This window comes from Bradyrhizobium sp. ISRA430 (assembly GCF_029909975.1).
Lineage (GTDB): Bacteria > Pseudomonadota > Alphaproteobacteria > Rhizobiales > Xanthobacteraceae > Bradyrhizobium.
The window spans coordinates 7502431-7560101 of record NZ_CP094516.1; the positions used below are offsets into that span (position 1 = coordinate 7502431).

Annotated in this window: 51 protein-coding genes and 2 pseudogenes (1 of these 53 running past the window's edge); 34 read left to right on the top strand and 19 right to left on the bottom strand. The window is 59.2% G+C overall.

The features are described 5' to 3' along the window. The 13 genes from MTX21_RS35295 to scpA all read left to right on the top strand — a co-directional run. On the top strand, positions 1-452 hold the 3' portion of the coding sequence (locus tag MTX21_RS35295) for a 3-oxoacid CoA-transferase subunit B (protein WP_280969075.1). It extends 205 nt beyond the left edge of the window; the window shows 452 of its 657 coding nt (coding positions 206-657); its start codon lies beyond the left edge, outside the window; its stop codon occupies positions 450-452. Positions 453-783: 331 nt separating this feature from the next. Continuing rightward, on the top strand, positions 784-1911 hold the full coding sequence (locus MTX21_RS35300; RefSeq protein ID WP_280969076.1) for a Re/Si-specific NAD(P)(+) transhydrogenase subunit alpha: 1128 nt from the start codon (positions 784-786) through the stop codon (positions 1909-1911). An 11-nt stretch (positions 1912-1922) separates the two neighbouring features. Further along, positions 1923-2240, top strand: coding sequence for a proton-translocating transhydrogenase family protein (locus MTX21_RS35305; protein WP_024337650.1), 318 nt, complete (start codon positions 1923-1925; stop codon positions 2238-2240). Between the two features lie 39 nt (positions 2241-2279). Continuing rightward, on the top strand, positions 2280-3677 hold the full coding sequence (locus MTX21_RS35310; RefSeq protein WP_280969077.1) for an NAD(P)(+) transhydrogenase (Re/Si-specific) subunit beta: 1398 nt from the start codon (positions 2280-2282) through the stop codon (positions 3675-3677). Between the two features lie 253 nt (positions 3678-3930). Next, positions 3931-4815 carry a pirin family protein gene (locus MTX21_RS35315; protein WP_280969078.1) on the top strand — a complete coding sequence of 295 codons (885 nt, stop codon included), beginning with the start codon at positions 3931-3933 and terminating at the stop codon, positions 4813-4815. Positions 4816-5217: 402 nt separating this feature from the next. Beyond that, positions 5218-6108, top strand: coding sequence for an AraC family transcriptional regulator (locus tag MTX21_RS35320; RefSeq protein ID WP_280969079.1), 891 nt, complete (start codon positions 5218-5220; stop codon positions 6106-6108). A 196-nt stretch (positions 6109-6304) separates the two neighbouring features. After that, complete coding sequence (locus MTX21_RS35325) at positions 6305-6928, top strand: hypothetical protein (protein ID WP_280969080.1); 624 nt, start codon at positions 6305-6307, stop codon at positions 6926-6928. A gap of 434 nt (positions 6929-7362) precedes the next feature. Beyond that, on the top strand, positions 7363-8343 hold the full coding sequence (locus tag MTX21_RS35330) for a transporter (protein WP_280969081.1): 981 nt from the start codon (positions 7363-7365) through the stop codon (positions 8341-8343). 445 nt (positions 8344-8788) lie between these two features. Continuing rightward, positions 8789-10321: an acyl-CoA carboxylase subunit beta gene (locus MTX21_RS35335; RefSeq protein WP_280969082.1), complete on the top strand. Its 1533-nt coding sequence runs from the start codon at positions 8789-8791 to the stop codon at positions 10319-10321. 8 nt (positions 10322-10329) lie between these two features. Continuing rightward, positions 10330-12345, top strand: a complete 2016-nt coding sequence (locus MTX21_RS35340; protein ID WP_280969083.1) for an acetyl/propionyl/methylcrotonyl-CoA carboxylase subunit alpha — start codon at positions 10330-10332, stop codon at positions 12343-12345. Between the two features lie 83 nt (positions 12346-12428). Next, a complete protein-coding gene (locus MTX21_RS35345; protein ID WP_280969084.1) occupies positions 12429-14294 on the top strand; it encodes a methylmalonyl-CoA mutase family protein in 1866 nt (621 codons plus the stop codon). After that, complete coding sequence (locus MTX21_RS35350) at positions 14291-14755, top strand: GFA family protein (protein WP_122404163.1); 465 nt, start codon at positions 14291-14293, stop codon at positions 14753-14755. The genes MTX21_RS35345 and MTX21_RS35350 overlap by 4 nt, the downstream gene beginning before the upstream one ends. 23 nt (positions 14756-14778) lie before the next feature. Then, on the top strand, positions 14779-16932 hold the full coding sequence (scpA, locus tag MTX21_RS35355) for a methylmalonyl-CoA mutase (RefSeq protein WP_280971338.1): 2154 nt from the start codon (positions 14779-14781) through the stop codon (positions 16930-16932). 1241 nt (positions 16933-18173) lie between these two features. On the opposite strand, the gene MTX21_RS35360 is transcribed toward scpA, so the two are convergent. Continuing rightward, the gene (locus MTX21_RS35360) at positions 18174-18341 is read right to left on the bottom strand and encodes a hypothetical protein (RefSeq protein WP_280969086.1); all 168 of its coding nucleotides are present in this window, start codon (positions 18339-18341) and stop codon (positions 18174-18176) included. Between the two features lie 836 nt (positions 18342-19177). On the opposite strand from MTX21_RS35360, the gene MTX21_RS35365 reads away from it, so the two are divergent. From MTX21_RS35365 to MTX21_RS35410, 10 genes are all read left to right on the top strand, one after another. Beyond that, positions 19178-19381 carry a hypothetical protein gene (locus MTX21_RS35365; protein WP_280969087.1) on the top strand — a complete coding sequence of 68 codons (204 nt, stop codon included), beginning with the start codon at positions 19178-19180 and terminating at the stop codon, positions 19379-19381. A gap of 931 nt (positions 19382-20312) precedes the next feature. Continuing rightward, a complete protein-coding gene (locus tag MTX21_RS35370) occupies positions 20313-21182 on the top strand; it encodes a pirin family protein (RefSeq protein WP_280969088.1) in 870 nt (289 codons plus the stop codon). A 1088-nt stretch (positions 21183-22270) separates the two neighbouring features. Further along, positions 22271-22708, top strand: coding sequence for a DoxX family protein (locus MTX21_RS35375; RefSeq protein ID WP_280969089.1), 438 nt, complete (start codon positions 22271-22273; stop codon positions 22706-22708). Positions 22709-23176: 468 nt separating this feature from the next. After that, the gene (locus MTX21_RS35380) at positions 23177-23314 is read left to right on the top strand and encodes a hypothetical protein (RefSeq protein ID WP_280969090.1); all 138 of its coding nucleotides are present in this window, start codon (positions 23177-23179) and stop codon (positions 23312-23314) included. A 154-nt stretch (positions 23315-23468) separates the two neighbouring features. Continuing rightward, complete coding sequence (locus MTX21_RS35385; protein WP_280969091.1) at positions 23469-24401, top strand: NADP-dependent oxidoreductase; 933 nt, start codon at positions 23469-23471, stop codon at positions 24399-24401. A 998-nt stretch (positions 24402-25399) separates the two neighbouring features. Beyond that, entirely contained in the window at positions 25400-26041 is a 642-nt protein-coding gene (locus tag MTX21_RS35390) for a hydrolase (protein WP_280970896.1), read from the top strand. 72 nt (positions 26042-26113) lie between these two features. Then, entirely contained in the window at positions 26114-26410 is a 297-nt protein-coding gene (locus MTX21_RS35395) for a putative quinol monooxygenase (protein WP_280969092.1), read from the top strand. 169 nt (positions 26411-26579) lie between these two features. After that, positions 26580-27005 carry a hypothetical protein gene (locus MTX21_RS35400; RefSeq protein WP_280969093.1) on the top strand — a complete coding sequence of 142 codons (426 nt, stop codon included), beginning with the start codon at positions 26580-26582 and terminating at the stop codon, positions 27003-27005. A 160-nt stretch (positions 27006-27165) separates the two neighbouring features. Beyond that, entirely contained in the window at positions 27166-28092 is a 927-nt protein-coding gene (locus MTX21_RS35405) for a pirin family protein (RefSeq protein ID WP_280969094.1), read from the top strand. 97 nt (positions 28093-28189) lie between these two features. Then, positions 28190-29137 carry a LysR family transcriptional regulator gene (locus tag MTX21_RS35410; RefSeq protein WP_280969095.1) on the top strand — a complete coding sequence of 316 codons (948 nt, stop codon included), beginning with the start codon at positions 28190-28192 and terminating at the stop codon, positions 29135-29137. A gap of 39 nt (positions 29138-29176) precedes the next feature. On the opposite strand, the gene MTX21_RS35415 is transcribed toward MTX21_RS35410, so the two are convergent. From MTX21_RS35415 to MTX21_RS35440, 6 genes and pseudogenes are all read right to left on the bottom strand, one after another. Further along, positions 29177-30682, bottom strand: a complete 1506-nt coding sequence (locus MTX21_RS35415) for an MFS transporter (RefSeq protein WP_280969096.1) — start codon at positions 30680-30682, stop codon at positions 29177-29179. 101 nt (positions 30683-30783) lie between these two features. Next, positions 30784-31746, bottom strand: a complete 963-nt coding sequence (locus MTX21_RS35420) for an HlyD family secretion protein (protein WP_280969097.1) — start codon at positions 31744-31746, stop codon at positions 30784-30786. Between the two features lie 337 nt (positions 31747-32083). Beyond that, positions 32084-32218, bottom strand: a complete 135-nt coding sequence (locus MTX21_RS35425; protein ID WP_280969098.1) for a hypothetical protein — start codon at positions 32216-32218, stop codon at positions 32084-32086. Then, a complete protein-coding gene (gene cydB / locus MTX21_RS35430) occupies positions 32208-33197 on the bottom strand; it encodes a cytochrome d ubiquinol oxidase subunit II (RefSeq protein WP_280969099.1) in 990 nt (329 codons plus the stop codon). Before cydB ends, MTX21_RS35425 begins: the two co-directional genes overlap by 11 nt. Further along, entirely contained in the window at positions 33194-34600 is a 1407-nt protein-coding gene (locus MTX21_RS35435) for a cytochrome ubiquinol oxidase subunit I (protein WP_280969100.1), read from the bottom strand. Before MTX21_RS35435 ends, cydB begins: the two co-directional genes overlap by 4 nt. 479 nt (positions 34601-35079) lie before the next feature. Further along, positions 35080-35196 (bottom strand): annotated as a pseudogene (locus MTX21_RS35440) (transposase zinc-binding domain-containing protein); the annotation flags it as partial. 647 nt (positions 35197-35843) lie between these two features. On the opposite strand from MTX21_RS35440, the gene MTX21_RS35445 reads away from it, so the two are divergent. From MTX21_RS35445 to MTX21_RS35465, 5 genes and pseudogenes are all read left to right on the top strand, one after another. Then, complete coding sequence (locus MTX21_RS35445; RefSeq protein ID WP_280969102.1) at positions 35844-36992, top strand: PAS domain S-box protein; 1149 nt, start codon at positions 35844-35846, stop codon at positions 36990-36992. A 200-nt stretch (positions 36993-37192) separates the two neighbouring features. Next, a pseudogene (locus tag MTX21_RS35450) lies at positions 37193-37625 on the top strand (IS630 family transposase); the annotation flags it as partial. A 174-nt stretch (positions 37626-37799) separates the two neighbouring features. Then, positions 37800-39023, top strand: coding sequence for a LuxR C-terminal-related transcriptional regulator (locus tag MTX21_RS35455; RefSeq protein ID WP_280971420.1), 1224 nt, complete (start codon positions 37800-37802; stop codon positions 39021-39023). Positions 39024-39140: 117 nt separating this feature from the next. Continuing rightward, positions 39141-40262 (top strand): PAS domain S-box protein, encoded by a 1122-nt coding sequence (locus MTX21_RS35460; protein WP_280969103.1) that lies wholly within the window; start codon positions 39141-39143, stop codon positions 40260-40262. Positions 40263-40559: 297 nt separating this feature from the next. Continuing rightward, positions 40560-40757 carry a hypothetical protein gene (locus MTX21_RS35465; RefSeq protein WP_280969104.1) on the top strand — a complete coding sequence of 66 codons (198 nt, stop codon included), beginning with the start codon at positions 40560-40562 and terminating at the stop codon, positions 40755-40757. Here the strand turns inward: MTX21_RS35465 and MTX21_RS35470 are convergent. Beyond that, positions 40754-41029 carry a hypothetical protein gene (locus MTX21_RS35470; RefSeq protein ID WP_280969105.1) on the bottom strand — a complete coding sequence of 92 codons (276 nt, stop codon included), beginning with the start codon at positions 41027-41029 and terminating at the stop codon, positions 40754-40756. The genes MTX21_RS35465 and MTX21_RS35470 overlap by 4 nt on opposite strands. A gap of 212 nt (positions 41030-41241) precedes the next feature. Between MTX21_RS35470 and MTX21_RS35475 the strand changes: the two genes are divergently transcribed. The 6 genes from MTX21_RS35475 (at position 41242) to MTX21_RS35500 (ending at position 46722) form a co-directional block, all read left to right on the top strand. Next, entirely contained in the window at positions 41242-41655 is a 414-nt protein-coding gene (locus tag MTX21_RS35475) for a hypothetical protein (RefSeq protein WP_280969106.1), read from the top strand. Positions 41656-41662: 7 nt separating this feature from the next. Next, positions 41663-42490 (top strand): hypothetical protein, encoded by an 828-nt coding sequence (locus tag MTX21_RS35480; protein ID WP_280969107.1) that lies wholly within the window; start codon positions 41663-41665, stop codon positions 42488-42490. Positions 42491-42860: 370 nt separating this feature from the next. Further along, positions 42861-43703 (top strand): electron transfer flavoprotein subunit beta/FixA family protein, encoded by an 843-nt coding sequence (locus tag MTX21_RS35485; RefSeq protein ID WP_280969108.1) that lies wholly within the window; start codon positions 42861-42863, stop codon positions 43701-43703. A gap of 848 nt (positions 43704-44551) precedes the next feature. Continuing rightward, positions 44552-44836, top strand: a complete 285-nt coding sequence (locus MTX21_RS35490; RefSeq protein ID WP_280969109.1) for a hypothetical protein — start codon at positions 44552-44554, stop codon at positions 44834-44836. A gap of 107 nt (positions 44837-44943) precedes the next feature. After that, entirely contained in the window at positions 44944-46038 is a 1095-nt protein-coding gene (locus tag MTX21_RS35495; RefSeq protein ID WP_280969110.1) for a GFA family protein, read from the top strand. 6 nt (positions 46039-46044) lie between these two features. Further along, entirely contained in the window at positions 46045-46722 is a 678-nt protein-coding gene (locus MTX21_RS35500) for a 2OG-Fe(II) oxygenase (protein ID WP_280969111.1), read from the top strand. A gap of 807 nt (positions 46723-47529) precedes the next feature. Here the strand turns inward: MTX21_RS35500 and MTX21_RS35505 are convergent. The 11 genes from MTX21_RS35505 to MTX21_RS35555 form a co-directional block, all read right to left on the bottom strand. Then, positions 47530-48843 carry a peptide ligase PGM1-related protein gene (locus MTX21_RS35505; protein WP_280969112.1) on the bottom strand — a complete coding sequence of 438 codons (1314 nt, stop codon included), beginning with the start codon at positions 48841-48843 and terminating at the stop codon, positions 47530-47532. A 512-nt stretch (positions 48844-49355) separates the two neighbouring features. Then, positions 49356-49619: a hypothetical protein gene (locus MTX21_RS35510; protein ID WP_280969113.1), complete on the bottom strand. Its 264-nt coding sequence runs from the start codon at positions 49617-49619 to the stop codon at positions 49356-49358. Positions 49620-50606: 987 nt separating this feature from the next. Beyond that, complete coding sequence (locus MTX21_RS35515) at positions 50607-51731, bottom strand: M20 family metallopeptidase (RefSeq protein WP_280969114.1); 1125 nt, start codon at positions 51729-51731, stop codon at positions 50607-50609. 545 nt (positions 51732-52276) lie between these two features. Continuing rightward, complete coding sequence (locus MTX21_RS35520; protein ID WP_280969115.1) at positions 52277-52624, bottom strand: flavin reductase; 348 nt, start codon at positions 52622-52624, stop codon at positions 52277-52279. A 287-nt stretch (positions 52625-52911) separates the two neighbouring features. Then, positions 52912-53052 carry a hypothetical protein gene (locus MTX21_RS35525; protein WP_280969116.1) on the bottom strand — a complete coding sequence of 47 codons (141 nt, stop codon included), beginning with the start codon at positions 53050-53052 and terminating at the stop codon, positions 52912-52914. Between the two features lie 190 nt (positions 53053-53242). Continuing rightward, positions 53243-53464, bottom strand: a complete 222-nt coding sequence (locus tag MTX21_RS35530) for a hypothetical protein (protein WP_280969117.1) — start codon at positions 53462-53464, stop codon at positions 53243-53245. A gap of 224 nt (positions 53465-53688) precedes the next feature. Further along, positions 53689-54702 (bottom strand): anthranilate phosphoribosyltransferase, encoded by a 1014-nt coding sequence (trpD, locus tag MTX21_RS35535; protein ID WP_280969118.1) that lies wholly within the window; start codon positions 54700-54702, stop codon positions 53689-53691. Positions 54703-55128: 426 nt separating this feature from the next. Continuing rightward, on the bottom strand, positions 55129-55254 hold the full coding sequence (locus MTX21_RS40185) for a carboxyl transferase domain-containing protein (protein WP_348637464.1): 126 nt from the start codon (positions 55252-55254) through the stop codon (positions 55129-55131). 388 nt (positions 55255-55642) lie between these two features. Then, positions 55643-55966 (bottom strand): hypothetical protein, encoded by a 324-nt coding sequence (locus MTX21_RS35545; protein WP_280969120.1) that lies wholly within the window; start codon positions 55964-55966, stop codon positions 55643-55645. 4 nt (positions 55967-55970) lie between these two features. Continuing rightward, positions 55971-56294, bottom strand: a complete 324-nt coding sequence (locus MTX21_RS35550; protein ID WP_280969121.1) for a hypothetical protein — start codon at positions 56292-56294, stop codon at positions 55971-55973. A 31-nt stretch (positions 56295-56325) separates the two neighbouring features. After that, on the bottom strand, positions 56326-57435 hold the full coding sequence (locus tag MTX21_RS35555; RefSeq protein ID WP_280969122.1) for an IS630 family transposase: 1110 nt from the start codon (positions 57433-57435) through the stop codon (positions 56326-56328). Positions 57436-57671: the final 236 nt, after the last annotated feature.

A 57671-nucleotide genomic window follows, 5' to 3' on the forward strand; every position in this document is an offset into this window, starting at 1 on the left:
CCGGCAAGCAGACGATTACGGAATTGCCGACGACGAGTTATTTCTCGAGTGCTGACAGTTTTGCGATGATTCGTGGCGGTCATGTCGATCTCTCTATCCTCGGTGCCATGCAGGTTTCAGAGAACGGCGACCTAGCGAACTGGATGATTCCCGGCAAAATGGTCAAAGGAATGGGTGGGGCTATGGACCTCGTCGCCGGCGTCAAAAAGGTCGTCGTCGTCATGGAGCACGTGGCGAAGGCCAAAGATGGCGCGCTGGATCCTAAGCTCTTGAAAGTCTGCAGTCTGCCGCTGACTGGAAAGAGCGTGGTCGACATGGTCATCACGGATCTTGGCGTCTTTTCGATTGATAAAAAGAACGGAGGGATGGCCCTTGTTGAACTCGCTCCCGGGGTGATGCTCGAGGAGATCACCGCCAAAACCGGAGCGAGCTTTCGCTCCGCGCTTGGATAAGTGGCGTAAGAGTGTCTCAGTGTCTACCTCGCTCCGCACGTGGTTCGGTAGGTTGCCGAAAGGCAACGCCCCGAAAGCCAATCTTGAAAATTCCCGCCGCACTCGATCCGTCCGACAATCCCGAACAAGATCATCGCTTGTCTAGCCGCCCCAGCAGCATGAGCATTATCAGGCCAAAGAGATGCGTAAGTCGATCAGGAACTGCGGACGCGCATCTGTGTACATCGCTCGGGTATTTCGTATCAGTCGCTCACAAGGATTGGGGTCGATATCGCGACAGCAATTCCCGGAGTAGACGTCGAGTTTTGTGAAAACCATGAATGGCTCAGTTATGAAGATTGCGATTGCCAAAGAAATCGATCCGTCGGAGCCGCGGGTTGCCGCTTCGCCTGATACGGTCAAGAAGTTCAAAGCGTTGGGCGCCGAAGTCGCGATTGAGCCTGGCGCCGGCATGAAGTCCGGCCTGCCGGATTCCGAGTTCACCGCCGCCGGTGCCACCGTCAGGGCCGATGCGCTCAAGGACGCGGATATCATCATCAAGGTGAAGCGCCCGGAGGCGTCCGAGCTTTCGCAGTACAAGCGCGGCGCGCTCGTCATCGCCATCATGGATCCCTATGGCAACGAGGCTGCGCTGAGGGCTATGGCCGATGCCGGCGTTGCTGCCTTCGCGATGGAATTGATGCCGCGCATCACCCGCGCGCAGGTGATGGACGTGCTGTCCTCGCAGGCCAACCTTGCGGGCTACCGCGCCGTGATCGAGGGCGCCGAGGCGTTCGGCCGCGCCTTCCCGATGATGATGACCGCGGCGGGCACGGTTCCCGCCGCGAAGGTGTTTGTGATGGGCGTCGGCGTCGCCGGCCTCCAGGCGATCGCGACCGCGCGCCGCCTCGGCGCGGTGGTCACCGCAACCGACGTCCGGCCCGCGACCAAGGAGCAGGTGGAATCGCTCGGTGCAAAATTCCTCGCCGTCGAGGACGAGGAGTTCAGGAACGCGCAGACCGCCGGCGGCTACGCCAAGGAAATGTCGAAAGAGTATCAGGCCAAGCAGGCCGCGCTCACCGCCGAGCACATCAAGAAGCAGGACATCGTGATCACCACCGCGCTGATTCCAGGCCGGCCGGCGCCGAAGCTCGTCAGCGCCGACATGGTCAAATCGATGAGGCCGGGTTCGGTGCTGGTCGATCTTGCTGTCGAGCGCGGCGGCAATGTCGAGGGCGCCAAGGCCGGCGAGGTCGTCGACCTCGATGGCATCAAGATCGTCGGCTACACTAACGTCGCCGGCCGCGTCGCGGCCTCGGCCTCCAGCCTCTATGCCCGCAATCTGTTCTCCTTCATCGAGACCATGATCGACAAGAAGGAGAAGAAGCTCGCCGTGAACTGGGACGACGAGCTCGTCAAGGCCAGCGCCCTCACCAAGGACGGCGCCGTGATCCACCCGAACTTCCAGCCGAAGGTTTAAGGAGACCCGTCATGGAGCATGCTGCACAGGTCGTCGACCCCTTCATCTTCCGGCTGTCGATCTTCGTCCTCGCCGTTTTCGTCGGCTATTTCGTGGTCTGGTCGGTGACGCCGGCGCTGCACACGCCGCTGATGAGCGTCACCAACGCGATCTCCTCGGTGATCGTGGTCGGCGCGCTGCTCGCGGTCGGCGTCGGCATGGTTTCGAGCGGCTCGGGCTGGGCGCGCGGCTTCGGCTTCGTTGCGCTCATCTTCGCCTGCGTGAACATTTTTGGCGGCTTCCTTGTCACCCAGCGCATGCTGGCGATGTACAAGAAGAAGTCGAAGTAAGCGGCCACCTCGGGCTGAAGGGATCAATGGGGACCTGAGATGAGCGCCAATCTCTCTGCATTCTTGTATCTCGTGGCGGGGGTGCTGTTCATCCTGTCGCTACGCGGGCTGTCGAGCCCGGCATCGTCGCGCCAGGGCAATCTGTTCGGCATGATCGGCATGGCGATCGCGGTCGCCACCACGCTTGCCAGCCATCCGCCGGCGGACGGCCTCGCCTGGGTGCTCGTCATCGTCGGTATCGCCATCGGCGGCGCGATTGGCGCGGTCGTCGCCCGCCGTGTTCCGATGACCTCGATGCCGGAGCTGGTCGCCGCCTTCCACTCGCTGGTCGGCATGGCCGCGGTGCTGGTCGCCGCCGGCGCGTTCTATGCGCCCGAGGCTTTCGATATCGGTACGCCCGGCAATATCCACACCCAGAGCCTCGTCGAAATGTCGCTCGGCGTCGCCATCGGCGCGCTGACCTTCACCGGCTCGGTGATCGCATTCCTCAAGCTGTCGGCAAGGATGAGCGGCGCTCCGATCATCCTGCCGGCCCGCCACATTATCAACATCGCGCTCGCGGTGGCGCTGGTGTTCTTCATCATCGGCCTGGTGCTGTCCGGAAGTGCATTTGACTTCTGGATGATCACCATCCTGGCGCTGGCCCTCGGCGTGCTCATGATCATCCCGATCGGCGGCGCCGACATGCCGGTCGTGATCTCGATGCTGAACTCCTACTCCGGCTGGGCCGCGGCCGGCATCGGCTTCACGCTCGGCAACTCCGCGCTGATCATCACCGGCGCGCTGGTCGGCTCCTCGGGCGCGATCCTGTCCTACATCATGTGCCACGCGATGAACCGGTCCTTCATCTCGGTCATTCTCGGCGGCTTCGGCGGCGAGACCGCCGCGGCCGGCGGCGGTACGGGCGAGCAGAAGCCCGCCAAGCTCGGCTCGGCCGACGATGCCGCCTTCATCATGAAGAACGCCTCCAAGGTCATCATCGTGCCCGGCTACGGCATGGCGGTGGCGCAGGCCCAGCACGCGCTGCACGAGATGGCCGACATCCTGAAGAAGGAAGGCGTCGAGGTGAAGTACGCCATTCACCCGGTCGCGGGTCGCATGCCGGGCCACATGAACGTGCTGCTGGCCGAAGCCAACGTCCCCTATGATGAGGTATTCGAGCTCGAAGACATCAACTCCGAATTCGCGCAGGCCGATATCGCCTTCGCGATCGGTGCCAACGACGTCACCAACCCGGCGGCCGAAGAGGACAAGACCTCACCGATCTACGGCATGCCGGTGCTCCAGGTCTGGAAGGCCGGCACGGTGATGTTCATCAAGCGCTCGCTGGCCTCCGGCTACGCCGGCATCGACAATCCGCTGTTCTACCGTGACAACACCATGATGCTGCTCGGCGACGCCAAGAAGGTCACCGAGAACATCGTCAAGGCGATGTAGTCCGACCGACCGGCCTTTGTCGCGCTTGGACCAAAGATGAGTGACCAAGCGCCAACTGTCTCTTCTAGAATGCGAATGCCTACTACCGGTTTCTGCCTGCCAAGTGTTTGCGCAGACGACGTTGAGTCGCGTCCCCCCGACTCCGGTGAAGAACTGGAGAATACTTCTGCATCTGCAGCTGCAATCTTCAGAATTCGTGCCGCGGTCTTGCCGTGCAGGCTTCTAAGCTTTTCTGCAACAGGAGACTGGCTCGATGAAAAGAGTTCTTGGAGTCTACAGCAATCCAAAGCCATATTGGCTAGGCGATGGTTTTCCCGTACGCTCATTTCTGTATTATCAAAATCAGAATCTCGGCACGCAAATCACACCATTCCTGCTCCTCCAATACGCCGGTCCGCACCACTTCGAACCTAGGACGGTCCCGCGCGGTATTGGCCCCCACCCGCATCGAGGCTTCGAAACGGTCACGATCGTTTACGACGGTGGGGTCGCACATCGAGACTCGATGGGCAACTATGGCATCATCGGTCCGGGAGACGTCGAGTGGACGACCGCCGGCCGCGGCATCATCCATGATGAGTTTCACTCGCCCCAATTCACGAAGACGGGTGGCCCCTTTCGAATGATCCAGCTCTGGATCAACTTGCCAGCAAAAGATAAGCGAGCGCGTCCGGCGTACCAATCGATCGTGTCGGCCGAGATCCCTGAAGTCGAGCTGCTTGGAAGCGATGGAAAAGTGCGGGTCATTGCCGGAGTGTTCGGCGGAAGGAGGGGCCCGGCCAAGACTTTCACCTCCATCAACGTATGGGATGTTCGATTGAACGCGGACGCTTCGGTGACCTTGGATGTTCCCGACAAACACAACAGCGCTGTCATCGTGGTCTCCGGTCGCATCAAGTTAGCAGGCTCTCGGGCAGCCAGCGAAGCCGAAATGGTGCTTCTTTCGAAGGATGGAGCGGGCGTCGCTCTACATGCAGAGAGCGATGCGGTGGTCCTCGTACTTACAGGAGAACCGATTGACGAGCCGATCGCCGGATACGGACCGGTCATTATGAACACCGAGGCCGAAATCCAGGAGGCTTTCGAAGACCTAAGATCAGGGCGTTTCGGCGGGCCTGCCAATGCGTCGCCTCTTTAAAGGCGGTGCTCCGGACAGGATTCGGCCTTGGGGAAGAGATTGGAGGTAGCATTCGAGCTGGCAGGCCACGCTTTGCGAACTCGGTGTTCGGCGTTGTCGAACCATTTTCGTGGCGCGGCCAAATCGTAATTCGATCTGGTTCTGCCGTTACACGGTGCTCGCCCTGTTGTCGCGTCAGATAACTATACGAAAATCCGCAGGAAATTACTTTGTGCATCTCTTTGGTTGTTCTGAGTCCTCCTACAACGGGACCTACCTTTGGGGGGCTACATAGGATGCACCAAGCAGTTTCGCCTGCAAACTTGCTGCATCGCAGCGGCAATGGATTTACAGAAGCACTTGTCTTTCCATCGCCATTCGCTTTGACTTGGCCCCGATCAACGGTCTGCCTTCGGGACAGTCATGGCATCGAAACCGGTATTTGGAATCGAGGACACGCACGGTATCCTGCAGCAGTTCAAGGCTGACATTCGCGGCTCAAGCGAAGGGCTTAACTGGTCTTCCGCGTTTGCCTCGGTACAACGCGAGCGGCCTTACGAGGGAAAGCTGCGTCCCATTCCCCATGGCCTCATGGTTCTGCATCGCGACGGCCCAGTCGACATCACTTATACAATCGGAGGCAAAACCTTCGCGCGCCAGGTTCACCCGGGAGGAGTCTTTTTCTTGCCGGGGGACTACGAGTGCGACGCCAACCTGATTGGGCCACTGGATTCGACGCACATCTACCTACGTTCGGATCTCTTCTGCCATCCCGAGACAGCACAAAACCTGATATGCGGCGTAGCTCCGCTCTTGGGTGAGCCGGATGCCGTGCTTCAGCATCTCGCCACCGCGATCGGCGACACTATCACAGGTCGATTGCCCGCATCGCAGTTATTCATCGAGCCGATTGCGAACGCGATCGCTAAGCGGCTAATTGCCATCAACTACAATAATTCTACGCCTGAAGTCGGAAAGACGTCGCACCATCGACTCACTTTTCGCCAGATGCAGCGTATACGCGAGTTCGTCGAAGCTAATCTTGACGCCGACATCCGACTGGAGACGCTCGCCTCGCTCTGCGGTCGCAGCAGGGTATACTTCATACGCTTGTTCAAGGCGACGACAGGCATGTCGCCTTATCAATATGTACTCAACCTGAGGGTCGAGCATGCCAAGATGCTGCTCGCTGATGATACGAAAAGCATAGCGGATATTGCATTCGCCTGCGGCTTCACGCACCAGGAGCACCTGACGCGAATTTTCCGTCGCTTCACGGGCGTGACCCCGGCCCGATTTCGGCGGATCCGATAGGACTTCGAATCTCGTGCAGAACTCGTCGCTCAGGGCGACTGTCGCTCGGCGGTCCTTTCATAACAAAGAGAGCACCTCCGAATAACAGAGAGCGCCATGAGCGTTTGAGCGGCCTTCGACTAAGAGTCTGACTGGGTGAATCGTAGCAGTCTTGCACAGCTTTCCATGCGCGAAGATTCGTCCGAGAGAGTTCTTCTTGGAACTCATGATATTTTGCGTAGTTCTTACGCTCACGCTCGACCTGCACCAGCGGTCCTCTGCAGCCAGAAAACCGAAAGCCGCCCGATCTCGCGCTCGAGAGCTTGGAGGCGTCCTGCACACCCGCTTGTCGATATCTGCGGGGATCGCCTCGAAATCGAGGTTGCAAGCAACATTCTTCGCTCGTGGCTTTGCCGAGGCTAGAGTCGACGGAGCTTTGCCTTACCAGAGAGTCATCAAGACACGCTTAGTCCGACGGCCAGTTGCGCTGTGCTGGAGGTCGCGGCCTCGCGGCTTTATCCAGATTGATGCTCAATTCGCCTTCAGTCAGCAGACGCATCGCCATGCGGCAATCGTCCTCAAAGAGGATACTACCATTGCGCACTACCGCGACCTCAGAGTGGAGCTCATGGCTTCGGCCGGCGAGATCGCTCAATTGCACCATCGCTTGCGCCTGGCCGGATGGTTTTGTGAAAAGACGGTCAGCGAGGACCAGGGTCTGATCGGCGACGACGACATAGCGGCCGACATGCTGTGCCGAAACGCTTTCGCCTATGCGCGCGCTATCACGGCAGGGGATCGAAGTACTCAGGGCTCGAGGTGCACGCTGAAATTGGCTTGAAATACCGAAAGGCCAGATCGATCGCTAAGATCTTGTTTTCGGCCTCACCAAGATTGCCTCATCAATCTAAAGCCTGCTTCCCCAATCTGACCTGCACACTGTCGGACCGAGACTCAGGCCGGTGCAACCTTCTTTTGTGGTCCAACGACGGTGGTTCATAAAGCAGCGCCGCTGCGAAGGCGGAGATGCCCGCATTACTATAGATATGAAATACAGATTCTAGTATTTCAGATGCAAGTTATCGTATTACTGTGGTTCAACGAGCTCATATCAAGTGAAATAGAGTAATTGTGTGATTCTAGTGTTGAAACGACGCGGACTGCGTGGCGATAATTCTCGTCGTCGGATCGATCCAAAAACTCCAACTGTTCTGGACGATCTCGTGCTGGGGCCCTGGGACGGCCACGTTTTTCTTGCGACGCAAAGGGGACGTCATGAAAATCTCAGCTGGTGTTGCCGCAGCTGCGCTCATTTCAACGCTGTCGTCGGCTCATGCGTACGAATTTGGCTATCCAGGTTGGGCACAAAAGCCAGGTGTAGTGCTCGGCAACGCGGCGTCGGCGCCCCCGCCTGGCCTCTATATGTTCAATCAAGTTTTCACGTATCAATCGAACATCGTGGGGCCGGGCGCTCCCGACTTGGGAGGGAGGGCCACTCCGGTTCACGCCGCCGTTGAAGCGTCAGGTTTTCTTTGGGTGCCTGGCTGGACGTTCTTGGGCGGCACCTACGACGCCGTTATCGTGCAGCCATTTATCATGGCCGACGTCGGCTCGCCGGTGAACATCCAGCAGGCCGGCATGCACAACACGTATATCGTTCCCGCGGAATTGAGCTGGAAGTTAGGCGATAGCGGATTCTTCGTCAAAGCGGGACTAGGCATCTATGTGCCGGATGGCACTACCAAAGGTGTGAATGGACTGGATAGCGTAGGAAATCCGTGGTGGACCTTTCAGCCAGAATTCGTTGTTTCTTATCTGAAAGATGGATGGAACCTGACGGCAAATATTTTTCAAGAGGTAAATACACGAAGCAGCCTCACGAAATACAAGAGCGGCGATGTCCTGCATGCAGAGTTTACTGCGACGAAGACTATCGGAAACTGGACTTTGGGCCCTGTCGGCTACTACGCGGGCCAAATCACAAACGACCAATCCAGCTCGTTCTACGGTGGCGCAATTAATGTCAATCGCTACGACATTTGGGCGGCAGGCGCTCTGGTAGGTTACAACTTCGGACCTGCTACGCTCAACGTTTGGGCCCTCGACGAGTTCTCCTCCCGCGCAAGGGGAGGAATTGCCGTTGCCGACACGGCTACGATAACAAAGGGGTGGAGTGTTTTCGCGAGCCTGAGCTATCGGCTATGGGCTCCCGATGAAGGGACGGCGGCACCCAAGAGGCCTCACTTCAGCAAATAGGACACCTCCCAACTGAGGCGCTACAGGCGCCTCGTTTTTTTGGTGCGCGAGCTCTCGCCGCACGACGTACGCAGGCATCATGCGTAGGGTACCGCTCAGGCCAGTCTAGCCCGGCCTTTGCATTAAGGATCGTCGCTGTGAGCGCGTTGAAGATGGCATTATCCGTGTGCACAAATTTCGCTGAGGACCGCAGTGGCGCTTCGTCTATTGCATCGTCCAAACATCTCTGGTTCGCTGAAACAGGTGCGCTGCACTGCGCCTTGATGTTTTCTGAACGATTCGCAAATTGCGGATCACCTCGAGTACTGATCAGACTGGGATGGCATGAGGAGCTGGGTGCTGTCGGTCTCGAAGGCGGTTGTATCCGTCGCCCCGCTCGGTGCCTCAAATTGACAGCGAGCTCAGAATTGCTCGCCTGAGACCAGATATTGGAAGGCGCAATCGAATGCTTGAAGTCATTGCCCAGCTTGAAGAACGTCGTGCCGGCGCAAAGCTCGGCGGCGGGGAGAAGCGCATCGAGGCGCAGCACGCCCGTGGCAAGCTGACCGCGCGCGAGCGCATCGAGCTTCTGCTCGACAAGGGATCGTTCGAGGAGTTCGACATGTTCGTCGAGCACCGTTCCACCGAGTTCGGCATGGAGAAGACCAAGGTGCCCGGCGACGGCGTCGTCACCGGCTGGGGCACCGTCAATGGCCGCAAGACCTTTGTGTTCGCCAAGGACTTCACGGTGTTCGGCGGCTCGCTGTCCGAGACCCACGCGTTGAAGATCACCAAGCTTCAGGACATGGCGATGAAGGCGCGGGCGCCCATCATCGGCCTTTACGACGCCGGCGGTGCCCGCATCCAGGAGGGCGTCGCCGCGCTCGCCGGCTATTCCTATGTGTTCCGCCGCAACGTGCTCGCCTCAGGCGTGATTCCGCAGATCTCCGTCATCATGGGCCCCTGCGCCGGCGGCGACGTCTATTCGCCGGCGATGACCGACTTCATCTTCATGGTGAAGAACACCTCTTACATGTTCGTCACCGGCCCCGATGTCGTGAAGACCGTGACCAATGAGGTCGTCACCGCCGAGGAACTCGGCGGCGCCTCGGTGCACGCAACGCGCTCCTCGATCGCGGACGGTGCCTTCGAGAGCGACGTCGAGACGCTCTTGCAGATGCGGCGCCTGATCGACTTCCTGCCCTCCAACAACACTGACGGCGTGCCGGAATGGCCGAGCTTCGATGACATCGAGCGGGTCGACATGTCGCTCGACACGCTGATCCCCGACAATCCGAACAAGCCCTATGACATGAAGGAGCTAATCCTCAAGGTCGTGGACGAGGGTGACTTCTTCGAGATCGCGGAAGCCTTCGCCAAGAACATCGTCACCGGGTTTGGCCGCATTGCGGGGCGCACGGTCGGCTTCGTCGCCAACCAGCCGATGGTGCTCGCCGGCGTGCTCGACAGCGACGCCTCGCGCAAAGCGGCGCGCTTCGTCCGCTTCTGCGACGCCTTCAACATCCCGATCGTCACCTTCGTCGACGTGCCGGGCTTCCTGCCAGGGACCGCGCAGGAATATGGCGGCCTGATCAAGCACGGCGCCAAGCTCTTGTTCGCGTACTCGCAGTGCACCGTGCCGCTGGTCACCATCATTACCCGCAAGGCCTATGGCGGCGCCTTCGACGTCATGGCCTCCAAGGAGATCGGCGCCGACATGAACTACGCCTGGCCGACCGCCCAGATCGCGGTGATGGGCGCCAAGGGCGCGGTCGAGATCATCTTCCGCTCCGACCTCGGCGATCCCGAGAAGATCGCCGCCCGCACCGAGGAATACGAAGACCGGTTCCTGTCGCCCTTCATCGCCGCCGAGCGCGGCTATATCGACGACGTCATCATGCCGCATTCGACGCGGAAGCGGATCGCGCGGGCGCTGGCGATGCTGAAGGACAAGAGGGTGGAGGCCCCGGTCAAGAAGCACGACAATTTGCCCTTGTGAGAATAACAGTGCTTAAGAAGATTCTGATCGCCAACCGCGGCGAAATCGCCTGCCGGGTCATCAAGACCGCCCGCAAGATGGGAATTCAGACGGTTGCGGTCTATTCCGAGGCCGACCGCGATGCCCTCCATGTCGAGATGGCCGATGAGGCGGTGCTGATCGGCCCGCCGGCTGCGGCCGAGAGCTACCTGGTGATCGAGAAGATCGTCGAGGCCTGCCGCAAGACCGGCGCCGAAGCGGTCCATCCCGGCTACGGCTTCCTGTCCGAGCGCGAGGCGTTTCCGCGCGCGCTGGAGGCGGCCGGCATCGTCTTCATCGGTCCGAACCCCGGCGCGATCGCTGCGATGGGCGACAAGATCGAGTCCAAGAAGGCCGCGGCGAAGGCCAAGGTCTCGACCGTGCCCGGCTATCTCGGCGTCATCGAGGACGACAAGCATGCGGTCAGGATCGCCGACGAGATCGGCTATCCCGTGATGATCAAGGCCTCCGCCGGCGGCGGCGGCAAAGGCATGCGCATCGCGCATTCGAAGGCCGAGGTCGCCGAGGGCTTCAACCTGGCCAAGGCCGAGGCCAAGGCCTCGTTCGGCGACGATCGCGTTTTCGTCGAAAAATTCATCGTCGATCCCCGCCACATCGAGATCCAGGTGCTGGGCGACAAGCATGGCAACGTGATCCATCTCGGCGAGCGCGAATGCTCGATCCAGCGCCGCAACCAGAAGGTCATCGAGGAGGCGCCGTCGCCGCTGCTCGATGAAGCCACCCGTCGCAAGATGGGCGAGCAGGCCGTCGCGCTGGCGAAAGCCGTGCACTACGATTCCGCTGGCACCGTCGAGTTCGTCGCCGGCCAGGACAAGAGCTTCTACTTCCTGGAGATGAACACGCGCCTCCAGGTCGAGCATCCCGTCACCGAGCTCGTCACCGGCACCGATCTCGTCGAGCAGATGATCCGCGTCGCCGCCGGCGAGAAGCTCGCCATCGCGCAGAAGGACGTCACGCTCACCGGCTGGGCTGTGGAATCGCGCCTCTATGCCGAAGACCCGTTCCGCAATTTCCTGCCTTCGATCGGACGGCTTGTGAAGTACCGCCCGCCGGCGGAAGCCAGCAAGGACGGCATCACGGTCCGCAACGATACCGGCGTGCAGGAGGGCGGCGAGATCTCGATCCACTACGATCCGATGATCGCAAAGCTCGTCACGCATGCGCCCTCGCGCGCGGCCGCGATCGAAGCGCAGGCGACCGCACTCGACGCGTTCTATATCGACGGCATCCGTCACAACATCCCGTTCCTGTCGGCCTTGATGCATCATCCGCGCTGGCGCGAGGGCCGGCTGTCGACCGGCTTCATCGCCGAGGAATTCCCCAAGGGCTTTGCCGTGCGCGTGCCCGAGGGCGAGGTCGCGCGGCGGATCGCCACGGTTGGCGCTGCCATCGATCACGTGCTCGGGGAGCGCAAGCGGCAGATCTCGGGCCAAATGGGTGGGCGCGTCGTGCAGCGCGAGCGCCGCCGCGCGGTGTGGCTCGACCGCCAGGAGATCTCGCTCGAGGTCGGCCGCGAGGGCGATGCAATCGCGATCCGCTTCGTTGACGCCGAGGGCAAGGTCGGCAACCCGCAGCTGTTGCAGTCGCCGTGGAAGCCGGGCGATCCGGTCTGGCAGGGCACAGTCGACGACCACCTCATTGCGGTGCAGGTGCGCCCGATTGCCAACGGCGTCCGTCTTGCGCATCAGGGCGTCGACGTGCCGGTCTATGTCTGGACCGAATCTGAGGCGGCTTCCGCGCGGCTGATGCCGGTAACGACGGCGTCCGATAGCGGCAAGAAATTGCTCTGCCCGATGCCCGGCCTGATCGTCTCGATCGCGGTGAGCGAAGGGCAGGAGGTCAAGGCCGGCGAGACGCTCGCGGTCGTCGAAGCCATGAAGATGCAGAACGTGCTGCGCGCCGAGCAGGACGGCACCGTGAAGAAGATCCACGCCATCGTCGGCGCGACGCTCGCCGTGGACGCGCTGATCTTGGAGTTTGCTTAGAGTGCCACCAGAGCCGCCGTGTCTACCTAATCATCGGGTTGCTGACGACTGTCAGGTTTCGGATCGTATTAGTGAGGGCTGAGATGAGTTCGTCTGATCTGTCGCTGGCGGCTGAGTTTCGGCAATCGCAGTATGACGACTGGCGCAAGCTGGTCAACGAGGTGCTGAAAGGAGCGCCGTTCGAGAGGCTGATCAATAAGACCTACGATGGGCTCGCGATGGATCCCTTGTACGAGCGGGCTCAGGATTTCGTACCGCTGGTAGGGCGCCCGGCCGCGGCGCCTTGGCAGATCGTGCAACGGATCGACCACCCGGACCCGGCGATGGCCAATGCGCAGGCACTTCAGGATCTGAAGAATGGGGCGACAGGCCTATCGCTCGTTTTCGCGGGAGGCAATGGCAGCCACGGCTTCGGTCTGGATCAAACGGCCAGCGTGGTCGCACGAGCATTGAAGGACGTTCACCTGGATGCTGGCATCGGCATCGAACTTCAGGTTGGCAAGCACTCGCGCAAGGCCGCAATTCACGTTGCCGAGTATGTAGATGCAGTTGGTCTCGATCCCGGGGCCTGCGACATCCGCTTCGGGCTCGATCCCTTAGGCGCGTGCGCAGTCCAGGGCCAAAGCTCATATACTTGGGACGAAATTGCACGGTCCGTGACCAGCGTGGTCAACGGGCTTGTAGCGCTCGGCTTCAGGGGGCCCTTCGCCTCAAGCGATGGGCGGGTAATCCACAATTCCGGCGGATCGGAAGTGCAGGAGCTCGCCTTCGTGCTTGCCTCCAGCGTCGCATATTTGCACGCTATGGAGGCCGCCCGCATTCCACTGGAGCAGGCGCAAGGCGGCATCTATGCGCGGCTTGCCGCAGATGCCGACCAGTTCCTGACGATGGCAAAATTCCGCGCCCTGCGACTGCTCTGGGCGCGCATTGAGCAGGCCTGCGGCCTAACGCCGAAGCCGCTGTTTATCGCCGCCGAGACTGCCTGGCGGATGCTGACGCAGCGCGACCCTTACGTGAACATGCTGCGCGCGACCATCGCGACATTTGCCGCAGGCGTCGCCGGCGCCAACGCGATCACCGTACTACCGCATACGCTGGCGCTCGGGCTACCCGATCCGTTCGCGCGGCGCGTGGCGCGCAACACGCAGCTTTTGCTGCTGGAAGAGAGCAACCTCGCCAAGGTCAGCGATCCCGCCGCCGGCGCCGGCGGCATCGAGACGCTGACGGCGCAGCTCTGCGACGCAGCCTGGGCGCTGTTCCAGGAGAGCGAGAAGGCCGGTGGCGCCTTCGCAGCACTTCAGCAGGGACTGTTCCAGGGGAAGGTCGCGGCGACGCGAAATGCGCGCGCGGCCAACATCGCCAAGCGACGCGAAGTCCTGACCGGCGCCAGCGAGTTTCCGAACCTGAATGAGAGCGAGACGGCGGTGCTGAAGACGACGCCCGTCGCGCTCGCGCCTTGTGGCGAGGCCAAATACAAATTCGATGCCCTCGCGCCGATCCGGCTGGCGCAACCGTTCGAAGAGCTGCGCGACAAATCCGATGCGGCGCTGAAGGCGCGCGGCACGCGGCCCAGCGTGTTCCTAGCCAATCTCGGCACGCCTGCCGATTTCACGGCGCGCGCGACCTTTGCGAAAAGCTTCTTCGAGGCCGGCGGCATCCAGGCCGTCGAGAGCGAAGGCTTTGCCGATCCGGCCGAGCTGGTGGCCGCCTTCAAGGCCTCCGGCGCTGCGCTGGCCTGCCTCTGTTCCAGCGACAAGGTCTATGCCGGTCAGGCGGAACCGGCCGCCCGGGCGCTGCAAACGGTGGGCGGCCGCCATATCTATCTGGCAGGCCGCCCGACCGATGGCGAGGCGGCGCTGCGCGCGGCCGGCGTCACGGGCTTTGTCTTCGCCGGAGGCGACGCGCTTGCGACGCTGCAAGACGCCTATCGACGGATGGAGCAGCCATGACTGAAACCGGCAAACCCGTTCTCACCGGCGGCTGCCAATGCGGTGCCGTGCGCTTTGCAGTCATGACGGCACCGACCAGGATTTCGATCTGCCATTGCCGGATGTGCCAGAAGGCGAGCGGCGCGCCGTTCGCCTCCTTTGCCGATATCAACAAGACGGACTTTGCCTGGACGAAGGGACAGCCCTCATTCTTCCGCTCTTCCACCATCGCCGAGCGTGGCTTTTGCGCCGGCTGCGGCACGCCACTGAGTTTTGGCCGCATCGACGGCGACCGGATCGAGATCATGACCGGTACCTTCGACCACCCCGACCGCGTCATCCCGACGCGGCAGTTCGGCACCGAATCCCGCCTCGGCTGGGTGGTCGGCATCGCCAACCTGCCGAGCCAGACCACGCAGCAGAATTACGGACCGGAGAAGATGGCGACCATCGTCAGCTATCAGCATCCGGATCATGATTGAGTGCTTTTGATATGATTGAAGCCATGAGCCGCATTCCCAATTTCGCCGACGTCGCCTTCGACCGGACCGCCCCCGCTGCGCCAGCCGGCAGCGCCGAGCCGTGGCTGACGCCCGAGGGCATTCTGGTGAAGCCCGTCTATGGCGAGGCGGATCTCGCCGGGCTCGATTTCCTCGAGACCTATCCGGGCATCGCGCCGTTCCTGCGCGGGCCCTACCCGACCATGTACGTCAACCAGCCCTGGACCGTCAGGCAATATGCCGGCTTCTCGACGGCTGAGGATTCCAACGCGTTCTACCGCCGCAACCTCGCGGCGGGGCAGAAAGGCCTCTCGGTCGCCTTCGATCTCGCCACCCATCGCGGCTATGACTCTGATCATCCGCGCGTCGGCGGCGACGTCGGCATGGCCGGCGTTGCCATCGATTCCATCTACGACATGCGCACACTGTTCGCGGGCATCCCGCTCGACCAGATGAGCGTGTCCATGACCATGAACGGCGCGGTGCTGCCGATCCTCGCGCTGTTCGTGGTGGCGGCCGAGGAACAGGGCGTGCCGCCGGAGAAACTGTCGGGCACCATTCAGAACGACATTCTGAAAGAGTTCATGGTGCGCAACACCTACATCTATCCACCCTCGCCATCGATGCGGATCATCTCCGACATCTTCGCCTTCACATCGCAGCGGATGCCGAAATTCAATTCGATCTCGATCTCCGGCTATCACATGCAGGAGGCCGGCGCGACGCAGGATCTCGAGCTCGCCTATACGCTTGCCGACGGTGTCGAATATCTTCGCGCCGGCCTTGCCGCCGGCCTCGACGTCGACCGTTTCGCGCCGCGGCTGTCGTTCTTCTGGGCGATCGGCATGAACTTCTTCATGGAAGTCGCCAAGATGCGCGCCGCTCGGCTGCTCTGGGCCAAGCTGCTCAAGCCGTTCGGTCCGAAGGACCCGCGCTCGCTTTCTCTGCGCACCCATTGCCAGACCTCGGGCTGGTCGCTGACCGCGCAGGACGTCTTCAACAATGTGATGCGCACGACAGTGGAGGCGATGGCGGCCACCCAAGGCCACACTCAGTCGCTGCACACCAACGCGCTCGACGAAGCGCTGGCCTTGCCGACCGATTTCTCGGCGCGCATCGCCCGCAACACCCAGCTGTTCCTGCAGCAGGAGAGCGGCACCACCCGCATCATCGATCCCTGGGGCGGCTCCTATTACGTCGAGCGTCTGACGCGCGACCTCGCGGCCAAGGCGTGGGGCCACATCCAGGAGATTGAGGAACTCGGCGGCATGGCCAAGGCGATCGAGGCCGGCGTGCCCAAGCTGCGCATCGAGGAGGCCTCGGCCAAGACCCAGGCGCGGATCGACGCCGGCAAGCAGGCGGTGATCGGCGTCAACAAGTACAAGCCGACCGACGAGGTCCCGATCGAGATCCTGAAGGTCGACAACACCAATGTCCGTCGCCTTCAGATCGACAAGCTGAGGCGGCTGAGGGCCGAGCGCAACCAGAAGGACGTCGATGCCGCGCTCGCTGCGCTGACGCGGTCGGCCAGCGAAGGCAACGGCAATCTGCTCGGGCTCGCGATCGACGCAGCTCGCGCGAAGGCGACCGTCGGCGAGATTTCCGACGCGATGGAAAAGGTGTTCGGCCGACACCGCGCCGAGATCAAATCCATCACCGGCGTCTACAAGCGGGAGGCGTCCAGCATGGGCAACCAGGTCGAGAAGGTTCAGGCGCTGATCGATGCGTTCGAGGAAGCCGAGGGCCGCCGACCACGCATCCTGGTCGCGAAGATTGGCCAGGACGGGCACGACCGGGGCCAGAAGGTGATTGCATCGGCCTTCGCCGATATCGGTTTCGACGTCGACATCGGACCGCTCTTTGCCACCGCCGACGAGGCCGCACGGCAGGCGGTCGAGAACGACGTCCACATCCTCGGCGTCTCCTCGCTCGCGGCTGCCCACCTCACCGCCGTGCCGGAATTGAAGGCCGCGCTGAAGCAGCAGGGCCGCGACGACATCATGATCATCGTCGGCGGGGTAGTGCCGCCGCAGGATTACGATGCGCTCTACGCGGCCGGCGCCGAGGCCATCTTCCCACCCGGCACGGTGATCGCGGACGCGGCCGAGGAGCTGATCCACAAGCTGAATGCTCGGCTCGGCCATAGCGAGGCAGCATAGATGTCGAGCCCATCTAAGGCACACGCAGTGCAATCGAAGGCCACCATGACGACCATCGATCGACTTCGTCACGAGATAGGTCAGATGCGCCTTCAGCTTGGACGGCACCGAAGGGAGACCTCTCGCCTCCGATGTGCGGGATTAGATGTAGCCGCCACGGAAGCGCTCATAGGTAGGATACAGACTAGAATTAGGGAGTTGTGCGCTCAACGCGATGAATTGAGAAAGGTCGAACCCAGCCCTACGAAGGGTAAAGTCGGTCCACGAAAGTGGTAAGACGTCTCGAGCGCGTACTCGAATAGCCGGAAGTGGTCCAGTACGTGCGCGCCGAGGGACTTCGCGGGCGGCTCTGGTCACCTCGAGAGCCCCAAAACGCGTTTCCAGTGAACAAGTGGGATGCGATGATAGGCCAGGTGGCGGAACCGATGTCGTCAGGGGGCACCCTCGGCATCGCGTCCATCGCCGACATCCCCCCTCTATGACGCCGACCTTGAAGCGCGCGATTGGATTCCCGAATCTGTTGAACCGCTCAAAGACGCGATCGCCCAAGCTGATGGGCTCCTGTTAGCGCCCCCGGAATACAACAACGATATTTCGAGCCTGCTCAAGAATGCTCGACGGGGGCTTCATGTCCAGCCTACGAGATGCCTTCCGCGGAAAGCCCGTCGCCCCGATAGGGCCTCGCCGGGAAGATTCGGAACTGTACTTGCCCAGGATGGCTGGCCTCCGCTCCTGCGCACGCTTTGCGTGACTCCCTGGTTCGCCGGCCGGCTCCTGGTACCAAACGCGCGTGTTCTGTTCGATGCACAACGGAATCTAGTCGATGATGCGATGCGGAACGTCTTCGGACCTTTTTTACCGGATTTGTTCAGTTCGTGAAAAGTCGGACAAGGGAAACGAAATAAACGCGCAATATGCGTTGCGGAAGGGCGCGCCTACTCGACCACGCGAAGTTGAGATGGCTCAAAGCGAACCGCGTTCGGAGGCGTTGAGTTGGCTTCGTACCAAGCGGCATGCGCTCGCGCCGGTGCTCTTACGGTTGCGGAGACCCGGAGTCCTAGGCACTCCGCCCACAGTTGCGACCGCAGACATGGTGTCGGCTCCGAGAGCGACCCGCGGGTACGTTCGAGGAACGAAACCCGGCACTGCGGGTTGGCTGAGCTACCACAGCATTTGGACCGTTTGAGCGCACGATCGGCCCCGGCAACAATACGGCTGCCGGGGCCGATCTGCATTCCAACCTATTCTTCGTTCGGCGCGGCGGCATCGCCGGGCTCGAGCAGGCTGAGCGCGGTCGCTATCTGCGCCAGCAGCCGTTCGATTTCCTCACTTTCGTTCGGTCCAGGATCCCTCTCTAGCCGCTCCATGAGAACCCGCTTGCGCGCAAGCGGCTTTGCCACCATCGACATCGCACCTCCCAGCGTTTGGAACCTACAAACGATTTGGTCCGCCGCCGAGCAACTTGCCAGCCCCGGGTGGGCGTGAGCGGACAAACTGGATCAGGCGGAGCGCTCACCGCGATCGGCCTGGCGGCTGCTTCGCTCTCGGAGCAGCTTGCCGGTCGTGCCGTTCACGAAGTGGAATGCCATGCAGGCCGGCAATGGAAGAATCTCTGTTCGATCGATGATCCAGAACGTCGGCTTGTGGGGAGTGTCCTATTTGGCGGGGGGGGGGCCCCCGTAGCGGGCTCTCTGCCCATTTGCGAGCCGAAGGGTCCTGCAGCGGGTCGGCATCGCAGGTGCGACAGACAAGATGTTCGACCACGTCGCGCACCACCGTCATCGGCTTGCCGCACGTCGGGCACAGCTTCCCCTCGAAAACAGCCCACCCATCGGATTACCCTGCCGGCTGCAGCGTAGCTCCATCGGAGCAGCCGGTGCAACAGTGTCGCGGAAAATGGTCCGCGATCGCCGTCGCAGCGGGAGACCTCTGCGAGAGACATCACCACGGCTCGACTTGGACCTCGAACTGATGCCGCTCGGGACGCTGATCGAGCTCGGACCCACGGCGATCATCCAGTTAACCGGCCTCCGGATACGCCCTGTGTTCCTGATCGATCGCTTCCGAGCTGGCCTGAAACTGCACGTGCTCTCGTCGGCGGAAACGGGCCCTACGTTCAAGTGCAGGGTCCGGGGCGTGGTTCGGTTCGGAGGGAGGTCCTCGCCGACGATACCCCGCGGGTGCGCCTCCCGTCCACCTCGTTTGAGGTCTTGCAGGCGATTCGAGCTTCGAAGGCGACCGGTAGATGCTCCTTCTCAGGCTAATGTCAGTCATCATGCGCCGGCTCTCGCTTCTCGACGCTCGAGACCGCGATGGCGCTGCAATCGCGGAAAAGTCGGCGGCCATCACCAGCTTTCAAAACGAAATTGTAGCGAATGAGATCACCGGAGAACAAAACGCGGTGTTCGGATCAGACGAACATTGCGAGCGAAAATTCTCTGGTGGCTGAACCTTCCGGGGTCTAGATGAATCAACGTGCTACTCGTGGTTATCATCGACGAAATTGCTGTGAAGAGCGCCTACGTCACCGATGCGATCCACGACGATCGAAATTAGTTCGGCGCCGGCGGTCACATATGGCCAGCCGACCGTTCATTCAACAGTGAACGTGAGTGACGGGCCTGAACAAGCGCCCATCCCGCGGTTACAGAAGGCGTTGAAGGAAATCCCGACCGTCGACCGCATTAGCATCAATTCTGGGAAGATGTCGAATTCCGCAAGGCGGTCGAGAAAGACGGGCCAAGAAGCTGATCGCATGCCGAACTCTAGACTGAAGCATACCCAAGGTTTCCTGGGATCGATGCGCTCGGCGAGAAGGACCAAAACCGAGCGGCCGCTACCGACGTATCACATGATGGGAGCACATCACTTGCAGCAACCAAACAGAGCAATCCACAGGCCGTCTGTGCGGGCTCCATTGTTACTTTCAAGTGTGGCGGTTCTTGCCGCCGGACTGAGCATTGCCACTGTCCCGCCGGCGTCAGCCCGATCGATCTATGACGGCTCTTGGGATCTAGTATTCGTCACGCAAGCAGGCGCATGCGATCCCACTTACAACTTCACCGTCAATATAAACAACGGCATCGTTACGCATCCCAATCTCGTGAAGTTTAGAGGCTACGTGTCGGGTTCAGGAGCCGTTCGTGCTTCGGTGACCGTCCACGACAAGCACGCATCAGGCACGGGTAGGCTCGTGGGAACGTACGGCCGGGGAAGTTGGAGAGGCTATGCGGGGCGGGAACGATGTTCAGGCTATTGGACCGCACAAAAGAATTAGAGGAGAGCGGCGGCGCTGAAAATATCGTGAGGTCGGCCCACGTTTCAACCCAAAGGCCCTTGGAGTTCGTATGGCATAGGTCCGATCAGAAAGGAGAGATGAGATGGACAAGAAAATCCTCGGGCGCTATGGCAATAATCACGGCCACTGGGTGGGCGACGGCTTTCCGGTTCGCTCGCTCTTTTCCTATGACTCGCTCGGGCAACATATCAGTCCATTCCTGCCGCTCGACTATGCCGGGCCACACCATTTTGAGCCGACCACGCGGCGCCGCGGCGTTGGTCAGCACCCCCACAGGGGATTCGAAACCGTTACGGTCGTTTATGATGGTGAAGTCGAACATCGTGACTCGACCGGGAGCGGCGGAATCATCGGACCAGGTGACGTCCAATGGATGACGGCGGCCAGCGGTATCCTCCATGAGGAATACCACTCGCCTGGATATGCCAAGACCGGCGGCCCATTCCGGATGGTCCAACTCTGGGTCAATCTTCCTGCCAAAGATAAGATGGTGCCGGGCGGTTATCAGGCGATCCTGAATGCCGACATTCCGGTTGTCGAGCTGCCCGATGGCGCAGGTCACGGGCGCGTCATCGCGGGCCAGTTTCTAGGCGTGAAAGGACCAGCGCAAACGTTCACTCCCATCAATCTGTGGGATCTGCATTTGAAGCGTGATGCCGACCTAAAGCTCGCCTTGCCCGAAGGCCACACCGCGATGATCGTGATGCTGACGGGACATATCAATGTCAACGGCACGCAGGAAGCCTCGGAGGCCGAGATGGTCTTGTTGGACCGTGAAGGCAGCGACGTCACGATCCGTACCGAAGGCGAGACGATGCTGCTTGTTCTGACCGGCGAACCCATTAACGAACCGATCGTTGGTTATGGGCCGTTCGTTATGAATACCGAGGCAGAAATCCGTCAGGCTATTGACGACGTTAATAGTGGTCGCTTCGGCAAGGCCGCGGCGTGAGAGCCGGGCCGCCTCCGCCCCCAAGGTTCATCGCGAGGCAAAATTGTTCTGTACACTCGAACCCCGTGTTCGCGAGATTTGGCCATCGGAGTTCACGTTTAGTCGCTATCACTCTCAAGCGTGAAGCGGCGCGCCTCCTCTACGCCCCGGTGCGCGCTCGGTTCGCTAAACTAGCGTCGTGATCGCCGGGCTCCGACCAGCAGTGGTCGGGGCCCCTTTTTCGAGGGCAGCGAGCGTTTCGCCATATGGCCCTTGAGGAGCCTGAATATGAAGCTTAGTGTGGGCCATGTGTTTGGTGCGACTCGATCGGGGCCGGCTGCCATGCAGACCGCCGACGACCACTAGAAGCCGAGCGGCAACGATGCCGGACCGCCATCCTTCGTCGGTGCATCAACAGCGGCAACGCTCGAAGATACGCCGAGGGCAAAAGCAGGCCGTGTACCGTCCTTGGTCTCGCACTATCCTTGCTCGGCAACGATCGGGCGACCCGATCGAACGACATACGGCGCGCACCCAGGGGGCCTTCGGTAGCGAAGAACGACAGATTGTCGAGCCTACAGCGGTCACGCTGGCCGTAAAAGAGCGACATCACGATCGAGGAACAGAGGTCCACATCGTTCGCCTCGCCGGCAGTTTGCGAAGCGCCCCGCACAATCGCGTCCTTCTTCGCGCCGCAGCGGTCCGGACTCCAGAACATTCAACTCTGGACATCAGGACTGTCGCGGGAATTCCTTTCTTCAACGAAGATGATGAAGTTTCGCTAGGCATTCCTCAGAAGGTAGCGGAACTCAGGGACACCATCGCGGCGGCCGACGGAGCGATTCTAGCTACGCCCGAACAGCGGCATCCCGCGTGCCGTCGAGTATACGCTCGAGTAGGGTTCTCGCCCGCCAGGAGACATTCCGCGGCACAGATTCATGGTTTGGAGCGCGTCGGGTCGTGTCGCGCGCAGGCGAGCTTGTTAACGACGGCGTTCGCGAGCATCTTCATTGCACACCTGCGGGATTTGTACCGCGGGCGTTGCTGACCGAACGTCGTACCCGTACGCAAGTCCCGTTTCGTTTTGTTCGTCTTTGGAGGCATATCCCATGAAGAGTTTCGGAAGAGAGGACCCCGCCTGGGTCGACAGAATACTAGACTGGCGCTGGACCTGGGTGATCGCCCGAAGCGCAATGGTCGGAATCTTCTTGGTCAGTGCTGTCATCAAGCTGCTTAACTTCCCTGCCGCGATCATTGAACAGGAAAGTCTTGGGCTTCATCCCGGCGCCTTCTGGGCTGGTCTCACCATTTTCGTTCAATTGACTGGGTCGCTGCTCGTCATTTCGGGCCGCTTCGTCTGGCTTGGCGCTGGGGCGCTCGGCGTCTTCACGGCCGTTGCTGCGGCCATGGCTCATGGATTCTGGACGATGCAAGGTCAAGAGCAGTTTGTCGCGATGAATATCTTTCTTGAACACATCGGTCTAATTGGCGGCCTCATCATGACTGCGCTTGTCGCCGAACATGCCAAACGAGAAGGGCGCTTCTGAGCTTTTCGCGTTATGCCGATGTTTCGATCAGATTCGCCACGGCAAACCAGTTGTTGATCCTATCTGGGCGCGTCGATCCGCGCGTGAGCGTTGCCTTCGGGGGCTGCCGATGCTTTGTTTGAAATTAGCAGAGTCTTCATCGCAAAAACAGAAGCGCTGGATCTCGCGGAATACCAGGGCGTGTATTCCCGCCGCCAGAGTTTGGAGAGTACTCTAGAAACCCTTCCAGTCGTTCGTAGAGGGGCTATGCCATCTCCGGGTGGGCAATTGCAGTGATGGTCTGCTGGGTCATTTGAAGGCGCTGGGGTTCAGTCCATTGAACACAGGGGGTCGACAAATATAACTTGCGACTAGGCGCCAGCCTCTTCAAGCTGGATGTGGTTACTCGTAGCGGCTCGAGAATATCCTTCTTCATCCCTGAGTTCGCCGGCTGGGGATGGTGTCGATACATATGGAGTAGGAGAAGCCGTGTCGGAACTTCTTGATTACACCGGGAAAGTCGCTTTGATCACCGGCGGAGGTTCCGGGACGGATCAGCGCGTCTGGCGCCACTATGCATGGAACGATTTCATGGAAAATTCCGCATCTTTTTTGCAGGAGGCGTAAGCCGGAATCGCTGCGATCCGTGGCGCCCCCAGCTGGTTATTGATGCTGATCAGAATGAGCTGCGCTTCTGTGAGATCGGCATGGTCTCCAATGTGGAAAGCACTCGGCGGAGCCTCTTCCGCCAGCCAAGTCGAAGACGAATTGGAGTGTGACTATGCGCGCATTTGCAATTGACCGCTTCGGCGGACCAGCCTCCATTCAGGAGCTGCCGGAGCCGTCAATCGGCCCGGCGGACGTGCTGGTGCGAATCAGAACAGCCGGCGTCAATCCTATCGACTGGAAGGTAGCAGAAGGCGCGAAGGCCGGGCTCGATATTCGATTTCCGTACGTCCTCGGGCAAGACGCCGCTGGGGTGGTCGAAAAAGTTGGATCCGAAGTCGCTCGATTTAAGGCGGGCGATGAAGTGTTCGGCGCGTTTTGGCTCTCTGGCAGTTATGCCGAGCTTGTTCGCGGCTCGCCGAAAGCTGCCTTAGCCCTCAAGCCGGCTAACGCAGATTTCGATAGTGCGGCGGCCCTTCCGACGGCGGCGTTGGCTGCATTAGCAAGCGTGAACGCCGTTGATGTTAAGCCAGGCCAGATCGTTCTTATCATCGGAGCGACAGGGAGCGTGGGGGGCTATGCGCTGCAAATTGCGGCCGACCGTGGCGCGTATATCATCGCCACCGCTCCCGAGGATGATGCTGATCGCCTAAAGCATCTTGGTGCGTTCGAAACGATTGATTATCATAAAGAAGATGTGTTCGACGCTGTAAATCGATCCCATCCCGAACGTCTGGATGCCATTATCGATGTGGTAAGTGACAGAGCCGCGCTTGCGCGCATGGCAGGACTTCTGCGTCCCGGCTCTCGACTGGCAACAACTGTCCATGCCGCCGATGTGAAGTCGATGGCGGATCACGGCATCAAGGCCGCAAACGTGGATGTGCTGGGAACCACAGAGGGCCTCGATGAAATTGCCCGCTTAATCGATGCACAAAAACTGAAAGTAATGATTGAGAAGGTGTTTCCCTTGGATCTGGCATCGGAAGCCGTGAGTATTAGTCAACGAGGACGTTTGCGCGGCAGGGTTCTGATCAAAATATCATGAGGTCATCTATTGGAACGTACTCGGCGGCACATCGATCGATGTCGTCCGCGAGCACGCGATCGCGAAAGACAAATCCACACGGTCCCATCATCGGAATTAGAAATATTTCTCGATCCGTTCCCCTTCGATTGGCTTGATTGCAACACTACGCCGTCCTGAGAAATGCGGAGTTTGTAGATGCCTTCCGTCGGCGCAAGGTCAAAGCAACATGGACGTCAACTCGCGGTTCATGCGTCAGCGTGGTATCCAATCTGAAGTGTTATCCGACGAGCTCCGGCGCCCGGCAGACGTCTTCTGGACGTTGGCGTTATGGGCTCTACGATCGGGCGTGCTGCTGTCGAGGCTACGCAGCAACGCGAGTCTTGAGTGCTCCGACCAGTAGGATAGTGACGTCGGTCAATCGTCTGCGTGAGCCGAGCGGCTAGGTCCAAGCTCCGGATGTGTTAAAGCAATCGGGCCGACCCTGAACCAGACCGTTTGCATAAGCCGAGAGCAGCTCTGTTTCTTGACAGGACCAGGCGGCCGAATAGTCGAGCTTTGTCGTTGGTGCCTGGATTTCCAAAAAGGGCCCGCTTAGGGCCAGCCGCTTGGGAACCCGCGATCCTTCAACCTGGCGTAAGCTTCTCTCGAACGGCGGTGGTTCGGAAATCCTCTGATCTCTCCTGGTCCGACGTGACTTCTCCTCTGGGGCCTCTATGGGACGAGCCAGTTCTAATGAATGGAGCTCTCCAACACTGGCCAAATGGACCTCTGTGGCAAACCCAGAGTTCGTTCCGAGAGAACAGTCTACGGCAGAAGCGCATGGCGCTAGTCGGAAGCGATCAGTAAAGTCAGAAACGCGCAGGCTACTCAGGTATGTAGGCACAACTCCTCAAACTCTGTCCGTTGATGGGAATACAAGGGAGCCAACCTGTAGAGCAGTGGTCTAAATTTTGGTACCGTACTCTCGCATGAATTGCGGGAAGTTGTTCACGATGAAACCGGAAAGGATAAATCTTATGGCAAGCGAACCAATTCGTGATCCGGCCAAGGACCGCCTTCTGACTCCGAAGAACTCGGCATTCGTCATAATCGACTACCAGCCCGTCCAGGTCAATTCGATCGCTTCAATGGACCGGCAACTCCTGCTCAACAACATTGTCGGTTGCGCCAAAGCCGCCGTTGCGTACGGGCTACCCATCGTCCACTCAACGGTTAACGTGAAGACTGGCCTCAACAAGCCGCCGGTCCCCCACATCCGGAAGGTCCTCAAGGAGGTTCCGACTGTCGATCGCACCTCGATCAATTCCTGGGAAGACGTCGAGTTTCGGAAGGCCATCGAGGCGACGGGTCGAAAGAAGCTCATCATGACGGCGCTCTGGACTGAGGCCTGCCTGACGTTTCCCGCGATCGACGCCTTGGCTGAAGGCTATGAGGTCTATGTGCCGGTTGATGCGGTTGGTGGCACGTCGTTGGCGGCGCACGAAGCGGCGCTTCGTCGGATCGAGCAAGCCGGAGCCAAATTGATCAGCGTCGTTCAACTGTTCTGTGAGCTGCAGCGTGACTGGTCCCGGAAGGAGACTGTTCCTGAGTTCATGAACCTATTTGTCGAAACCGGCGGCACCGCCGGCATCCAATTCTCCTACGATCGCGCCGAATAGATTCACGACTCTGCCGACGTCCCGTCTCAGCAGGCGGGACGTCGGTTGGACAAGTACCAACATGGAGCGGCAATGTCGGAGTTGTACCTAGTCGTTGGTCTCCAAGCGAAAAAGGGCAAGGAAGATCAACTGAAACAAGATCTGATTGCGGTCGTCGAACCATCTCGGAGAGACTTCGGGAATCTCCGCTACGAACTGTATGTGGATGACGCCGATCCCGGGCAATTCGTATTCGTTGAGCACTGGGTCTCGGCGGAAGCGCAGGAGGCGCACCACACTCAATCTGCGCATATCCAGCAGTTCCACCTAAGTGGTGCCGCCAACGTTGAAAAAACCACGTTTTTGCATCGTTTGTCACGAATAGCTTAGGCCTTTTGCATCGCTTTCGTAGCGGAGATGTGGAAGGAGGATGTTACCTCATCGAACACCATGTTCGGCGCAAGTGCCTGCTTGCGGTTCTCTGATCTGCCGAAGCTGATGAAGACGAGGATGGGCATCTAGGCAACGCAGGGCCCTCGCTCCGTCTCGGAGGCGCGCGATGAAATCGAACCGAAGTAAGCTGTTCTCTTTTGCTTTCGCCGTTTCTCAACGAACGACGCGTCGATCAGTAAGATCCGCGGCGTGTGTTGGAGGATTTCTGCTTGGAGGCCTAATCTTCATCAACCCGGCCGCTGGTCAACCGCCAATCCCACATCCTCCCATCGCTTTAGGTACAACAAGCTTCTTGGATGGCGAGGGGCATCCGGGATTCGTTCTTGAGACCATTGGAGACGGCTATCAAGCCTGGTGTCTCAACGATGCAACCGGTAGACAAGTATCTGACAGCAATCGACAGTCGGTCGGCAGTATTACCTTGCACCCGATATACGTCTCGAATTTCCAAATTCTTGGCGGAAATCTCGGCTTCGATGCGATCCTTCCCCTCAATCGCATCGTCCGCCCGAGCTTCAATGTTCTGTCGTAAAATGTTGCGACGCCGTCTTTGATACTGACAACAGGTCTCGGCCCATGCTGTTGCAGACATCTAATCTGCGGTGTTCTGGTCGAATACACGACTTGGTTGAGTAATTGTAGTTTGCTGCTCCAGTGTTGACGCTGCGCTCAGTAAAAATGGAGAGCTTGTGATGAGTTGGATGCCATCAAAAGATCCTGTCCTTGGCGACGCGTCGTCCTGTGACGCACTTGAGCTCGTGATAGTCCCGCGCATGCGTGATCTTGGCGGTTTCAACGTGCGACGAGCGCTGCCGCACGGCCGTCGTCAGATGGTGGGCCCATTTATCTTCTTCGACCACTTGGGGCCGGTTCAATTCATAGCTGGACAAGGAATGGACGTGCGACCCCATCCGCACATCGGGCTCGCAACTGTGTCCTATCTTTTCGATGGGCGAATTTTGCATCGCGATAGCGAGGGAAATATCCAGGAGATTCTACCCGGCGCTATGAACCTGATGACGGCCGGGCGGGGAATCGCGCATTCAGAGCGTACCCCTGACCTTGTTCGCACGAGCGACCACGGCATGTTCGGTCTTCAGACCTGGATCGCGCTGCCGCTGGAACATGAAGAGATCGCGCCAAGCTTTCAGCATTTCGACGCGACCGTTCTCCCGGTCGTGGAGGATCGAGGGTTAAGGGCACGTGTAATAGCCGGCTCGGCCTTCGGAAAGACTGCGCCAGTCACAATGCTGTCTGATTGGTTCTACGTGGAGGTAGTGCTGGACGCGGGCGCTTCGGCCCCGCTGGATCCAGATCATGAAGAACGCGCTATATATGTGGTCGACGGGGCGGTTGAGATTGCCGGCGACCGATTTGAGGGGCCGCGCCTGCTTATCTTCCGACCGGGGGACCGCATCAGCGTGAAGGCTGTCCATCCGTCGCGCATCATGCTCCTGGGCGGGACCGCCTTGGAGGGACCGCGCCACGTATGGTGGAATTTCGTTTCCTCGCGCAAGGAACGGATCGAACAAGCGAAACAGGACTGGAAGACCGGCAGGTTCGATCCTGTCCCTCAGGAAACTGAGTTCATCCCGCTGCCGGAAGGCAAGCTCGGTTAAGGTCATGCCGAACAGCTCCACCCTCGTGGATCCGGGTCGTCTATTCATGGCGAACTCGTGGGCTTGCAAACTTCCGTCCGTTCGTTATGGTCGAACAATGAGATGGCGGTTCGACGATATTGTAACTTTTATCCGTGTGATGGAGGCTGGCAGCATCACGGCTGCCGCTGCACGTCTAAACCTTTCTAAATCTGTGATCAGCAAGCGCATCAGCGACTTGGAAGCCGCTCTTGATGCGGAGCTTTTTCAGCGGTCGACCCGACAAGTGCGGCCAACCGAGAATGGACAAGCGTTCTACGAACGAATGGTGCCGCTGTTGCACGAGATCGATGCAACGGCCGAGAGCCTTTCGTCACGGCGGATGAAGTCCTTGCGCGGCCAGCTGCGGTTAACGACTCCGATGTCGTTCGGAACGATGTATCTGGGCCCAGTGATCGCGGAATTCGCCCGCCGGCACCCGGATCTCGAAGTTGCCATCGACTACGAAGATCGACATGTCGATTTGATCCGCGGGGGATATGATGTTGGCATCAGGATCGGACACCTGCGCGATTCAAACCTTAAAGCGCGCCGGCTGTGTGAGTGTCCACGAATTGTCTGCTGCAGTCCAGCCTATGCGCGTCAGCGAGGCATTCCTAAGAGCGTCGATGAACTTGTGGAGCATACGAGCATTGACTACGCTTATGTGCACGCGACGCGGTTTTGGCAATTCGAAAACCGCAAGAGGGGCGGAAAGCAGCTTTCCGTTTCAATACGCAGCCGAATTGTTGCAAACAATGGAGAGGCAGTTCGCGACATGGTGCTTGCGGGGCTGGGTATAGCTCCAATGCCGATGTTTCTGATCGCACGGCATTTGCGTGAGGGTACATTGCTTCCGATACTGCAAGATGCAGTCTTGCCTCCGTATACGATCGCCGCAATTTATCCGCCAACTCATCACGTATCCACAAAGGTTCGAACTTTTATCGATTATCTCGTGGAGTTTTTTGAGGCTCCGCTTCCGTGGGAACGGGATATGGAGCCTGTTGAGCTTCGTTCAGCCTGAGAGGGAGCGAGCGTCCCCGCGCTGCGTAAGCTGGTGGCCTTACCCCTTCACCGGGTTCACTGCGGGTGGGCTCGGTGACCGCAGCAGCACTATAACTACAAGGCTTCCGATTGTCGCGAGCCCGATAAAAGTAAACGCGTCGATATAGGAAAGGACGTTCGCCTGGATCTGAACTGCTCGAGCAAGCAGTTCCGTTGCTCTCGCATGAGCTTCCGCGGCACCGACGGATCGAGAAAGAACAGCTCTGGCGTACTCATCAAGGCGTTCGTCGGTGAGGTAGGTGCCACCCGTCACGTGAAGACCCAGAAAATTGGAGTGGATTTGTTCGCGGACGCGCAGGTATGTCGTCATAAGCGCAATCCCAAGCTCTCCGCCAAACAGTCGCAGCGTTTGCAGAAATACGCCGAACGTAAAGGCGTCTCCGACGTAGAGATGTCTGGTGGAGAACCAGATCAGCGCAGTAAAGCCCAGTGACTGCCCAATCGCCTGGACAATCTGCGACGCCAAAAAGTCGTCGGTGGCCCAATGCCTGGTAAGCGCGGTCGCCATGAAGCAGGCGACGCCTATCAGGGTGAAGCCCAGCGCCAGCGGGATGCGGGCGTCGATATGTTGGAGCATCTTCGCAACGAGAGGCGCCATGATGAATTGCGGTAGTGCGATCCATAACAGGACGTCGCCAGTCTGGAGTGCCCGAAACCCTTGAACGGTCGTCAAATACTGAGGGATGATGAGCGACGTCGAAAGCACCACAAAGCGAAAGCTTATGATGAGCAAGCCGATGAGTGGCATGTTTCCAGCTATCATCCATCGCAAGTTGACAGATGGTCGCTCTGAAAAAATTTCATGAATGACGAACGCTGCGACGAGTACAACGCCTCCCAACAACAGGCCACAAATCAACCCGGAATTCAGCCAATCGAGACGATTGCCTTGATCGAGCGCCGCATACAGCATGCTAAGGCCGACGCTCGAAAGCAGCATGCCGAACCAATCAGCCGAGCGAAGATGTTCGCGATTGATCGGCTCGCGCGGGATGCCGTACCAGACGCACAGCATCATCAGGGGCGCCAGAAAGGCGTTCTGCCAGAAGATCCATTGCCACGACCAATGCTCGGTAAACCACCCCTCGAGAGACGCTGCAATGTTTTGCGAAAGCTCCGAATTCATCGCATAGGCAGATATGCCATAGACGGCGAATTGTGCAGGAAGGTTGCGAAGCACGAAACTCACAGTGAGCGGGATAAAGGTGCCGGAGGTCAATCCGCCGACCGCATAGAGTCCGATGAAGGTCGGTAGATCGGGCGAGAGTGGCAGGAGGATCGAAGCGAGCGTATAAAGCCCCGCTGAGACCAGCAGCACGCGCCGCGGGCCAAAGGTCGCCCCGAGCCAGATCGTGGGAGGGCCGATCAGCATCTGACCTACGGTGAAGGCAGTACTGATCCATGCTCCTTCATCGAAGCCGGCGTGGATCGCGCCACGGATGTCGGCAAGGCCGAAACTAGTGAGACGCCCTGCAAGGGTCGAAATAATCGCGCCGACAAGCACACCGGCGATCCCAATCAGCGGTCGGCTGCAGATGGGGGGCTTTGGAACCCCGATAAGCGCTGGAGACGGGGATGAACGCCCGATAGCGTCTGACGCGGTGCTCATGGCGCTAGTTCAGATATGGGGCTGCCTTTGATGTCCGAACTGGTATCGATGGTCGCAACAACTGACATTCCCGGACGGAGCAAAGGTACGACCGGATTGTCGAGGTCGAGAACGATCTTGACGGGGATTCGCTGCACGACCTTCGTGAAGTTCCCGGTGGCGTTGTCGGGAGGTAGCAGACTGAATTGGGAACCGGTTGCAGGCGACCAACTGGCGACATGGCCTTTAAGGACGGTGCTTGGAAAGGCGTCGACCGTAATACTGGCCGCCTGCCCAACCCGAACCCGCGTCATCTGTGTTTCCTTATAGTTTGCCAGAACCCAGATATTGGGCAGCGGTACGATGGAGATGACTTGGGTACCCACACCGACGTACTGTCCCTCCTTCACCAGTCGCTGTCCGCCCATGCCGGCGACGGGTGCGACGATATGGGTATAGCCGAGGTTGATCTTGGCCAGCTCAAGTGCCGCTTGCGCAGCTTTGAGCGCAGCCCGAGCCTGCCGCTCTTGTGTGCCAAGCACGTCGAGCTGTTGGCGCTGCTGGTCGAGTTGTGCGCGATTGAGATCGAGCGTAGCCGCTGCCCGCTTATAGCTGTTCATCGCTTGTTCGGCGGTTTGCTGCGAGACGACGTTTGTCCCGAGCAGTGCTTGATAACGCTCTGAGTCCCGCTGATAGCGCCACACGTCCGACTCCGTCGCAGCGATCGTTGCGTGAGCTTGCCGAATCAAAGTGTGCTGCAGAAGCTTTTGGGTTTCGATGTTGGCTATGGCTGCAGTCGCCGCCTCAACATTGGCCGCGGCTTGATCCACTTGAGCGCGATAGTCCGTATCGTCGATCTCAAAGAGAGCGTCGCCAGCCTTGACGGTCTGAAAATCGGTCACATCGATGCGGCGGATATAACCACTCACCCTTGCAGCCAAAGGCGTCAGGTCCGCCTGCAGATAGGCGTCATCGGTCACCTGCCTTCTCGCGGACCCTGACCAGCTGTTCCACTCAATTGTGAATAGTAGGACGAGGCCTGCGGCCAGTGCCAAAACAAAGAGACGCAGCGCCAAACCGGGCCAGCGTCGATTCTCACCTGTACTTGGCGCGTCCGGTCCTTTCGAAGGCGATCGCGTCTCTGCGGTTGCCGACTGGGAGCTGGTGCCGACTGTATCAGAAGCATCGCCAGAACCTCTTCGCGCAGGCGTCCTGTCGCCCATCAGATCTTGAGATGACTGGCTTCGCAAATCACCGGACGTCATCGCAACCGGCTGCGAAGTCTGCACGGAAGGACCGTGCCCAGTGTCCCAGGTGTCAGCGGAGGAGGAATTCAAGGCCATAACTCACAAGCGCCATGCACGCCACGCCGGCGACATAGAGACCGATCGCCCACGCCACCTCAACCTTCGCCAATTGCTCCGACATGCCAAATTGTGCCTCATCGCTCATTGGCTGCAGCCAATGGCTTCCGCCGAAAGGTCCAGTAGACGTAGACGGCGTTTCCCAACACGGCTGGCAGCATGCAGGCGATGCCACCGAGCAAGAGGAGCTGGCTACCGGGCGGTGCCGAAGCGTCCCAGATAGTTATCGAGAACGGCACAATAAACGGCCAGACGATCAGCACAATGCCGACCAGAAATACGCCAATAAGCGCGCTTGCATAGAGGCGTGCACGACCAGGCGCGTTGCCGATCGCTCGCCAGCACAGGATCCACAGCGCACCGGCAACCACTCCGAGCCCGACAAACATTGGTCGGTGCTCAATCCATGCCTGGGCAGCAGGGCTCGCGCCCGTGACTAGCGCCGCAATGCATAGGCATGCCAGCAGCGCGAATATGCAAGATGCCCTGCGAAATGCGATCGCAGCTCTTTTTTGAAGGGAATCGTTAGTCCGCCAGTTGAGCCATGCCGCGCCTAGCATCGCATATCCCACGACTGTGGTAACAGCTGTCAGGAGTCCGAAACCTGAGAGAAACGAGAACGGCCCGCGGTCAGAAGCGGCGATATCCGCAGGGAGCCCATTTAAGGCCGATCCAACGATAAGACCTTGGCAGAATGCCGCGACGGTGGATCCGCAGCTGAATGCTGCATCCCAGATCTTTCGATAGCGAGTTGTCTGAAATCTAAACTCGAAGGATATGCCGCGAAAGCCGAGCGCTATCAGCATAATCAGGACCGGCAAATAGAGAGCCGGCAGCACAGTGCTGTATGCTATTGGGAACGCTGCGAGAAGGGTAACGCCAACTAGTATGAGCCATGTTTCATTCCCGTCCCAAATTGGCGCGATCGATTCCACCATCGCATCGCGTTGAGCTTCGTTGCGACTGGTGAGCAAGAGGATGCCGACGCCGAGATCGAACCCGTCGAGGAGGACGTACATCCCCAAAGCGAACACGATCACGAGGGCTCCGAGCACCGGGAGAATCATTGCAATTGTCCTTCCTGCATCGCAGCCGGCGCCGGAAGAGGAGCCATGATCGCTCGCTTCGGCGAGCCGCCGCTATAGGGTGATGTACGGGGACCATCGATGGGCCCTCGGGCAATCAGCCGGAGCGTCAAGGTAAGGAAAGCAGCGGAAAAGATGGCGTACACCACGCCGAAGAGCAGTGTAGTGGTGAAGACCGAGGACGCAGCCACCGGCGACACCGCGTCTGCCGTGCGAAGCTGTCCGAAGATCACCCAAGGCTGGCGACCGATCTCTGCAGTATACCATCCGGCCACTGTCGCCACGAAGCCTGCGGGTGACATGACTATGATAAACTTGTGGAACCAGCGACTCGTAAACAGGCGATCCTGCCAGCGGAGCCAGATACTGATGCATGCGGCGCCGAACATCAGTAGCCCAAGCAGAAACATCGTCCGGAACGCATAAAAGACGGCCGCCATGGGCGGTTGATCGGCCGGCGAGGTCTCTTTCAGTCCAGGGACGGTCCCGTGCAGGCTTCGTGTGACGAAGAGGCTTCCGAGATAGGGGATGCCGATTTGAATGTGATTGGTCTGCGCCTTCTGGTCGGGAGCTACGAACACCAGGTACGCGGCACTCGGCGTTGAATCCCAATAGCCTTCCATGGCCTGGAATTTGGAGGGTTGCAGAGGGATCATCCTTGCAGCCACTGTATCGCCCATGAAGAGCTGTGCGGCGATAAAAGTGCTGACCAACCCCATTCCGATCGAGAATGTACGTCGCGCAAAGTCGAGGTGTCGGCTCTTCATAAGATACCAGGCCCCCACACCGGCAACCAAGAACGATGCCGAGATGTAAGCCGCAAGCAGCATATGAGGCAGCCGGTAAAGGTAAGATGGGTTGAATATGACTTGCAGCCAATCGGTCACGACGAAGCGTCCATCGTGGATTGCGACACCGGCAGGGGTCTGCATCCATGAGTTGGCGGCAAGGATCCACGACGCCGAGATCGTCGTTCCGAGGGCGACTAGGAAGGTCGCGGCAAAGTGGAGCTTCGGACCGACGCGCCCCATGCCAAACAGCATGATGCCGAGAAAGCCCGCTTCCAGAAAAAAGGCGGAGAGAACTTCAAGACCGATCAGCGGTCCGATAACGGGCCCAGCCAATTTGGCGAAAGTTGCGAAGTTTGTTCCGAACTCAAACGAAAGGACAATACCCGTCACCACCCCGACGCCGAACCCCATAGCGAAAATCACGAGCCAGAATCTGTATATCCTCAGATAAAGCTCATCACTTGTTCTCAGCCACAAGAACTCAATCACCGTAAGAAACATCGCGAGCCCGATCGACATGGTCGGGAATATGATGTGAAATGTTACGGTGAGGCCGAACTGGATGCGTGACAGCAGTAGAGGGTCGGCTTCCATCTTTGACGCTCCTTAGTCGTGAAGTCCTTCGTTCCCCTTCGTTCTCTGCCACGCGAAGGTGCTGATACCAATGAAAACGAGGACGCCGATAATGCCGGGTACTGCCCCGAGCAAGTTGAGGCATATTCCGGCCCACGCCACGACGACGATTGGCAGAAGGATAGAAGGCCACAGTGGCGTCGTGGAGCCTTCGTCACCGCTCGTCGAACTGCCATCCATTCGCATACACTCCCAATTCAGATTAAGAGTCCCTCGATACTTCCAGTTGCATTCCGATGATCCGCGCTGATCTTGCGACGGTGTCTCCTTGGAATGGTTGGAGAATATCATGGGGGGAGAATATCGATGCGGAGGAAGCAAAAAGGCAGTCGCGAGTCAGGCGAACTCCGTGTTCGTTAGGTGGAAACAGTCGACCTAGGACGCTTGAATGTAGTTCGCATAGATGCGGCTTTACCGAAACGACGGCTGCCATGCCATCGTCAACTGTAGGCGATGTGCGTCGCGCCGCAGTCGTCGCATTGCTCGACGTGGCCACCGAGCACGGTTGTCCGACACGGGGTGATGGCGCCCACCACGCGCCGTCGACGCGGCCGAGGTGATCGGCATGCGCGTGTCCAAAGGCTCGCGGGGGCGGCGGAATACGTCCGCCACCCCCATAAGCGCTCACAAAGTCTCTGGCGCGAATGGCAGGAAGTCCCCTAGCGTTGGGGCCTTAAATCAGACCTGATGCATAGTGTTCGCGACGCAGGCCTCTGGTCCCTCCTCGGAGGTATCGTATCGAAAGCAGCATCCTCGGCTTCGGGATTAAGCTTGTGAATCAGCCTGCACGAGGCGTCACAGTGATTCCAGCGCTTTAATGGTCTCAACCTACAACAAACGGTCGCCAGTCAGGCACTGCGTGTACATCTGTGAAGGACGTTAAGCGTCTGGCCGCCACCGTGGCTGGCAACGAACGGAACCTCTGATCGCCAGCCTCTGGAGCGGGGCCGATCGGCGCCTGGGCTGCCAGCCAACCCCGACGGAGGCAACGCCCCGCCCTGCGTTGGTGCCAGCGCGACGTCTTTCGGTCGCGTGCGGAGCTGCAATCGGAGGGACCATTTTTCGGGCATTCCGCGCCAGATCGACTTGCAGGGAAGATGCATACGCCGATCACCGGCTCTTGAGTCGAGCATCGCTCGCGGCATAAGCTCCCGGCCGAAGTGGTTGTAGCCGAAGCTGGTTTCCAGATAGGGTTAGAACGCTGGTGGCATCCGGAGACGAAGACAAGAGATTCAAGCTCCTCGCCGAAAACAATCTTGACATGATCTGCCGGGTCGGTCCCGATTTGATCATGCAGTATGCCTCCCTGTCTTGCGAACGGATCCTGGGCTGGACCCAGGGTGAAATGTGCGGCAAAGGCCCGGACACATTCGTATTGGCTGAAGATCTCCCTATCGTCGCCGCCGCGCACGAAAAACTTATGATGGAAGGCTTCGATCGGTCGCCAACCACCATCCGCATGAGGAAGAAAGACGGCGGCTTCGCATGGATAGAGGTGAATGCCCGCCTAATGCGCGACACCGAAACGGGAGAGCCGGCGGATATCGTGCTGACCATGCGGGATGTCACGGCGCGCAAGCTCCGCGAAGAGGCATTGGAGGCGCAGCTTGCCGGCTACGCTGCAGGTCAATCCGGAGGGCGGAGCGAACAGGATTGGATCAATGCCCTGCGCGAAAGCGAAGAGCGCTTTTCCAAGGCGTTCCGATTGGCGCGGACGCCGATGGCGATCCTTACGCTCGATGGGCTTCGTATCCTTGATGTCAACGACGCCTTCATGACGGTGCGTGGCCATGCCACCGAAACAGCCGTGGGCCGTACGATCCGGGAACTTAACCTGATAGTTGGTCCTGGGCGTGTGGAAGCGGAAAAGATGCTGCGCCAAACTCGCGCGATACAAGATGTTGAGCTTCGGATCGCCCTCAAGGCCGGCGACCCGATGGACTGCTTGGTGTCAACCGAGGAAATGAGTTTCGACGGGCGGCCCTGCATCCTGATGGTCCTGCAGGATGTTACGGAGCAAAGGCGATCCGAGACGGATCTGGTGGCGGCCATTGAGGCGGTTGTGCGCGATGCCCAGTTTGGCCGCAACGTCGTCGAGAAGCTGGCGCAAATTCGTCGCTCTGATGAAGCGACTGCTGCTCCGGCCCAAATCGGCGATCTAACTAGACGGGAACTGGAGATCCTTGGGCGAATATCGCAAGGCCAGAGCGACGAGAAGATTGCACATGCTTTGGCGGTGTCTCGCAATACGGTCCGCAACCATGTGGCATCCATCTATGGTAAGATTGGCGTCCACCGGCGAAGCGAGGCGGTCGTCTGGGGCCGCGAACGTGGTCTGACCGGACGACCTTGAGATCTGCATTACCAGGCTTGGCGACGACCGGCTGCATCGGGGTCTTTCCGAAGCACCACTAACTACTAAGCGCTTCTGACCATTCTCAAGGTCACGATCAAGATTACACTCCGATCGTGATGGCTCGCTGGTCTACTCGGCCACGGGGAAGGCCGACTAATCTCCTCGACCGTCCCCCCTGGCGGGCCAGCTTGATCCCTTTCACCGACGAGACCTGGGACCAAAACCAGCAAGGCCCCACTTGCGCGGATGGGGCCGAAGGGCGAGAGCGCGGGGTTTTGCCCCGCACGGCCACTGGTGAACGCTGACTTTCTCGGCGCTCTGCTCCGCGATAGCCTCACGGCCCCTTGCGTTTTCGATGGGCTGATCGACGGCGAGTGCTTCCGAGCTTATGTGGAATAGCAGCTCGTTCCAGTTTTCAGGCCCGGCGACATCGTGATCATGGACAAGGGCGGCGGCGGCACTGGTAGGCCTTACTCACCAGACCTCCATCCGATCGAGCGGGCCTTCGCCAAGATCAAGCACTGGATGCGCATCGCCCAAAGGCAAACTCTCGAAGACACTTGGCGTCACATCGGTGACTCTTGTCCCAACTATCAGCCCCGCCAATGTAGCAACTATCTCGCCAACGCCAGGTTACTCCCGTCATATCGTCAAACGCTCTGGTACATCGCGATCATCATCCGAGGGGCCGGCCTTAGCGGACTGATCGAGGATATCTATAAAACGACAACGCATGGGTCCTTAAGGATGACCGACAAAGATCGGAATGAACTCGAGAGCCCTGCCGCCGACTTGGGCAGTACCATGCCAACGGAATCCATTAGTATTCCAGACGAGACACTGAAGAAGTGGCAGACGATCGCCGACACCATGGCCGAGATCGTCGGTGTTCCGGCCGGCCTTATCATGCGCGTTGTCGCGGACGACATCACTGTGCTGGTGTCCAGCCGCACGCCCGGCAATCCTTATCGCGTCGGTGACGCCGAACACTTTCTCGGTTCGGGTCTTTTCTGCGAGACGGTCATTACCCAAAGGTCGCACCTCGCCGTGCGCGATGCGCTGGCGGACCCCCGATGGCGAAACAATCCGGACACTCAATCGGGAATGTTGTCCTATCTCGGGTTTCCCATTCTCTGGCCAAACAACGAACCATTCGGAACGATCTGTGTTCTGGATAGCCAGGAAAACAACTATTCGGACGCTTATCGGCGACTGGTCGAACAACTCCGCGATCTCGTTCAGCTCCACTTGGCTCAGGTCTACGCGGACGTCGCGCGCCATCGGCGCAATCAGGAGGCGCTTCGGTTGAGCGAGGAGCGCTTCGCCACGGCCTTCCGTCTCGCGCCGGTGCCGATGGCGATCGCCGCGCTCGAAGGCTTTCTGCTTCTAGCCGTCAATGACGCCTTCTTGGCCGCCACTGGTTACGACGCCGACGAGGCAATCGGACGCGACGCAACGCAACTCTGGCTGTTCAACAGCTCGTCTGAACGCAACCAAATAACACAGAAGCTCGAAGGATCAGTCCTGGTTCGCAATTTGGAGATGCAGCTTCGAGCCAAAGACGGCCGACTGATCGACTGTCTCACCACCGCCGACACAATTACCCTCAACGGTCAGCGCTGCGTGCTATCCGTCTTTCAGGATATCACAGAGCGTAAGCGCACGGAAACCGACCTTATCGCCGCCATCGAGGCGGTCATGCGCGACACGTCCTGGTTCAACACCAGCGTGATGGAGAAGCTGGCGCAAATTCGGCGGTCTCCCGACGTCGCGGCTCGGCGGGCGGTCCTCTCGGAGCTAACGCCGCGAGAATTGGAGGTGTTGGGTCTTCTTTCTGAAGGCAAGGCCAACGAGACAATCAGCAAAATCTTGGGTTTGTCACGCAACACGGTGCGCAATCACTTGGCGACCATCTACGACAAGCTGGACGTACACCGCCGAAGCGAAGCGATCATTTGGGCACGCGAGCGCGGTGTTCTTCGCTATTCACCGCCGAAAAAACGCGGCAAACCGCGCCGGTCCCGCTGATCCCTTTCAGAAATACTAGTCGAGTTAGTACGGGCGATACTATCAGGCGCCCACGTGGACGCTGTATTGACCATTCGATAGGCTAGGCAGACCTCTCCTCTTCGTGGAATTCGTCCCATGCCTGTTGAACTGGTTCGCGACACCCTCAGGAGATCATCTCTCATGGTAGACCCGTTGAAGGTTTCTTCCCCGACCAAGTTGCGCCGCAGGCGCGACGCAGAACATTACGTCTCGATTATCGAATCTTGCGAAGACGCGATCATATCAACGGATCTTGAGGGCACGCTCGAAAGCTGGAACCCAGGAGCCGAGAAGCTCTTCGGCTATCGGCCGCACGAGGTCGTCGGCAGGTCGGTGACCTTGCTCATTCCGGCTGATCGGGAAGGCGAAGAGGATGTCATTCTCGATCGAATTCGGCGCGGCGAGCGCGTCGATCACTACGAGACCGTCCGTCAGCGCAAGGATGGTAGTCAGGTCCATGTCGCGCTCACGATTTCTCCGATCCGGGATGCCTCGGGAAGGATTGTGGGCGCTTCAAAGGTCGCTCGCGACATCACCGAGCGACGGCAGGCCCAATTGCAGCAATCTCTGCTGCTACGAGAGATGGATCACCGGATCAAGAACCTGTTCACAATTGCCGGCAGCCTTGTTACGCTCAGCGCGCATAGGGCGTCGACGCCGAGCGACCTCGCTGCTGCCGTCGGGAAGCGATTGGCCGCCTTAGCGCAAGCTCACGCCCTCACACTGTCGAATGATCATGCCGGTGGCGGCCACACGACACTCCATGTTCTTATCAACACAATTTTGTCGCCGTTCGATCGGGAGGACAAGGCTGAGCCATCCCGTTTCAGCGTCACTGGCGTGGACCTCTCTCTGAACAGCTCCGTCCTGACCAGCTTTGCTCTTATTCTGCACGAACTCGCCACGAATTCCGCAAAATACGGTGCGCTGGTGCGGCCGACGGGGCGCGTAGACGTTTCCTGTTACGGACAGAAAGGCCGATTCGTGCTGACCTGGGAGGAGCACGGTGGACCGATCGCCGAGCCGCCGCGTTGCGGGCAGGGATTCGGTAGCTATCTGTTGCAAGCTACGAGCCGTCAGCTCGACGGTCACATTGAACGCGAGTGGCGTCCGGATGGCGTTGCGATTCGTCTCTCCGTGCCTTGTGCGCTCCTTCGCACCAATAAAGAGCAACGCCCATCGCGATCAGATCGAGCCGCGCTCCTCGAAGCCCGATGACGATTGCCATCGTGGGGTGAACTGATCACGCTGATCTTGTTTCACCGAGCGAGCATGCCGAACGACGCGAGAGGCATCAGAAATGCGGACAACCAGGTCGGCAAGCCTGCCGGGCCGAAAAGCAGCATCTTCACTGAATGAGCTCCACTGCTGAATTTTGTGAGGTCTTCCGCAAAGCCAGGAAGTGAACCACTCCACCGACCGGACCAGCGAAGCGATGGGAGTCTGGAGCCAATTGCAGCTTCAGGGAAACAGCCGCCAACCTTCGAGTGAACCAAACCAGAATGAGGGTCGCCCATGCCGATTGAGCGTATGTACTCGCCGAAGTATTGGCGGATGCGAGCCGAGGAGTTTCGGACCAAAGCCGGCAATGCGGAGCATAGTCAAACGAAGGAAAGCCTGCTGAAGGTGGCGCAGAATTATGAAGAGTTGGCAAGACGCGCCGAAAAGATCCACACCGTTCGAGACGAAGTTACGGTGCGTACTCGCGCTTAGTTTGTGCGCTCCAGGCGGTCCGCACGGGGTTTAATTGCCCGCTTCATCCATGTTCCCGGCCACGGCTTGTTCTGTTCTGCCGCCAGAAAAAACAGGAAGTCTCTCAATTGCGCTTCGTCCGGAGCGGTCACGCCGCTCATCGAGTGAAGAATCCCGATGCGGATCGGTTCATCTGCCGACGCCGCGCGAACGCCGAGCGTCAAAAAATGCCAGCAGCAATGCAAGAGATGCACCGAGCATCCCGTGAAGCTCTCATCATTGAATCGCTCCATATCCAGCGTCCATCGAAGCGGCTTTGATTGACCAAAGGTGCATTGCTGGAGCCTAGCCTACCAAGCGCAATCCGCACGCGCCAAGCGAAAGCGTTTTGCTACCGTAGGCTCTACTCGCGTTCGGGCGTGTCAACTAGGAGAGCTCCTAGCTCGCGATCATCTTGTCGTGGCCCACTATTTCCCGCCGGGAGCAGGGGTGGGGAGGGGAAGCCATGGCGAATACGCGTCCGAAGAGGAAGCCGCGAAAGCCGAAGAGCGTAGCGGCGGGCGACGTTTTTGCAGGGACGACGTCCCGCACCATCAGCCGGGATGAAATCTATCACCGCCTTGAGTGGTACTTCGACAAGAGCCACGACCCGCACGGCCCTCACACTATTCCTTCCGCAACGCCGATAAGCGCCCTTCTGCACAACCTCGGCCTGGAAGATCTTTACGTCAATCTCTGTAAAGCTTCACAGATGTATGTGCCTGCGTGGAATAGCCAGCTTTTCCACGGGGTGGCGATTCCTTGGATATCCAAGGCCGGCATTGCCATCGGGATTAAGGACGTGAAAACGATGGGCGATCTGATCAACAGCTTCGTCCTGTCCTACAAGCACGCTGGTTGGCAGGTGACGGAGGGCTAGGGTCAACATGAGAATCGCGGGCGCTCCCATTCTCCTAATCATTGTGGCGATCACCGGCCTCTTTGCGGTCCACCCGACATGGGCTGGCCCCGACAAGCCGACACCGGCAGCACCCGATCCAGTTGAGGACGCGAAGCAAGTCGAAGCATTGCTCGATCAGCGAGATCAGAAGATGCTCGCGCAATTGCGCGCCAACCGTCAGAACGAAATTCTGTACTATAGAGGACGCAAACGATCGGAAATCTTGAAGGCGCTTGGCCTTTCGTCGCCAGCGGCCCCCGCATCGAGGCCGGCCCCAAAGCCCGCAAACGACGCTGCCGCGCCGGCGCTCCCCATTGGGCCGTGCGCGGCGGGGGTCGACCCGCTCCTCATCCGGCGCAACCGTCTGGATACATTTCAGCTTCGAGGGGAGGCCGGTCCCCTCGCCAGTGCCAAGGGAGCGTCGTTCGGAGTCACTCAGGACGGTATCGGGCATACCACGTCCGCATCAGTGAACGCTCGGGTACAGGCCATACTCTACTATCAAGACCCGCTCACTCCTTGCGTAAACGGCAAGCTTGGCGACCCTTACACGCCGATCGATTTCAGCAAGCCTCAGTTCGGTTGGGTCATCGCGCCGTTCGTTGATGCTCAAGGCACCGAAACCTTTCCGCTTAAGAAATCCGATACCAGCAATCTTCAGGCGGGCGTCGACTTCCAGGCTTCGATCTACGGCGGGCCACTTTTCGATCATCAGTACCTGATCGCGACGCCATACTACCAAACTGATTTCTGCTGTCGAAAGGCGGGCTCACCTGGTTCGATGAGAGAGGACTTGCGCGCCATGACATACTGAGCGTCACCTGGCGGGCCATGCAATCGCGAACCGTCGGTTGTTCAACATCTAACAAGCGTGATGCCTATCCGTCGATCAAGCTTGGACTAATGAGCGGCAATGCTCATTGAACGTCAACCGGTCCGCCCCCCGCTGGTGATTAGCGGCGGTAATCTGTCGCAAGCTGTCCTGGCCTCGGTCACCTGACGTGCCCTGCGGAACAGCGCTGTCGCAGTCCCGACTATGTTAGCATTCGTACGTCGGGAAGCGGGCTAGAGGGGCACATTACCCGGTCTATGCCTCTGTGATGGCAAGCCGATTCCAAAATGGCGGGCGATGGTACAACACTTGCTGTGCTCTTCGCAGCTGTCGCAGCTTTTGGAGCAACACCGTGCACAATGTCGTCTGCATCAAACAGGTTCCGGACTCGGCGCAGATCCGCGTGCACCCGGTGACCAATACAATCATGCGTCAGGGAGTGCCGACCATCATCAACCCATATGACCTCTTCGCGCTCGAGGCCGCGCTGGAGCTGCGCGATCGGTTCGGCGGCGAAATTACCGTGCTTACAATGGGACCGCCATCGGCGGAAGATTCTTTGCGAAAGGCGCTGACTTATGGCGCCGATCGCGCCGTCCTACTCACCGATCGCTGCTTTGCGGGCTCCGACACCCTGGCCACAACGTATGCACTTGCAACAGCCATCCGAAAAATTGGTAAGGAATATGGCCCGACAAACCTCATTTTCACGGGAAAGCAGACGATCGACGGCGATACGGCGCAGGTTGGGCCCGGTATCGCAAAGCGGCTGGGCGTACTGCAGCTAACCTACGTTGCGAAAGTCAGATCCTTAGATCTCGCTGCCCATACAATTGAAGCGGAACGACGCTCCGAAGGTGGTGTCCAGGTGCTGCACACGAAGCTGCCCTGTCTCATCACCATGCTGGAGGCAACGAATCAGATTCGGCGCGGCGCGATGGCGGATGCCTTGCGTGCCGCGCGTGCCCAAATCGTGAAATGGAGCGCAAACGATGCCGGTATCGAAGACGTCTCCAAATGCGGCCTCAAGGGATCGCCGACCGTCGTCAAGCGAGTGTTCGCGCCCTCTGCGCGGGCTGAGAAGGCGGCGCTGGTCGAGGCCGCCGAGCAACCGGCGCAGGCGTTGATAGACGCTATTTTCAAGCATCAACCGAAGCTCGAAGCCGATCTTGCTGCACTTGTCCGTGACGCTTGATCTGGACAGACCTGATCGAAAACGGTCCAAGGATGTACCAACACCATGAGGCACCCGCGTCCAGTGAGCGCGCAAGATGTAGCTAGGCATCTCAGTCCGCGAACTGCGCATTCTGGTCCATGGCGTTCTTCGATTGCTCGCGATCAGCGGGGACTACATGTTCCGTAGACCGCGTTATGGCCTCGATCGATGCCCGGAGTTGGCCGCGATTGTCAGGCGCATCGACAAAGGGCTGCGCATGCGTCCAGATCCCACTATATGGTCGTGTTCGACGGCCTGAGGCGGCTGCTTCGCGTAGTTGTCACGAGCGAAGACGGATTACGTCAGCGACCGGGACCACCATGCTAGCGCCCGAACGCCCAAAGCGCTGTCGCGCTGTTAAGCGCGCGAAGCCCACCTATGTGGCACCTTTGGACCACCCTCGCGATTCAACAGCCCTATACCCGTTGTGAGTGGCGGCTGGCTCTTCGCCGTCTGGTTTCTGACGGCCGTGCAAGCGCTGTCAGGTTCAATACAATTGCAATGAGGAGTCGGTCGCGAGCGTTTTGTCAATGTATTCAGAATCTGTGGTGTGAGTGCACGAGTTGGCACGGTGATTGCTGTAGACGTGCAAGAAGACAGCGTGGTGGCGCGTCGCGGACGCGAAACCTAGCGGCGGTCTCTTTGAGAAGTTGGTGCCGGCCAGCAGCCCGTATTTCGCGCAGCTTGCGGCCGAAGGCCCCGAGAGCCAGGTAGATGCGGATAGTCCTTGCAATGCTGTACGAAGCTCATAGCGGTCCATCAACTGGCAGGAGCAGCAACCGCGAGGGCCTGTGCGGCGTAATATCTCACCATGACTCTGCAAGCGAATGCTGGCCGTGCCGGGAATTCGCGGCATCGAAACTTTTCGTGGACCGGAATCCGTCTGGATCGCCGCCGCTCAGTTGATCTACGCGTTCCCTTCGATGCGCGTGAGCAGGACTGAGCATGCCGCTGTCTGCTACCGCGAAGGCGGCCACCAAGAATGTCGCCTGGATGGTGAACGCGAACACAAGCTCATCGAAACCAACGAACTCGCGGTAGCCAACAGTTGGCCCGGATACGAAGTTGCTCCGTCAAGGACCGTTCTCTCCTCATCGCCAGGGGTCAAATGACATCTCAAGCGTCTCGATTTACACCCGATCAGCCTCCGCAGATATGCTGCGAGTATTTGACTGAGCAAGCGCGAGCCCTGTTCGGCCCGCACCCGTTCGCTGCGGAGATGTCCGAGGACCAGGTCGCTAGCCTGCTGCCTGAATATCTGGCGATGTCACAGGCGTTCCCGTACCTGCAGGCGGGGTCGCAAAGGGATCTCATATTCGATGCAATGAATCACAATCGAGATCTTGCGAGGGACATTGAACTGACCAGCGTGGTCGCAAACTTCATCTGTTGGGATGAGACAGGTGGTTATGGCCAAATTCTCCAGGGCGGCAAGGCGGCGCTACCCGATATTCTGGTGACTGAGAACTTCCACTCCAACCTGTTTAGAAGGGATGCGTCGAAGCTACTCGGCAGAGCAATACGGCCCAACTACAGCGCCACGACGAAGCGGTACCTGCATTCTCTCTATGCCGGATTGTCATCGAAAGATCCCTTAGTGCGTTGCGCCTACATGGTCGCTTTTGAGCTACATGCTGCGGACATGATCCAGTCGCTATGGACCACTCTGGTCAAAACCTTTAAGGCGCGGCCTGACGATCTTGAGTACTTCCGCAGCCATGTCGGCGGAGAAGATCCCGCGGAGAAGTATCACGGAGAAATGACAAGCCGGCTGATTGGCGAACTTGTCCCGGCTGACCGTAATCATCGCTTTTTGGATGAATTCGATCGAGCCTATCGGCTCAGCTTACAGTGGTGCCGCGATCTGCTCCGAATTGTCTCACTTGAGGGAGATGATCACTCGGAGATCGAACACCATGGCCGTTGTCACTGTGGTTCTGTCAAGTTCTACGTCCGAGCGCCGCGAGAGCTCTCTGCAGTTCGATGCAATTGCTCAATCTGCCAAATGTCTGGATTTCTGCACTTGCTCGTACCTGGCGATAAGCTCGGAATTGAGTGTGGCGAAGAATTCCTCACGGCGTATCAGTTCAACAAGAACATCGCTCGGCACACGTTTTGCCGGGTTTGTGGCGTAAAGCCATTCTATAGGCCGCGGTCGAACCCCTCCGGATTCAGCGTAAATATTCGATGCCTGGATAACAGAACCATCGAACGCATAAGAATAAGCGAGTTCGATGGCGAGCATTGGGACCAAGCATTCCGCTCGATGCACCAGGACCTTCAGTCCTGCGTCGAAGATAAAACCCTGGAGTGAACTCGAATGGCGCGCGCAATGAATCATAAATCCCGTTTGCTTTCAGAAGAAGCTTTGACAAAATACCGCATAGAGCTGTTGGTGAAGGGGACGGTCGTGATCGGCCCCCAGATATTGTTCACCCAAGATGACTTGGCCAAGATCGATCAGCTGCAGGGTGAGATTCCCGAAGAAGAAGTGAGGGAGGGAGATGCCGGCGACTCGCACAATGTTTTTGTCAGACGCGTGAGGGTAGACCCGCCCGGCCACGCTCCTAGCGACGCCAGTGGTGCAGCTCCAGGGCAGATCATGGAACTACTTGAAAGGAAAGACCGCAGCTTCGCGCTAAAAAAGATTTTGGGAGCCACGTCAGATTACGTGATTCGCCGATGCCAGATGCATCGGATGCCTCCTGGTTCCTTTGTTGGCATTCATCTGGATGCTGCGAGCGACCCGGATTTCGAGTACGCGGTGATTGTGCAGCTGGCGAGGGACTTCGAGGGGGGTGAGTTCGTAGTATATCCAAGTGTGTACGAACACCAGGTATTCCGACCGCCATTTGGCGCCGTGCTTGTCACCACATGTAAGCTCCGGCATGAGGTGAAGCCTGTGCTGTCCGGCGAGCGCCGATCGCTGGTCTACTTCTGTTCAAAACGCAGCGGCGCGAACCGCCGGATCGTCGAAAGCTCTACCGCTGGGCTATGAGGTGGGATGGCTGAATTCGCTTTCGAATGAATTTGGTAAGGGGTGAGCTCTCAGGAGAGAGCGGTAGCGTGGCCATCTTGTGCTCAGACGATCCCTCGCAAAGGCTGCCACAACGCCGGTCGGACGTTACGGCTAGCCTTGATGCCTGTAAAAGCGACCACGCGTAATCGAATCTCGGGTTGCTCAGAGTAGTTGCGGCAAGTCATCGTCGCTGCGTCGAAGCGGTTAGGCGTGTCGGCGCGCGCGATGGTGGACTCGCGCTGCGCGCAGGAAGCCTGTGTTGTCGTCAGGTTCTCGACAGCTACCAGACCTAGAAAACAGCCGAATGCTCGGGGCGATTTGGGACGGCATGTGCGCGCACTGGGGCTTTGCAGGATCCATCAGAAGAGAAGACTCTGTGCCCAACGCGCCGGTTGCCTATCACTATGACTCCGCCGGGTCTCGCACAGTACCGTTGCAGAAGAGCTCGCAGCACGTCTGGGCGTCCGCCTGCAACCAGCCCGCATGGCCCGGCAACAGAACGGCCATGATTGCGGAGTCTATGTGGTAGGCGCGACGCGAGCGCTGATTGGACGATTGGCGCAGGGCGAGCGGCCAGACAATGAGCCGCTGCACCTCGAGCACCTCATCGCCGATCGGCCAGCACTTCAGGAGCGACTTAAGGGTGGTCGCGATTGGGGCTGACAGAGCTCGAGCGAGACGAAGCAGACATTCACGTCGCGTAGGGTGGCCGTTTCAGCGCGGATCGAAAGCAGGGGCAAGTTCGGATCAATTGAGCGATTGAAGATATGGTCGCTGGGATCTCAATCAAACCATTCTCAGGAGCCGGTCCTGCAGATCGCGGGCCGCGGGCCGATCGCGCGCAATCACAAGGCACTCCACCGTGCCGGCCTCTTCGTCGGCGGCAAGCGGGATCACGCCCTCCTTGCGTGTGCGGTCGAACAGAAATCCTTCCTTGACGAAACGATCATGCGCTGTTTGGAGGGATCGTGATCGAACATTTCTAGCGGATAAAATAACGTTGCAACCGGAATAGTCGAAGCCCAGCAGCCGGACGGCAATGCTGTGTAACACCGAGCCGCCACCCCAGCGGCCGTTCGCTTCATTAAACAGCAACCGTCCGTCATCCGTGAAAATGGCGTCAATGTTGATCATTCCGCGATATCCCAGGTTTCGCGCAAGCGCCACAAATCGGTAGGCATGCGCCTGAGCAGTCAACCACTGCTCGTTCCCCAGGTCGCTTGGAAGCTCAAGTCCTGTCCAGATCAGAGCTCTTTCGGATCGATCCGTGCTTTTACGCAGACGTATGTTTCCACTGTTCATGAAAACGATTGAACCATCCTCGATTTCATACTCGAGATAGAACAAAGACTTGGCCAGGTGGTACGACTCCACGACCAGCGTCTTACACGATGCCGTTGTCATCTCAGACCAAAGCGCGTCAGGATCAAACGACGGCCATGGAATTCGCCGGGTATCTCTTGCCCCAGGTAGTGGATCGCTTTCATTGCCGGTCAGGATGACATTTCCGACTCCACCGGCTCCATTGTCCAGCTTTACAATGACGCTGCCGGTCTCGGTTCTGAGGGAAGTGACCGCTCTGAATAGTTCGTTTGAGTCCGTCGTGACGGATCCATTGGGCAGCGGAAGTGCGACGCTTGTCGCCAATTGACGGAAGTGGCTCTTGCGGTTCAACAGATCAGGCCCTCGCTGCAGAGCGAAGTCGTCGCCGGTCTGCGGTATGCCCAGCATGGCCGCCAGGCGTGCGACGCCTTCGGTAGAGTAGCAGGGATACAATCGCCAGGTTGATTTCTGACGAATATGTCGGTTGATTCGCTCAACAATAGTCTTGGACAGAAGTGTGCAATCATCAAGGATCGGCGATTGGCGGCCGCCTTCGGGTACAAGCAGACAAAGACTCGATGCGTCGAAATCGAGGGTCGCACCAATGAAGGATAGCAGATCCGCCGGGATGACTACCGGGGAGACTATCAGGTCACCCTCATGAGCAAACCACGCTGAACGGTATGCCGAGTTGGCGGCCAGCGAAAGTTGAGCTGGTGTCAGATCGGCGCCCGACATTTGAGCCGTACCGGCATTCATGATCAGGATCCGCGGCATCCGCGACCTCCGGGCATTTGGGCGCGATCAGACAGGGATCGTGATGCCAACAATGGTGAACTTGCTGCGCCGTGGTGAGGCACTGAGCGAAGCTTGATTTGGCGCCGTCCTGCTCCGAGAGAGGATAGGTCGGTGCTTTCGCATCGAGCATTGCAGCCCCAGATAATTCGGCCTGCTAAAGCTGAGGATCGCGATCCGGTCTCCCCTCTGGACGTCGAGCTGACTCTTGAAGGCGCGAGCGATCCGCCAGTCTGTCGGTTGAGGCTGACGTAGCTGAGAGTCTGCACTTCGAAATGGATCGCAGTGTTGTCGGGAGCATACGGAGCGTTTCGCTCGATCAGTCTGCAGAGATCCAACGCGTTATTCATGCGCGTCAGGCCCGCACAGTACGTTTGCCGCGATGCGCTTCCGCCGCAACCCGGAATTTGGCGAGGCCCCGATCACATGCTTCGGTTGGCCCTTGTACAGGCGATGATCACACGGCCTTGGCCGGACCCGGTTCTTGGTGGATGTCATGGGTTGCGAACAATGGATATTGCTTGAGGGATCTCGGCCGATTGATCACCCATTCTGTTCTGCTGGGCGGCGGTCGTGTGCATCTGTCCGTAGTGATAGACACACCACGAAGACAGTTTCTTGCCGCGTCTTTGATATACAGGCTCGCCGCACATATAGGCCTCTCTGGCATCTCCATCTTTGAAGCCGATGATGCAACGGCATTGGCCTTCAATATGGTCGATCAACAAGACCTTCTTGACGCCGTCGGGCTCTTTCAACTTGCTTCTCCATAATGCCAAGCAATATCTTCCGACACCGCGCTGGTCACGCGGAGCGACAATTGCAGCTCAGGCTCTTTGAAAACCTGCGCAGGCCCGCCGTCTGTCGCACCTTTGCGCGATGGAAATGCCTTGCCACCACGGGAAAGCAGTTTGAACAGAGCGGAAAGCCGGTTCGGCGAACTGATTTTGGCGCGGTGTCGCGCCAGTGGAGGGGCCTGGTTCAGATTCGGGAAGCAGCGTCCCCCCGTAGGGGGTTCGGATGGAGGTCTACGTCGGTCAATTCTGACCTCATCGGCTCTCTGGTGCCCCGGCCCAGAACAGCCACATAGTCTCGGTTCCGGAATGGCGAACCATTCAAAGCTACGTGCGAGCCATAGCGCCGCAATCGGGACTCGCTGCAGAGCCCTTCCGACCGACCCGCCACCGGGGATGAGGATCATGACCGACCATCGGGACGGGGATCTGACCAGCTGAGACATTCGCAATCCTTCACAATCCCGGCGGCAGACCGAGATAGGTGCCCACCTCAAGATCGTACAACTTAACGTTACGTCCGATTCAAGCCCTTTTAGGCAGCCGTGTGAACGTGGCCAAGCTCTCAAATCGGGCCGCCGGCCGGTCTGGTGTCGCACGCATTCAGCGCTGCGATTTGCGTCAAGAAAGTTCGTCTCCCTTTGAGATCAGGGTCGCTGCCGATGAGCCCATTGTCGGAAACGCTCACCCTTTTGCGACCAATTGCTCGCTACCTTTGCAGCCGATTGCCCGCCTGACCTCCGCTGCGCCGTCATTGATTAGCTCAGTCACTTCTATCCGACGCTGACCCTGCAATGCCAAATGCGGCATCCGACCGATAGTTTTCGATGAGGCCGGCCTGATGGGGGCGCAGCCTGTAGCCCTTGGGGGAGGGCGAGGAACGATCCTGCGAAGTGCCGGCGGCCGTCATCCAACGCACGTCGCGGTCGCTGACTTCGCCTGGTGCGGGGATTATCGCAGCGTCTGATAGAGGCGGTACAGCAGCCGCGCGCGAGGTTCAATCGACGAGATGTAGAGTTGCTCATAATGCGTATGCGCGCCCTTGCCGTCGACGCCAAGGCCGTCAAGGGTCGCGGTATGCGGCGCGGTGAAATTGCTATCGGAGCCGCCGCCGCTGAACGCGTCGAGCAGCTCGAAGCCAAGCTCGGCGGCCAGCTCTTTGGCGTGTGCGTAAAGCGCAGCACCGGCGCTGGTCTTCTCATATGGCGGACGGTTCAATTCGCCTGATACCTTCACGCTGACGCCCTCGGTGCGCGAGCTGATGCCGAGAATCTTCGGCACCAGCTCGTCGGCATGGGCCATGGTCGGGACGCGCATGTCGACTTGCGCATAGGCCAGTTCCGCGACGACGTTGGGCCTGGTGCCGCCGCGGACGACGCCGACATTGACGGTGATACCGCGCGTGAGATCGTTCATCGCTTCCAGCGTCTGGATCACATGGCCGAGTTCCCGGATTGCGCTGCGGCCGTCCTCGGGGCCCGTGCCGGCATGCGCGGGCGCGCCCTTGATGAATACGTCGAAGCGCGCAACGCCCTTGCGCCCCGTGATGACCTTGCCGCCGTCGCGCGCCGGCTCGGTCACCAGCACGTATTTGGCCTTGCGGCCCTCGGCCTCGATCAGCGCGCGCGAGGTTGGGCTGCCGATCTCTTCGTCCGAGACGTAGAGGTGGGTAATGCCGAGCGGCGGGCGTGCGTCATCGGCGCAGATTTGCCGGAATGCGTGATAGGCGAGGTAGGCACCGCCCTTCATGTCGTAGATGCCGGGGCCGAACGCATTGTTGCCGTCGATCTTGAATGGTAGCCGTTCGATAGATCCCATCGGATGAACGGTGTCGAGATGGCTTAACACCAGAATGCCCGGTACGCCCTGCCCCCAAGAAGAGCGGGTGACCAAATGATCGCCGCAGCCGTCACGCCCCGCAACGCGCTCGACGCTGGCCGGCAGGTCGCGATAGCCTGCTGCGACGACATCAGCCAGTTTGTTGATCTGATCCGGCCGCTCCGTCGGAGATTCGATCAGGACCCAGCGGCGAATGCCCTTGAGAATCGGGGCGATTTCGAACGCGTTGCTGGACATGGTTGTCTGACGCCTTTGAATTCGATTGTCATCGCTTCTGCAAGATGATGACATCACCATCTACTCACATCAGAATCGAGCCCGAAGATCTAGAGAGGCGCCATCCGTTGTGACCCCGGGGCGTGCCTCTGGACCAGATCCTGCTGCGGCAACGATGCTACGCGCCTGTCGATCACAACTGAGCTACCAAAGCTGGTAGTTTTCGACGAGATTATGCAGCCGAGGCCGTACTGGAGTTGGACGTTCTGGTGAGCTGTAATTGTTCTGATCAGGACCTTCCTGCGATTTCGGCAAAAAACGCATTGTCCTGACCAGGTAACCCGCACGCGTCTCGACGCGGGAGGTCGCAGGCCGGCGCCAGCATAGCAGGACAGGCGAAGCGCCGAAATCGCCGGAGCTGATGAGGCCTTTCAATACGAGCTCTAATCTGTGAAACCAGTCGCAGCCCGGGCGATTGTTCGATGACCGTCGCTGGAAGCGACCAGCGATTGAGGCCATCCACCGTTCTGCTCTCCCGACGGCATCTGCGCAAAAACCGCACTCAGTCAAGCAGTAAGGTTCGAAGCGCGCCCCGGAAGTTGATCAACGGATTTCCATGGCTTTCTCGGGTCGCGATAATTCGTCCGATCAAGATGGTATGTGTGCCAAAGCACCTTGTGGTCATACAAAACGCATTCGAGCGCGCAAAATGCGTCCGGCAATAGCGGTACATTGAGGACGCCCTGATTCCAGGGCGCGGTATCGAAGCGGTGAACGCCTTTCGCCCCCTCCCGACCGCCAAAACGCAGGGCAAGGTCCTCCTGGTCACTGCGGAGAACACTGACTCCAAAGCTGCCGTTGGCAAGGATCTCATTATGTACCTCGGAGCGGGCTTGATGCCAACGAACAGGCACGGCGGCTCCAAGCAGAGTGACGTCACAGAACTCACCGTCAGTCCACGTCGTCCGGCTGCCGTCCCGGTCGTCACGATGGCGACACCGCTCGCCAGGCTTCGCATGGCATGGCGGAACTCTGCCGGTTGGATAGACGGCACATCCCGAATCGCAGGAGAGAACCGGTGGCTCATGATCTGCCTCTGGAGTTGAACCCCACTTCTAGTGTCTCCACACCCAGAGACGACTTTGATCCCTATTGGGCCTGTAATGGGGTACCCGGTGTGGGAATTGCGTGCCTGGCAGGCTCAGATGAGACCGGGTATGACTTCGATGTCCTCTGGATCAGCTACAGTCAGGACCGGACGGACGTGCAATATCTCGGCGCGTTGCGCCGGATCGGCGATCGCAGCGGCAGAATTGAGAACTGCCGCCGCCACGTGTTTCAACAGGGCCCTCATCAAACAGCAGACCGCGCTGAGCAGCCCGGCGACGCGCCAGTGCACCTGGAGCCGTGGTCGCGATCCGATCAGCTGGGTTGGAACCTCGCTGGGGCCCCGTGCGGACGGGATGATGCCGATTGCGGTACCGCCCGCGCGCCTGCCAGAGCTTCTCCGCATGTAGACGGCATCGGCGCACCTAATGCACATTTAGGAGAACACGCTTTTTTGCCTCGATAAGATGCTCATCGAGCGTTGCGTGCAGCGCACCCCGCAGCTCCGGCGGGATCGAGCTATCTGTATCGATCAATTCCCGAAACTTCCGAATGATGTGTTCCATCACTGCGATAGATCCGAGTGTTTCAATCCTCTGCAAGGACATCATTCGATTGTCTCCTTTGGCGCGCAGCGCGCGCTTCATCGCGGGTCCTCACCTCGGCAACCCGGGCTGCAACAGGCTCTCGTCGATAAAAAAGTTGGCTCTCGCGCGGCGTGCTGAGCGCGAATTGCTTTCGGCAGGGCGAGCGCAGGCGGCGCACGCTCCTTGAAATTCCGCGGAAGTGACGCGCATTCGTGGCTGTAGTGTTTTCGCGCTCGTGAGCAGCAGACTTGGTCGCAATACCGGAACATCGGCTAGCTCGGCTGTCAGGCGTTCGAAACCGCGATCAGACGCTTCAGTCGAGCGGCTGCGGCGCCGCGATCAAGTGATTCTTGTCCAAGTGCTACGCCTTCCTGCAGTGTCGAGGCCCGCCCGGCCACGACCAACGCCGCCGCCGCGTTCAAAAGCGCGGCGTCGCGAAATCGACCTGGTACGCCATCGAGCACATTTTGCAGCGCAACGGCATTAGCCTCGGCATCGCTGCTCTCCAGCGCGTCGTTGCGGCTGCGGGGGAGCCCGGCTTCTTCCGGCGTCACTTCAAAGGTGCGAACTATACCCGCCTCAAGCGCAGCAACAAACGTTGGGCCGGTGAGGGTTATTTCGTCGAGCCCGTCCAAGCCATGAACAACCCATGCCGATTCGGCACCAAGGTTCTTCAAGGCGTACGCCAGAGGCTGCACCCATTCGGGACACAATACCCCAACGATCTGCCGCTTGACCCCGGCCGGGTTGCACAGAGCCTCGATCAGATTAAAGATCGTATGGGTTCCAACTGCGGTCCGGATCTGCCCGATGCGCTGCATCGCCGGATAATGGGCTGACGCAAACATGAAGCCGATGTCGGCTTCCTGCACGCAACGTGCGATGGCCTCAGGCTTGAGATCAACCTTCACACCGAGGCGCGCCAACACGTCTGCGGCGCTTGAACCCGAAGACGCAGCGCGGTTGGCATGCTTGGCCACAGGAATGCCGGCTCCGGCGACGATGAAGGAAGCACACGTCGACACGTTGACCGAATACATAAGGGTCTCGCTTGTGCCAGCGAGACCGACGGGGTCGCATGCCGCCTCGATCCGCGGCATTCTATTCCGCATCGCCGAGGCGGCGCCGGTGACTTCTTCGACCGTCTCGCCCCGGACCCTCATCCCCATCAACAAGGCTCCGATTTGCGAGGGAGTTGCGTAACCCGACATCATGCTGTCGAAGGCTGACGCAGTTTCCTCACGCGTCAGAGTGGCGCCCGTGGCAACTTTGCCGATGATCGATCTAAGCACTTCCATCGAACTTTACGCGTTCCTTGTCCAACCTCGAGCTCTTCCGTTCAGCGAGACATCGTTGAAGAGACGACACGGCACCGATTGCCTTGATGCAGCGGCCCCGCCCCACGCGGCATGGCCTCATTGGCGCTTGAGGCGGTAGTCGGTTGATTGTGGGCACACTTGGCGAGGCTACAACCTGACGCTACGTGAGGGTCAAGCTCCATTTCGGGGGCGAGAGGAGATCGTCGGCCAGTTAGAACACTGCAGGTGCTTGTCGCAGGACCGATGACACTGTCTCGCGCCCGCTTGCCGCGTCCGCAGCGGCCTCTTTACCGCGGTGTTCCGGCCGGATCACCGCCCTGCAGGAAGAGCAGGGGCGTCCGGTTCTTGTCGCACAGCTGAATGAAATGAGCCCCCTTTAGCGCGCTGTCGCCGAACGGCACGCCATTATTGGCAGGATCGCGACTTGAAATCCATGAAGCCGCGCAAAGCGCACACGAGTGATGTCGCATAGTGCGGCTGGTATTCTTGAAATCGGCTGCCATCGACCAGACGAGCAATGATCTCTCGCATGTCGAACGCGCTTGCGCGTCCTTTGGAATGATCCCGTAGAGTTCGGACGCACTATAGGCGGGCGGCTCGGGGCCTACTCGATCGATCGAGGTCTTCGTTGGTTGGTGGAAGCCAGGAACGACATCGCGGGCAATCGCATTTGCCTGGATCTCGGAGCTTGCGAAGTAATCACCGGTGCCCGACACGCTGGCGTGCATGAGGGCGCCGCGCCAACTGACGAGTGCTGCGTGAAGCTCGGGCACGGCGTCGGCCGCTTCGCGGACCGGTCTCGTCAGGAGAGCCGCGGATACACAGGAACGCAGACATTCTGGCAGCAAAGTTGCCCGCTGCGACATGTGGGTGTTCTTCTCGGTATCCCGTATGGAACGGATCGACGAGAAATGCCTCGTCACAAAGAATCCGGGCGAGCAAGCTCGCGTTGGTCTCGCACCCAAGTAGAACCAGTTCGCGAACGGCGCGATGGGCCTTCAGAGCAGCCTCTATGCGGTGGCATGATGATTTCGGCGAGCATGGGATCGAACGCCGGCGTGATGTGCGGGCCTTGCATGATGCCGCTGTCGATCCGTACGCCATCCGGATACTCGAGAAGAAGTACTTTGCCGGTGGTCGGGAGGTATCCGCGTTCGGGAGCCTCCGCGCAGAGCCTGAGCTCGATTGCATGCCCATTTGAAACACGGCTGCGAAAGTGCAGGTTCGCGGCCCGCTGCCGCATAGACTTATTCGGCGATCAGCTCGATGCTGGTGATCATCTCGGTCACCGGGTGTTCGACCTGAAGGCGTGTATTCATTTCCAGAAAGTAGAACTCTCCGCTGCTGGAAATGAACTCGACCGTTCCTGCATTCTGATAGTTCGCTGCACGGGCGATGCCGAGGCCGGTCTCGCAAATCCGGGTCCGCAATTCTGGTGATAACGCTAGCGAGGGCGTTTCCTGGATGATCTTCTGGAAACGGCGCTGCACCGAACATCCGCGCTCGAAGAGGGGCCCCGCGTCAACCTCATGGTAGGAAATTGCAGGACGAATTCCAAGCTTGTGCAGCATTTTAATGATACGTGCGGCTAGTCACGCGAATCTAAAGTTCGCCAAATAATGTCTGCTGAGCTTTGTGACAGAAGCGTTTGACCGAAGCCAAAATCTGGTCTGCGGACTTGGTCCATTTGAAGGGCTTCGGGTTTCTGTTGTGCAGGTCGATGAAGGTACGGATGTCGGCCTCGAGCTGCCTGACGGAGGTGTGGACACCTCGCTGGATCTGCTTTCTGGTCAGTTCAGCGAACCAGCGCTCGACCTGATTGATCCATGACGTGGACGTCGGCGTAAAATGAACATGATAGTGAGGCCGACGTGCGAGCCACGCTTTGATCTTGGGTGTCTTGTGGGTGGCGTAGTTATCCATGACGATATGGACATCGAGCCCTTCAGGAACTTGGGCATCGATCTCTTTTAAAAACTTCAAGAACTCGACCGCTCGGTGGCGCTTGTAGCATTTGCCGATAACGAACCCCGAGGCGACATCGAGCGCAGCAAACAGCGAGGTCGTACCATGCCGCACATAGCTGTGCGTGCGACGTTCCGGCACCCCAGGCATCATCGGCAAGACCGGCTGCTCGCGATCGAGTGCCTGGATCTGGCTTTTCTCATCGATGCTGAGGACGAGGGCTCGGTTCGGTGGAGACAGGTAAAGGCCGACGATATCGCGCACCTTGTCGACGAACAGCGGATCGCTCGACAGCTTGAACGTCTGGCTGCGGTGCGGCTGCAAGCCGAACGCCGCCCACATACGGCGGATCGTGGTGTGGGAAAAGCCAGTTTCCGCAGCCATCGAGCAGATCGACCAGTGCGTCGCATCGGCCGGCGTCATACGCAACGTCCGCTCGATCACGGCAGCGACCTGATCGTCGTCGATGGTGCGAGGGCGGCCAGGGCGGGCCTCGTCAAGCAGGCCATCACAGCGGTCCTTCAAGAATCGGCGGCGCCACTTGCCAACGGTATGTTCGTGGAGGCCGAGTTCGGCAGCTACAGACTTGCTTGGCAAGCCATCCGCACATCGCAGGATCGCGCGGCATCGCTCAGATAGCGACCGGGCAACACGATGACGACGAACTTGCCTCTCCAAGTACGCCCGCTCCTGCGGACTCAGCACTAACGGCGCGATCGGCCGGCCTCGCTCACCTGCATTCGCCACTCGCACTCTCCTCTGTAGAGATTCGAGCTATCAACTAATGTGACGAACTTGCGTTCCAGATGACTAGCTCACCCCTATTGGCAATCAGAACGGTGTCGAAGGGCAATCTGTGCATTCGCCTATCCGGACAAGCGCGATTGAACCAAAGCGTCGGCCAATTGTAGGCGAGCCATGCTCGTCACCTGCCCTCGGGTGACCGCCCTGCAGGTCAGGCTGGGACCATTTCTGGGGATACG

Bases quoted from the DNA above. Each gene is read 5' to 3' on its own strand.
- MTX21_RS35390 (WP_280970896.1), top strand. From the start codon at position 25,400: ATGGCAAGCGAACCAATTCGTGATCCGGCCAAGGACCGCCTTCTGACT.
- MTX21_RS35350 (WP_122404163.1), top strand. From the start codon at position 14,291: ATGACTGAAACCGGCAAACCCGTTCTCACCGGCGGCTGCCAATGCGGT.
- MTX21_RS35425 (WP_280969098.1), bottom strand. From the start codon at position 32,218: ATGAGCGATGAGGCACAATTTGGCATGTCGGAGCAATTGGCGAAGGTT.
- cydB (WP_280969099.1), bottom strand. From the start codon at position 33,197: ATGATTCTCCCGGTGCTCGGAGCCCTCGTGATCGTGTTCGCTTTGGGG.
- MTX21_RS35505 (WP_280969112.1), bottom strand. From the start codon at position 48,843: ATGCCGCGGATCCTGATCATGAATGCCGGTACGGCTCAAATGTCGGGC.
- MTX21_RS35315 (WP_280969078.1), top strand. From the start codon at position 3,931: ATGAAAAGAGTTCTTGGAGTCTACAGCAATCCAAAGCCATATTGGCTA.
- MTX21_RS35410 (WP_280969095.1), top strand. From the start codon at position 28,190: ATGAGATGGCGGTTCGACGATATTGTAACTTTTATCCGTGTGATGGAG.
- MTX21_RS35360 (WP_280969086.1), bottom strand. From the start codon at position 18,341: ATGTCGATGGTGGCAAAGCCGCTTGCGCGCAAGCGGGTTCTCATGGAG.
- MTX21_RS35500 (WP_280969111.1), top strand. From the start codon at position 46,045: ATGGCGCGCGCAATGAATCATAAATCCCGTTTGCTTTCAGAAGAAGCT.
- MTX21_RS35330 (WP_280969081.1), top strand. From the start codon at position 7,363: ATGAAAATCTCAGCTGGTGTTGCCGCAGCTGCGCTCATTTCAACGCTG.
- MTX21_RS35320 (WP_280969079.1), top strand. From the start codon at position 5,218: ATGGCATCGAAACCGGTATTTGGAATCGAGGACACGCACGGTATCCTG.
- MTX21_RS35300 (WP_280969076.1), top strand. From the start codon at position 784: ATGAAGATTGCGATTGCCAAAGAAATCGATCCGTCGGAGCCGCGGGTT.
- MTX21_RS35470 (WP_280969105.1), bottom strand. From the start codon at position 41,029: ATGGAGCGATTCAATGATGAGAGCTTCACGGGATGCTCGGTGCATCTC.
- MTX21_RS35365 (WP_280969087.1), top strand. From the start codon at position 19,178: ATGCTCCTTCTCAGGCTAATGTCAGTCATCATGCGCCGGCTCTCGCTT.
- MTX21_RS35455 (WP_280971420.1), top strand. From the start codon at position 37,800: ATGCCAACGGAATCCATTAGTATTCCAGACGAGACACTGAAGAAGTGG.
- MTX21_RS35405 (WP_280969094.1), top strand. From the start codon at position 27,166: ATGAGTTGGATGCCATCAAAAGATCCTGTCCTTGGCGACGCGTCGTCC.
- MTX21_RS35375 (WP_280969089.1), top strand. From the start codon at position 22,271: ATGAAGAGTTTCGGAAGAGAGGACCCCGCCTGGGTCGACAGAATACTA.
- MTX21_RS35530 (WP_280969117.1), bottom strand. From the start codon at position 53,464: ATGAAGCGCGCGCTGCGCGCCAAAGGAGACAATCGAATGATGTCCTTG.
- MTX21_RS35345 (WP_280969084.1), top strand. From the start codon at position 12,429: ATGAGTTCGTCTGATCTGTCGCTGGCGGCTGAGTTTCGGCAATCGCAG.
- MTX21_RS35395 (WP_280969092.1), top strand. From the start codon at position 26,114: ATGTCGGAGTTGTACCTAGTCGTTGGTCTCCAAGCGAAAAAGGGCAAG.
- scpA (WP_280971338.1), top strand. From the start codon at position 14,779: ATGAGCCGCATTCCCAATTTCGCCGACGTCGCCTTCGACCGGACCGCC.
- MTX21_RS35460 (WP_280969103.1), top strand. From the start codon at position 39,141: ATGCCTGTTGAACTGGTTCGCGACACCCTCAGGAGATCATCTCTCATG.
- MTX21_RS35435 (WP_280969100.1), bottom strand. From the start codon at position 34,600: ATGGAAGCCGACCCTCTACTGCTGTCACGCATCCAGTTCGGCCTCACC.
- MTX21_RS35545 (WP_280969120.1), bottom strand. From the start codon at position 55,966: ATGCGGCAGCGGGCCGCGAACCTGCACTTTCGCAGCCGTGTTTCAAAT.
- MTX21_RS35385 (WP_280969091.1), top strand. From the start codon at position 23,469: ATGCGCGCATTTGCAATTGACCGCTTCGGCGGACCAGCCTCCATTCAG.
- MTX21_RS35305 (WP_024337650.1), top strand. From the start codon at position 1,923: ATGGAGCATGCTGCACAGGTCGTCGACCCCTTCATCTTCCGGCTGTCG.
- MTX21_RS35550 (WP_280969121.1), bottom strand. From the start codon at position 56,294: ATGCTGCACAAGCTTGGAATTCGTCCTGCAATTTCCTACCATGAGGTT.
- MTX21_RS35480 (WP_280969107.1), top strand. From the start codon at position 41,663: ATGAGAATCGCGGGCGCTCCCATTCTCCTAATCATTGTGGCGATCACC.
- trpD (WP_280969118.1), bottom strand. From the start codon at position 54,702: ATGGAAGTGCTTAGATCGATCATCGGCAAAGTTGCCACGGGCGCCACT.
- MTX21_RS35490 (WP_280969109.1), top strand. From the start codon at position 44,552: ATGCTGGCCGTGCCGGGAATTCGCGGCATCGAAACTTTTCGTGGACCG.
- MTX21_RS35370 (WP_280969088.1), top strand. From the start codon at position 20,313: ATGGACAAGAAAATCCTCGGGCGCTATGGCAATAATCACGGCCACTGG.
- MTX21_RS35475 (WP_280969106.1), top strand. From the start codon at position 41,242: ATGGCGAATACGCGTCCGAAGAGGAAGCCGCGAAAGCCGAAGAGCGTA.
- MTX21_RS35335 (WP_280969082.1), top strand. From the start codon at position 8,789: ATGCTTGAAGTCATTGCCCAGCTTGAAGAACGTCGTGCCGGCGCAAAG.
- MTX21_RS35465 (WP_280969104.1), top strand. From the start codon at position 40,560: ATGCCGATTGAGCGTATGTACTCGCCGAAGTATTGGCGGATGCGAGCC.
- MTX21_RS35515 (WP_280969114.1), bottom strand. From the start codon at position 51,731: ATGTCCAGCAACGCGTTCGAAATCGCCCCGATTCTCAAGGGCATTCGC.
- MTX21_RS35495 (WP_280969110.1), top strand. From the start codon at position 44,944: ATGTCCGAGGACCAGGTCGCTAGCCTGCTGCCTGAATATCTGGCGATG.
- MTX21_RS35310 (WP_280969077.1), top strand. From the start codon at position 2,280: ATGAGCGCCAATCTCTCTGCATTCTTGTATCTCGTGGCGGGGGTGCTG.
- MTX21_RS35400 (WP_280969093.1), top strand. From the start codon at position 26,580: ATGAAATCGAACCGAAGTAAGCTGTTCTCTTTTGCTTTCGCCGTTTCT.
- MTX21_RS40185 (WP_348637464.1), bottom strand. From the start codon at position 55,254: ATGCGAGAGATCATTGCTCGTCTGGTCGATGGCAGCCGATTTCAAGAA.